Annotated in this window: 42 protein-coding genes; 26 read left to right on the top strand and 16 right to left on the bottom strand. The window is 73.2% G+C overall.

The window, feature by feature from the left end:
- Positions 1 to 870, top strand: an 870-nt coding sequence (locus tag ABZ570_RS23055) for an AAA family ATPase (RefSeq protein ID WP_358067146.1), incomplete at its 5' end; no start/stop codon positions are given.
- Between the two features lie 124 nt (positions 871 to 994).
- Here the strand turns inward: ABZ570_RS23055 and ABZ570_RS23060 are convergent.
- Positions 995 to 1,897: an A/G-specific adenine glycosylase gene (locus ABZ570_RS23060; protein WP_358067149.1), complete on the bottom strand. Its 903-nt coding sequence runs from the start codon at positions 1,895 to 1,897 to the stop codon at positions 995 to 997.
- 96 nt (positions 1,898 to 1,993) lie between these two features.
- Between ABZ570_RS23060 and ABZ570_RS23065 the strand changes: the two genes are divergently transcribed.
- The 3 genes from ABZ570_RS23065 to ABZ570_RS23075 all read left to right on the top strand — a co-directional run bounded on the left by ABZ570_RS23065 (position 1,994) and on the right by ABZ570_RS23075 (position 3,945).
- Positions 1,994 to 2,506 (top strand): ACT domain-containing protein, encoded by a 513-nt coding sequence (locus tag ABZ570_RS23065; protein WP_358067152.1) that lies wholly within the window; start codon positions 1,994 to 1,996, stop codon positions 2,504 to 2,506.
- Positions 2,503 to 3,063: a peptide deformylase gene (locus tag ABZ570_RS23070; protein WP_358067155.1), complete on the top strand. Its 561-nt coding sequence runs from the start codon at positions 2,503 to 2,505 to the stop codon at positions 3,061 to 3,063. The genes ABZ570_RS23065 and ABZ570_RS23070 overlap by 4 nt, the downstream gene beginning before the upstream one ends.
- 141 nt (positions 3,064 to 3,204) lie before the next feature.
- A complete protein-coding gene (locus ABZ570_RS23075) occupies positions 3,205 to 3,945 on the top strand; it encodes a hypothetical protein (RefSeq protein WP_358067158.1) in 741 nt (246 codons plus the stop codon).
- Positions 3,946 to 4,014: 69 nt separating this feature from the next.
- Here the strand turns inward: ABZ570_RS23075 and disA are convergent, their stop codons facing one another.
- The 4 genes from disA to ABZ570_RS23095 form a co-directional block, all read right to left on the bottom strand.
- Positions 4,015 to 5,199: a DNA integrity scanning diadenylate cyclase DisA gene (gene disA, locus ABZ570_RS23080; protein WP_358067161.1), complete on the bottom strand. Its 1,185-nt coding sequence runs from the start codon at positions 5,197 to 5,199 to the stop codon at positions 4,015 to 4,017.
- A 142-nt stretch (positions 5,200 to 5,341) separates the two neighbouring features.
- A complete protein-coding gene (gene radA / locus ABZ570_RS23085) occupies positions 5,342 to 6,793 on the bottom strand; it encodes a DNA repair protein RadA (RefSeq protein WP_358067164.1) in 1,452 nt (483 codons plus the stop codon).
- Between the two features lie 107 nt (positions 6,794 to 6,900).
- The gene (locus ABZ570_RS23090) at positions 6,901 to 7,641 is read right to left on the bottom strand and encodes a hypothetical protein (RefSeq protein WP_358067167.1); all 741 of its coding nucleotides are present in this window, start codon (positions 7,639 to 7,641) and stop codon (positions 6,901 to 6,903) included.
- Between the two features lie 142 nt (positions 7,642 to 7,783).
- Entirely contained in the window at positions 7,784 to 8,626 is an 843-nt protein-coding gene (locus tag ABZ570_RS23095; protein ID WP_358067170.1) for a UbiA family prenyltransferase, read from the bottom strand.
- Positions 8,627 to 8,671: 45 nt separating this feature from the next.
- Between ABZ570_RS23095 and ABZ570_RS23100 the strand changes: the two genes are divergently transcribed.
- The 4 genes from ABZ570_RS23100 (at position 8,672) to ABZ570_RS23115 (ending at position 12,523) form a co-directional block, all read left to right on the top strand.
- Positions 8,672 to 9,433, top strand: coding sequence for a methyltransferase domain-containing protein (locus tag ABZ570_RS23100; RefSeq protein ID WP_358067173.1), 762 nt, complete (start codon positions 8,672 to 8,674; stop codon positions 9,431 to 9,433).
- 43 nt (positions 9,434 to 9,476) lie between these two features.
- Positions 9,477 to 10,643, top strand: a complete 1,167-nt coding sequence (locus tag ABZ570_RS23105) for an acyl-CoA dehydrogenase family protein (protein ID WP_358067176.1) — start codon at positions 9,477 to 9,479, stop codon at positions 10,641 to 10,643.
- A 183-nt stretch (positions 10,644 to 10,826) separates the two neighbouring features.
- On the top strand, positions 10,827 to 11,876 hold the full coding sequence (locus ABZ570_RS23110) for a type III polyketide synthase (RefSeq protein WP_358067179.1): 1,050 nt from the start codon (positions 10,827 to 10,829) through the stop codon (positions 11,874 to 11,876).
- Positions 11,877 to 11,932: 56 nt separating this feature from the next.
- Positions 11,933 to 12,523 (top strand): hypothetical protein, encoded by a 591-nt coding sequence (locus ABZ570_RS23115; protein ID WP_358067182.1) that lies wholly within the window; start codon positions 11,933 to 11,935, stop codon positions 12,521 to 12,523.
- A gap of 20 nt (positions 12,524 to 12,543) precedes the next feature.
- Here ABZ570_RS23115 and ABZ570_RS23120 read toward each other — a convergent pair whose 3' ends face one another.
- Positions 12,544 to 13,266: a hypothetical protein gene (locus ABZ570_RS23120; RefSeq protein WP_358067185.1), complete on the bottom strand. Its 723-nt coding sequence runs from the start codon at positions 13,264 to 13,266 to the stop codon at positions 12,544 to 12,546.
- A gap of 328 nt (positions 13,267 to 13,594) precedes the next feature.
- On the opposite strand from ABZ570_RS23120, the gene ABZ570_RS23125 reads away from it, so the two are divergent.
- The 3 genes from ABZ570_RS23125 to ispF all read left to right on the top strand — a co-directional run bounded on the left by ABZ570_RS23125 (position 13,595) and on the right by ispF (position 15,429).
- A complete protein-coding gene (locus tag ABZ570_RS23125; protein WP_358067188.1) occupies positions 13,595 to 14,080 on the top strand; it encodes a CarD family transcriptional regulator in 486 nt (161 codons plus the stop codon).
- 54 nt (positions 14,081 to 14,134) lie between these two features.
- Entirely contained in the window at positions 14,135 to 14,830 is a 696-nt protein-coding gene (gene ispD, locus ABZ570_RS23130; protein ID WP_358067191.1) for a 2-C-methyl-D-erythritol 4-phosphate cytidylyltransferase, read from the top strand.
- 116 nt (positions 14,831 to 14,946) lie between these two features.
- The gene (gene ispF, locus ABZ570_RS23135; RefSeq protein WP_358067194.1) at positions 14,947 to 15,429 is read left to right on the top strand and encodes a 2-C-methyl-D-erythritol 2,4-cyclodiphosphate synthase; all 483 of its coding nucleotides are present in this window, start codon (positions 14,947 to 14,949) and stop codon (positions 15,427 to 15,429) included.
- A 45-nt stretch (positions 15,430 to 15,474) separates the two neighbouring features.
- Here ispF and ABZ570_RS23140 read toward each other — a convergent pair whose 3' ends face one another.
- Positions 15,475 to 16,641: a homogentisate 1,2-dioxygenase domain-containing protein gene (locus tag ABZ570_RS23140; RefSeq protein ID WP_358067197.1), complete on the bottom strand. Its 1,167-nt coding sequence runs from the start codon at positions 16,639 to 16,641 to the stop codon at positions 15,475 to 15,477.
- A gap of 94 nt (positions 16,642 to 16,735) precedes the next feature.
- Here ABZ570_RS23140 and ABZ570_RS23145 point away from each other — a divergent pair, with 94 nt between their 5' ends.
- From ABZ570_RS23145 to ABZ570_RS23165, 5 genes are all read left to right on the top strand, one after another.
- The gene (locus ABZ570_RS23145; RefSeq protein ID WP_358067201.1) at positions 16,736 to 17,602 is read left to right on the top strand and encodes a hypothetical protein; all 867 of its coding nucleotides are present in this window, start codon (positions 16,736 to 16,738) and stop codon (positions 17,600 to 17,602) included.
- Positions 17,599 to 18,798, top strand: a complete 1,200-nt coding sequence (fahA, locus tag ABZ570_RS23150) for a fumarylacetoacetase (RefSeq protein ID WP_358067203.1) — start codon at positions 17,599 to 17,601, stop codon at positions 18,796 to 18,798. Before ABZ570_RS23145 ends, fahA begins: the two co-directional genes overlap by 4 nt.
- A gap of 175 nt (positions 18,799 to 18,973) precedes the next feature.
- The gene (locus ABZ570_RS23155) at positions 18,974 to 19,183 is read left to right on the top strand and encodes a DUF397 domain-containing protein (RefSeq protein WP_358067206.1); all 210 of its coding nucleotides are present in this window, start codon (positions 18,974 to 18,976) and stop codon (positions 19,181 to 19,183) included.
- Positions 19,184 to 19,414: 231 nt separating this feature from the next.
- Positions 19,415 to 19,897, top strand: coding sequence for an SRPBCC family protein (locus tag ABZ570_RS23160; RefSeq protein ID WP_358067209.1), 483 nt, complete (start codon positions 19,415 to 19,417; stop codon positions 19,895 to 19,897).
- Positions 19,898 to 19,971: 74 nt separating this feature from the next.
- Positions 19,972 to 21,222 carry a PQQ-binding-like beta-propeller repeat protein gene (locus ABZ570_RS23165; RefSeq protein ID WP_358067212.1) on the top strand — a complete coding sequence of 417 codons (1,251 nt, stop codon included), beginning with the start codon at positions 19,972 to 19,974 and terminating at the stop codon, positions 21,220 to 21,222.
- 91 nt (positions 21,223 to 21,313) lie between these two features.
- Here the strand turns inward: ABZ570_RS23165 and hisC are convergent, their stop codons facing one another.
- The 4 genes from hisC to hppD all read right to left on the bottom strand — a co-directional run bounded on the left by hisC (position 21,314) and on the right by hppD (position 25,467).
- On the bottom strand, positions 21,314 to 22,417 hold the full coding sequence (hisC, locus tag ABZ570_RS23170) for a histidinol-phosphate transaminase (RefSeq protein WP_358067215.1): 1,104 nt from the start codon (positions 22,415 to 22,417) through the stop codon (positions 21,314 to 21,316).
- On the bottom strand, positions 22,414 to 23,391 hold the full coding sequence (locus tag ABZ570_RS23175; RefSeq protein WP_358067218.1) for an RDD family protein: 978 nt from the start codon (positions 23,389 to 23,391) through the stop codon (positions 22,414 to 22,416). Before ABZ570_RS23175 ends, hisC begins: the two co-directional genes overlap by 4 nt.
- A gap of 140 nt (positions 23,392 to 23,531) precedes the next feature.
- Complete coding sequence (locus ABZ570_RS23180) at positions 23,532 to 24,251, bottom strand: RDD family protein (RefSeq protein WP_358067221.1); 720 nt, start codon at positions 24,249 to 24,251, stop codon at positions 23,532 to 23,534.
- A 10-nt stretch (positions 24,252 to 24,261) separates the two neighbouring features.
- The gene (gene hppD / locus ABZ570_RS23185; RefSeq protein ID WP_358067224.1) at positions 24,262 to 25,467 is read right to left on the bottom strand and encodes a 4-hydroxyphenylpyruvate dioxygenase; all 1,206 of its coding nucleotides are present in this window, start codon (positions 25,465 to 25,467) and stop codon (positions 24,262 to 24,264) included.
- A 140-nt stretch (positions 25,468 to 25,607) separates the two neighbouring features.
- On the opposite strand from hppD, the gene ABZ570_RS23190 reads away from it, so the two are divergent.
- The 7 genes from ABZ570_RS23190 (at position 25,608) to ABZ570_RS23220 (ending at position 35,245) form a co-directional block, all read left to right on the top strand.
- Positions 25,608 to 26,093: an Lrp/AsnC family transcriptional regulator gene (locus ABZ570_RS23190; protein WP_358067227.1), complete on the top strand. Its 486-nt coding sequence runs from the start codon at positions 25,608 to 25,610 to the stop codon at positions 26,091 to 26,093.
- 231 nt (positions 26,094 to 26,324) lie between these two features.
- Entirely contained in the window at positions 26,325 to 27,707 is a 1,383-nt protein-coding gene (locus ABZ570_RS23195) for a PQQ-binding-like beta-propeller repeat protein (RefSeq protein ID WP_358067261.1), read from the top strand.
- Positions 27,708 to 27,774: 67 nt separating this feature from the next.
- The gene (locus ABZ570_RS23200) at positions 27,775 to 29,442 is read left to right on the top strand and encodes a fumarate hydratase (RefSeq protein ID WP_358067229.1); all 1,668 of its coding nucleotides are present in this window, start codon (positions 27,775 to 27,777) and stop codon (positions 29,440 to 29,442) included.
- A gap of 93 nt (positions 29,443 to 29,535) precedes the next feature.
- Entirely contained in the window at positions 29,536 to 29,937 is a 402-nt protein-coding gene (locus tag ABZ570_RS23205) for a hypothetical protein (protein ID WP_358067232.1), read from the top strand.
- Positions 29,938 to 29,944: 7 nt separating this feature from the next.
- The gene (locus tag ABZ570_RS23210) at positions 29,945 to 30,472 is read left to right on the top strand and encodes a hypothetical protein (RefSeq protein WP_358067235.1); all 528 of its coding nucleotides are present in this window, start codon (positions 29,945 to 29,947) and stop codon (positions 30,470 to 30,472) included.
- 331 nt (positions 30,473 to 30,803) lie between these two features.
- Positions 30,804 to 33,785: a BTAD domain-containing putative transcriptional regulator gene (locus ABZ570_RS23215; RefSeq protein ID WP_358067237.1), complete on the top strand. Its 2,982-nt coding sequence runs from the start codon at positions 30,804 to 30,806 to the stop codon at positions 33,783 to 33,785.
- Positions 33,786 to 33,835: 50 nt separating this feature from the next.
- Positions 33,836 to 35,245, top strand: a complete 1,410-nt coding sequence (locus ABZ570_RS23220) for a class II fumarate hydratase (RefSeq protein WP_358067240.1) — start codon at positions 33,836 to 33,838, stop codon at positions 35,243 to 35,245.
- 7 nt (positions 35,246 to 35,252) lie between these two features.
- Here ABZ570_RS23220 and ABZ570_RS23225 read toward each other — a convergent pair whose 3' ends face one another.
- Both ABZ570_RS23225 and ABZ570_RS23230 read right to left on the bottom strand, forming a co-directional pair.
- On the bottom strand, positions 35,253 to 35,492 hold the full coding sequence (locus tag ABZ570_RS23225) for a hypothetical protein (RefSeq protein WP_358067264.1): 240 nt from the start codon (positions 35,490 to 35,492) through the stop codon (positions 35,253 to 35,255).
- Positions 35,493 to 35,520: 28 nt separating this feature from the next.
- Positions 35,521 to 35,790 carry a hypothetical protein gene (locus tag ABZ570_RS23230; protein WP_358067243.1) on the bottom strand — a complete coding sequence of 90 codons (270 nt, stop codon included), beginning with the start codon at positions 35,788 to 35,790 and terminating at the stop codon, positions 35,521 to 35,523.
- Positions 35,791 to 36,050: 260 nt separating this feature from the next.
- Here ABZ570_RS23230 and ABZ570_RS23235 point away from each other — a divergent pair, with 260 nt between their 5' ends.
- Both ABZ570_RS23235 and ABZ570_RS23240 read left to right on the top strand, forming a co-directional pair.
- Positions 36,051 to 36,863 (top strand): helix-turn-helix transcriptional regulator, encoded by an 813-nt coding sequence (locus tag ABZ570_RS23235; RefSeq protein WP_358067267.1) that lies wholly within the window; start codon positions 36,051 to 36,053, stop codon positions 36,861 to 36,863.
- Positions 36,854 to 37,036 carry a DUF397 domain-containing protein gene (locus ABZ570_RS23240; RefSeq protein ID WP_358067246.1) on the top strand — a complete coding sequence of 61 codons (183 nt, stop codon included), beginning with the start codon at positions 36,854 to 36,856 and terminating at the stop codon, positions 37,034 to 37,036. Before ABZ570_RS23235 ends, ABZ570_RS23240 begins: the two co-directional genes overlap by 10 nt.
- A 75-nt stretch (positions 37,037 to 37,111) precedes the next feature.
- Here the strand turns inward: ABZ570_RS23240 and ABZ570_RS23245 are convergent, their stop codons facing one another.
- Positions 37,112 to 37,657: a CGNR zinc finger domain-containing protein gene (locus ABZ570_RS23245; protein ID WP_358067249.1), complete on the bottom strand. Its 546-nt coding sequence runs from the start codon at positions 37,655 to 37,657 to the stop codon at positions 37,112 to 37,114.
- A gap of 86 nt (positions 37,658 to 37,743) precedes the next feature.
- Here ABZ570_RS23245 and ABZ570_RS23250 point away from each other — a divergent pair, with 86 nt between their 5' ends.
- Positions 37,744 to 38,706 carry an EamA family transporter gene (locus ABZ570_RS23250; protein WP_358067252.1) on the top strand — a complete coding sequence of 321 codons (963 nt, stop codon included), beginning with the start codon at positions 37,744 to 37,746 and terminating at the stop codon, positions 38,704 to 38,706.
- Positions 38,707 to 38,830: 124 nt separating this feature from the next.
- On the opposite strand, the gene ABZ570_RS23255 is transcribed toward ABZ570_RS23250, so the two are convergent.
- Both ABZ570_RS23255 and ABZ570_RS23260 read right to left on the bottom strand, forming a co-directional pair.
- Positions 38,831 to 39,802, bottom strand: a complete 972-nt coding sequence (locus ABZ570_RS23255; protein WP_358067255.1) for a hypothetical protein — start codon at positions 39,800 to 39,802, stop codon at positions 38,831 to 38,833.
- Between the two features lie 240 nt (positions 39,803 to 40,042).
- Positions 40,043 to 40,696 (bottom strand): helix-turn-helix domain-containing protein, encoded by a 654-nt coding sequence (locus ABZ570_RS23260; RefSeq protein WP_358067258.1) that lies wholly within the window; start codon positions 40,694 to 40,696, stop codon positions 40,043 to 40,045.
- Positions 40,697 to 40,836 lie beyond the last annotated feature (140 nt).

Genomic DNA, 40,836 nt, shown 5'->3' on the forward strand with positions numbered 1-40,836 from the left:
GGTAAGACCGAGCTGTCCAAGGCGCTCGCCGAGTTCCTGTTCGGCAGCGAGGACGCCCTCATCCAGCTGGACATGTCCGAGTTCCACGACCGGTACACGGTGTCCCGGCTGGTGGGTGCCCCGCCCGGCTACGTCGGCTACGACGAGGGCGGGCAGCTGACCGAGAAGGTGCGCCGTCGGCCGTTCTCGGTGGTCCTCTTCGACGAGATCGAGAAGGCCCACCCGGACGTGTTCAACACGCTCCTCCAGATCCTGGAGGACGGGCGGCTCACCGACGGCCAGGGTCGGATCGTGGACTTCAAGAACACGGTCATCATCCTGACCACCAACCTCGGTACGCGGGACGTCGCCAAGGCGGTGTCGCTGGGCTTCCAGGCCTCTGAGGACTCCGAGTCGAACTACGACCGGATGAAGCAGAAGGTCAACGACGAGCTCAAGCAGCACTTCCGGCCCGAGTTCCTGAACCGGATCGACGACACCATCGTCTTCCACCAGCTGCGCGAGAACGAGATCCTGTCGATCGTCGACATCATGATCGCGCGGATCGAGACGCAGCTGAGGAACAAGGACATGGGCCTGGAGCTGACCGACAACGCCAAGAAGTACCTGGCGAAGAAGGGCTTCGACCCGGTGCTGGGCGCGCGGCCGCTGCGTCGCACGATCCAGCGCGACATCGAGGACAACCTCTCCGAGCGGATCCTCTTCAACGAGCTGACCCCGGGTCAGATCGTGGTGGTGGACTGCGAGGGCGACCCGAGCGACATCGACAAGTCCAAGCTCGTCTTCCGGGGCGCCGACCGGCCGGTGGCCGTGCCGGACGCCGTCCCGGCCGACCTCGGTGGCGCCGCCACCGCGGGTGCGGACGAGTAAGCGACATCGGTCAGGGCGACGGCCCCGGCAGGCGAAAGCCGCCGGGGCCGTCGCCTTTTCCCGCCTCCGGCCCGCGTCCCCTCGCCCGTGATCCGAGTGGATCCAAGGGAGGGCAGGCGCCTCGTCAGGGGAGGGGGATCATCGGGGGGCCGTCGCCGACCAGGCGGAAGGAGTCCTCGCCGGCCGGCTCGACCAGGCCGTCGGTGACCAGGCCGGCCAGGGCCCGGGCGCGCTGCACGCCGTCGTGCCACACCTGGTCGAGCCGCTGGTGCGGCACCGGCCCGGTCGCCTCGCGGAGCACCGCGAGCAGCAGGCCGCGTACCTGCCGGTCGGTGCCGGCGTATCGCTGGGGGCGGCGGGTCGGGCCGGTCGGGGCCTCCTGGCCGGATGCCCGCCAGGCGCAGACGGACTCGGCCGGGCACATTGCGCAGCGGGGCGAGCGGGCGGTGCAGATCATCGCGCCGAGTTCCATGAACGCCGCGCTGGCCAGCGCCGCGGCGGCCGGCTCGGCGGGCAGCAGTTCCTCGGTGGCGACCAGGTCGGCGGGGCGGGTGGCCGGGCCGGCGTCCGGCTCCCCGGCGATCGCCCGGCACACCACCCGGCGCACGTTCGTGTCGACCACCGGGTGCCGCTGGCCGAACGCGAACGCCGCCACTGCCCGGGCCGTGTACGTCCCGACGCCCGGCAGGGCCAGCAACTGGTCCAGCCGGTCGGGCACCTCGCCACCGTGCCGCTCCACGATCGCCGCCGCGCAGTCCCGCAGCCGTACCGCCCGACGGGGGTAACCCAGCCGTCCCCACATCCGGATCGCCTCGGCCGGAGTGTCCTCGGCCAGCGCGGCCGGGGTGGGCCAGCGATCGAGCCAGGCCCGCCAGGCGGGCAGCACCCGGACCACCGGCGTCTGCTGGAGCATGATCTCGCTGACCAGGATCGCCCACGCGCCCACGCCCGGCTCACGCCACGGCAGGTCGCGGGCGTTCCGCTCGTACCAGCGGCTGACCAGGGCGGCGAAAGAGGGCTCGGACATCGCGCCGCCGATCATGCCACGAGTCGCATTCCCGCAGGATGGGCGGTCGGGCGGGGCCGGACCGACCGCGCGCGAGCGGCAGGGCAGAATGTCCGGATGAACGAGCTGGCGATCACCGTCATCGGCCGGGACCGGCCGGGCATCGTGGCCGACGTTGCCGAGGCGCTCGCGCGGCTCGGCGCAAATCTCACCGACTCCACGATGACCCGGCTGCGGGGCCACTTCGCGATGACCCTGATCTGCGTGGGCCCGGCCGCCGCCGATGTCGAGGCCGCGCTGGCCCCGCTCGCCGCCGACGGCCAACTGCTGGCCACCGTACGGGCGGTCACCCCGGACGGGCAGGCGCCGGCGACCGGCGAGCCGTACGTGCTGGCGGTGCACGGCGCGGACCGGATGGGCATCGTCGCGGCGATGACCCGGGTGCTGACCGACGCCGGCGGCAACGTCACGGACCTGAGCACCCGGTTGACCGGCTCCCTCTATGTGCTGGTCGCCGAGGTCGACCTGCTGCCGGGCAGCTCCGACGAGGTGGCCGGACGGCTCGCCCGTACCGCTGCCGAGCTCGGCGTGGGGGTCAGCCTCCGCCCGGCGGACACGGACCTGCTGTGACGGCGGAGTACGTCGGCCTGGGCGGCTGGACCCCGGAGGCGCTGGCGGTGCCGGGTGAGGTGCGGCCGGTGGTGACCGCGCCCGACCCGGTGCTCAGCCGGCCCGGGCCGGAGGTCGACCCGACCTCGGACGAGGTGGTCCGGCTCGCCGCCGACCTGGTCGCCACCATGCGGGTCTCGCCGGGCTGCGTGGGCCTCGCCGCGCCGCAGGTGGGGGTGAGCGCCCAGGTGTTCGCGGTGGACGTCACCGGGCACCCGAAGGCGGTCACCGTGCACGGCACCTTCGTGCTGTGCAACGCGCGGGTGGTCGAGGCGACCCGCTGGAAGGCCGGGCGCGAGGGCTGCATGTCGGTGCCCGACCTGACCGGTGACGTGAAGCGGGCCAGCCGGCTGGTGGTCGAGGGGGTGCTGCCGGGCACCGGCGCGCCGGTGCGGCTGGTCACGGACGGTTTCGAGGCGCGGGCGCTCCAGCACGAGATCGACCACTGTGCCGGCCTGCTCTTCCTCGACCGGGTGGCCGGTGCGCACGCCGTCTACCAGCGCAAGGTCTACCTCTGAGCCGGTCTGGTCGCCGGCGCGGGAGCCGCCGGCCTGGCCCCGGAAGAGGTCGACTGTGGAGGGTGGTTGGTCGAGTGAGGCGGATCCCTACCGGCGCGTCGTTCCCCGTGCCGTGCGCTACGCCGCTACGGTGAACGCATCATGCGTCTGACGGTCGGCCCCCTGCCACCCGCCGTGTACTGGCGGCGTCGCGCCGTCGTACTCGGAGCGGGGCTTCTCTTCCTGATTGTCGTGCTCTATTCCTGCAATGGCCCGGAGCCCAAGAACACCGGCGCCGTCGGCACTGACCCCTCCGGTACGCCGTCCGCCACCTCGGGTCCGCAGCCGGCCGGCTCGGTGCTGACCCCGACGTCCGGCAGCCCGTCCCCGACGCCGGGTGACTCCGGCGACGGCACGGACGGCGGGTCGGGCGGGCCGGCGGGCGGTGGCAGCGGGACGAACGACGGCAGCGGGGCGAACGGTGCCCCGGCCCCGGTGGTGGACGACGGGACGTGCGCCGACTCGGAGATCCGGGTGACGCCGGTGGCGGCGCCCGCCACCGCCCAGCGCGGCACGGTGGTCACCCTGCGCCTCAAGATCAAGAACGTGTCGGAGCGTACGTGCAGCCGGGACGTCGGCGCCGACCTCCAGGAGCTGTTCGTCAAGGCGGGTGCGGAACGGGTCTGGTCGTCGGACACCTGCGGCACCGGCAAGGGCTCGGACGTGCAGTCGTTCACGCCGAACTTCGAGCGCTTCTACGAGCTGGGCTGGAACAGCAGGTACGCCAACAAGTGCGCGAACGGGCTCGCCGACGGCGAATTCGTGCCCGCCGGCACGTACCAGGTCTTCGCCCGGGTGGGCACCAAGATCAGCAACCCGGTGAAGCTGACCATCGTCGGCTGACCGCCAACCGGGCCGCCCGACCCAGGGCGGCGGGCCGGACTTGAACCGCGGGCCGGCTCGGGTGCGGGCTCAGACGTACCGCTCCAGGATGGACGCCTCGGCGAGCCGGGACAGCCCCTCGCGCACGCCCCGGGCCCGGGCGTCGCCCACCCCCTCGACGGCCTGCAGGTCCTCCACGGTGGCGCCGAGCAGCCGCTGGAGGCTGCCGAAGTGCACCACCAGCCGGTCCACCACGGCCGTCGGGAGCCGGGGCACCTTGGCCAGCAGGCGGAAGCCGCGCGGGCTCACCGCCGCGTCGAGGGCGTCGGACGCGGACGGGTAGCCGATCGCCTTGGCCACCGCGACCAGATCGATCAGCTCGGTGGCGCTGAGCAGGTCCAGCTCGACCAGCGCCTCGTCGAGGGTGCGGGACTTCCGGCCGACCGGCAGGTAGTCGCGGATGACCAGGGTGCGGTCGGCGTCCACGCCGGCCATCAGCTCGTCGAGCTGGAGAGCGAGCAGCCGACCGTCGGTGCCCAGCTCCACGACGTACCCGGCGATCTCGTCGGCGATCCGGCGGACCATCTCCAGCCGCTGCACCACCGCCACCGCGTCGCGCACGGTCACCAGATCCTCGATCTCCAGGGCGGAGAGGGTGCCGGAGACCTCGTCCAGGCGGAGCTTGTAACGCTCCAGCGTGGCCAGGGCCTGGTTGGCCCGGGACAGGATGGCCGCCGAGTCGTCCAGCACGTGCCGCTGGCCGTTGACGTAGAGGCTGATGATCCGCATCGACTGGCTGACCGAGATGACCGGGTAGCCGGTCTGCCGGGCCACCCGCTCGGCGGTGCGGTGCCGGGTGCCGGACTCCTCGGTGGGGATGGACGGGTCGGGCATCAGGTGCACGCCCGCCTGCACGATCCGGGTGCCGTCGCTGGAGAGCACCACCGCGCCGTCCATCTTGCACAGCTCCCGGACCCGGGTCGCGGAGAACTCGACGTCCAGCGGGAAGCCGCCGGTGCAGATCGAGTCGACCACCTTGTCGTAGCCGAGAACGATCAGCGCGCCGGTGCGGCCGCGCAGGATGCGCTCCAGACCGTCGCGGAGCGCCGTGCCCGGCGCCATCAGGGCGAGATTGGCTCGCAGCGGGTCCCCACCGGCCCCGCCGACGCTCCCGGTCACGCTCACGCTGATCGGACGGGCGGACGAGCCCACGGCGCCGGTGCGGGCGTGCGGCGTCGCCGCGGCGGGCTTGGTGGCATCGCGGTCGATCGGCACGGGCACAGTCTACGGACTGCCCTGCGGTGGGTGCTCTCGTGGTTACTGTGATGTGTCACGATGCCCGGCTTCTTCGGTCCGCGAGCCGGCGTGCCCGCTGTCCGGAATCGCCCAGCCGGTCCCGCCGTACGCTCACCGAGGGTCACTCGGCGGAAGCGCGGGCGGCAGCCTGGAGCGCTCCGCGTACGTCCGTGACCTCTATCACCCGCATCTGCTCCGGGGTCACTCCGCTGCTGCTCGGGCCGCAGCCGGGCGGCACCAGGGCCAGCCGGAAGCCGAGCCGGGCCGCCTCGGCGAGCCGGCGCGGCACCGCGCCGACCCGACGTACCTCGCCGGTGAGCCCGACCTCGCCGATCGCCACCAGATGCGGGTCGATGGCCAGGTTGAGGCCGCCCGAGGCGACCGCGAGGGCCACGGCCAGGTCGGCGGCCGGCTCCACCACCCGGATTCCGCCGACCGTCGCGGCGAACACCTCCCGGTCGTGCAGGGTCAGCCGCTCGGTGCGCCGCTGGAGCACCGCCAGCACCATCGCCAGCCGCGCCCCGTCCAGCCCGGAGACCGTCCGCCGCGGCGAGCCGGCGACGGTGGCGCCGATCAGCGCCTGCACCTCGGTCACCAGGGCTCGCCGCCCCTCCATCGCCACCGTCACGCAGGTGCCCGGCACCGGCTCGGAGTAGCGGGTGAGGAAGAGCCCGGACGGGTCGGCCAGGCTGCTGATGCCCCCCTCGTGCATCTCGAAGCAGCCCACCTCGTCGGCCGCGCCGAACCGGTTCTTCACTCCCCGGACCATGCGCAGCGAGGAGTGCTTGTCACCTTCGAAGTGCAGCACCACGTCGACCAGGTGCTCCAGCACCCGGGGACCGGCGACCTGACCGTCCTTGGTCACGTGGCCGACCAGCACGGTGGCGACGCCACGCTCCTTGGCGACCGCCACCAGGGCCGCGGTGACCGCCCGGACCTGGGTCACCCCGCCCGGCACCCCCTCGGTGCCGGTGGTGGAGATGGTCTGCACCGAGTCGAGCACCAGCAGGCCCGGCTTGACCGCGTCGAGGTGGCCGAGCACCGCCGACAGGTCGCTCTCGGCGGCCAGGTAGAGCTGGTCGTGCAGGGTGCCCATCCGCTCGGCCCGCAGGCGCACCTGGCTGACCGACTCCTCGCCGCTGACCACCAGCGACGGGCTGCCGGCGTTGGCGGCCCACTGCTGGGCCACGTCGAGCAGTAGGGTGGACTTGCCGACCCCGGGCTCGCCGGCGAGCAGCACCACCGCCCCGGGGACCAGCCCGCCGCCGAGCACCCGGTCGAGCTCGCTGACCCCGGTGGGCCGGGCCCGGGCCGGCGCGGCGCTGATGGTGGCGATCGGGCGGGCCGGCTCGGCGGGTATCCGGGAACTGACCACCCGGCCGGAGACCAGCGGACCGGTGACCGTGCACTCGACCACCGAGCCCCACTCGCCGCACTCCGGGCAGCGCCCGACCCACTTGGGCGGCTGGTGGCCGCAGGCGTCGCACTCGTACGCCGGGCGTGGCTCGCGGGCGGCCCCCCGGCTGCGGCCGGTGGCGGTGGCGCGGGGGGAGGTCGATCGGGAGGTGCTCACCCCAGGACGCTAACCGGGCGGTACGACGAAAGCCCAGCCGGAAACGGCGGCACCGCCGGCGTGGCGCTGGCCACACCGGCGGTGCCGGGAAGGATCCGGTCGGCGGATCAGCCGTGCGGGCCGCCGCTCTCGAAGCCCGCCTCCTCGCGGGGGTGCACGATCGCCGAGGGTGCCGGGGCCGGGGTCAGCGGGACGCCGACCTGGGCCGTCGTCCGGATGGTCTGGCCGTTGCCGAAGTCGAAGGTCAGGTTGACCTGCTGACCGGTGAGCAGCTTCTCGTGCAGGCCGACGAGCTGCAGGAACCGGTTGCTGCTGGGCATGAGCTGGGCGTATCCCTTGGCCGGGATCTCGATCCGGGCCGGCTCGGCCGGAGCCGACTCGCTCGGCGAGGCCGACGGGCTACCGGTGGTGGGCTCGCCGGAGCCCAGCGCCTGGCTCGGCGAGGCGTTCGGGTCGCTCGGGGTGGGCGACGCGGAGGCCGGTTCGGTCGGCGAGTTGCTCGGGCTCGCCTGCGGGCCGCTCGCGTCGGTGCCGGTGAGCACGACATCGCGGGCGCTGTCGGTGCTGACGGTCACGGTGACCGGGGCCGGGCTGTCGTTGTAGATGACCATGAGGAGCGGGGCGTCGGCGCCCTGCTGGTAGCCCTCGGTGCCCGGGTACTGCACGTACAGGCCGCGCACCAGGTAGAGCGCGTTCGGAGTCTGGACGTTGGCGCCCTGCACCGACGGGACCTTGAGGGCGGTCTCGGCCACCTGGCCGGAGCCACACCCGGCCAGCAGCAGGCTCGCCGCCGCCGTACCGGCCAGCAGCAGGGCCGCCCGCCCGGAACCCCTGATCGAGCGCGTCACGTCGGTCCTCCTCGTCACGATCCCCACCCGGCCGTTCGCCGGGCACGGGGTTGGCCATACCCGCGCAGACCGCGCTCCAGGGTAGTTGGGCCTGTTCGAGGGCCGCACGCCGACCCGGCAATGCCACTCTCCGAGGGGCAGGTCACCCCACCCGGCCGTTCGCGACCAGCAGGACCACGTCGATGAGCGCCACCACCATCACCGCCCGGAAGGCGGCCACCGGCCGGCCGCCGGCCCGGGCCGACACCCGTCCGACGTACGAGCCGAGCGCCGGCACCAGGGCGGCGACGGCGATGGCCGACAGGCCGGCCCACGACGGTGGCCCGGGCGGCCCGACGACCAGGACGACGGTCGCCGCGAGGAGCAGCCCGGCGGCGGCCAGCCGGCTGCCCGCCGGGCCCAGCCGGTGCGGCAGCCCGTGCACCCCGGTCCGCGCGTCGTCGGCCAGGTCGGGCAGCACGTTGGCGAAGTGCGCCCCGGCGCCCAGGGACGCGGCGGCGGCCAGCAGCCAGACCGGGGGCGGAGGCGAGCCGGGCAGGGCCAGCACCACGAAGGCGGGCAGCGTGCCGAAGGAGACCGCGTACGGCAGCACGGAGACCGCGGTCGACTTCAGCGGCCAGTTGTAGAGCAGCGCGGACACCAGCCCGAGCGTCACGCACGCCGCCGCCGGGCCGTTCGTGAACAGCAGCGCCAACAGCGGCGTGGCGGCGGCGGCCGCGACGGCGGCGTACGCCAGGGGCCGTCGCCGGACGACGCCGGTGGCCACCGGCTTGTCGGTACGCCCCACCGCGGCGTCCCGGTGCGCGTCGAGCACGTCGTTGCTCCAGCCGACGGCGAGTTGGCTGGCCAGCACGGTGAGCAGCACGGCAGCCACTCCGGCCGGCCGGTGCCCGGCGCCGGCCGCCAGCAGCCCGGCCACCACGGTGACCGCGGCGGTCGGTTCCGGGTGGCTCGCCTTGACCAGCCCTAACACCCAAGACGGCATAAGGGAAGTCTGGTCGTTACCGGGGAGTCGTGCCACGCTCGTTTCATGCGAGAAGTGGCCCCGGTGTCCACTCCGTCCCGGGTGCTGCCGCCGAACGACCCGCGCCAGTACGACGACCTGGCCGGCGAGTGGTGGCGACCGGACGGCGCGTTCGCGATGCTGCACTGGCTGGCCCGGGCCCGCGCCGCGCTGGTGCCGCGGGCCAGCAGGAGGGACGCCGTCCTGGTCGATCTCGGCTGCGGCGCCGGCCTGCTCGCCCCGCACCTGGCCGGCAAGGGCTACCGGCACGTCGGGGTGGACCTCACCCGCTCGGCCCTCGACCAGGCCGCCGCGCACGGGGTGACCGTGGTCAACGCGGACGTCACCGCGGTGCCGCTGGCGGACGGCTGCGCCGACGTGGTCTCCGCCGGTGAGGTGCTGGAGCACGTGCCGCAGTGGCGGCGGGCGGTCGCCGAGGCGTGCCGCCTGCTGCGGCCGGGCGGCCTGCTGGTGCTGGACACCCTCAACGACACCCTGCTGGCCCGGCTGGTCGCGGTCGAGATCGGTGAACGGCTGCCCACCGTGCCGCGGGGCATCCACGACCCACGGCTGTTCGTGGACGCCCGCGCGCTGGTCGCCGAGTGCGCCCGGCACGGCGTCGAGCTGCGGCTGCGCGGGATCCGCCCCGAACTGACCGGGACGCTGGCGTGGCTGCTGCGCCGGCGGCGTGGAGCCGTCGACGGCCGCCCGGGCCGGACGGAGCCGCGGATCGTGCCGACCCGGTCCACCGCGGTGCTGTACCAGGGCCACGGGCGCCGGAGCGGGTAGCCCGGGCTGCCGAGGGTAGAGGGGACGCCGAGAAGGGGGCGACATGACTGTGCACGCGCTGGAGGCGGCCCGCCGGTTGACGCCGCGACTGGCCGCCCGGGCGGCGGACCACGACCGGGACGGCTCCTTCCCGGCCGACGACTTCGCCGACCTGCGGGCGGCCGGGCTCTTCGGGTTGATGGTGCCCCGGGAGCTGGGCGGGGCGGGGGCCACCTTCGCCGAGTACGCCGCGGTCGCCACCGAGCTGGCCCGGGGCAACGGCGCCACCGCGCTGGTCTTCAACATGCACGCCTCGGTCACCGGGGCGCTGGGGGCGGTGACCGAGGAACTGGCGGAGGCGCTCGGCGTACCGGACGAGGCGCTGGCCGCCCGGGACCGGCTGCTCCGCGCGGCCGCCGAGGGCGCCTGGTACGCGGTGGCGATGAGCGAACGCGGCGCCGGCGCCCGGCTGTCCCAGCTCAGCACGGTGTACGAGCCGGTCGACGGGGGCTGGCACATCAAGGGCAGCAAGACGTTCTGCTCCGGCGCCGGGCACCCGGACGGCTACCTGGTGGCCGCGCGTAGCGCCGCCGACCAGTCGGTGGTCTCCCAGTTCCTGGTCCCGGCCGGTGAGGGGATCACCGTGGAGCCCACCTGGGACTCGCTCGGCATGCGCGCCACCTCCTCGCACGACCTGCATCTGGACGTCACCGTCCCCGCCGACCGGCTGCTCGGCGGGGTGGAGGGGCTCGCCCTGGTGGTCGCCCAGCTCATGCCGCACTGGCTGGTGGCCAGCTACGCCGCCGTCTACGTCGGGGTGGCCCGAGCGGCGATCGACGCCGCCGCCGAGCACCTGAACGCCCGCAACCTCGCCGGCCTGCCGGCGGTCCGAGCCCGGCTGGGCCGGGCGGACGCGGCCGTCGCGGCGGCCGAGTTGGCGGTGGCCGAGGCGGCCCGCCGGGTGGACGAGGCGCCCGGCGACGCGGAGACCAACCGCTGGGTGTGGCGGGCGAAGCTGCTGGCCGGCACCACCGCCGCCGAGGTGGCGGCGTCCATGCTGGAGGCCGCCGGCACCTCGGCCACCCGCCGGGGCCACCCGCTGGAGCGGCTCTACCGGGACGCCCGATGCGGCTCGCTGCACCCGGCCACCTCCGACGTCTGCGCCGACTGGCTCGGCATTGCGGCGCTGGGCGGCGACCCGGACCGCGACGGCTCGGCGCCTCGTTGGTGAGCGCGAGGGGTGGGGGTGCGGTTCGCCGCCTGCCCGACCGTGAGTCGGGTTTCCGAGCCCCGCGGTCGCGAGCGGAAGGCGTGTGGTGAGCGCGAGGAGTGAGCCGCGTTTGCGATCTGCGGAGTCGCGAACGGTGGGCGCTCGTTGGTGAAGCGTGGGGATCGGGGACGAGAGGTGGGGGACATGGCCGTGCCGGTGATCGCGGGCCTGGGGACGGCGCAGCCGCCGGCCGCCGCGCAGCAGGAACTCTGGGCCGGCTTCTTCGCGAAGCACTTCTCCGGGGCCACCCGGGCGCTGGCCGAGCGCATCTTCGCCAACTCCGGCGTGTCCCACCGCCAGGCGGCCGTGAACCCCCTGCTGGAGGACGTCTCGGAGTGGCCGACCGAGCGCCGCATGCGGCGTTACCAGGTGGAGGCGTTGCCGCTCGGCAAGGAGGCGGTGGGCCGGGCGCTCACCGCGGCCGGGCTGGACGCCCGGGACGTGGGTCTGTTCGTGGTCTGCTCCTGCACCGGGTACGCCACCCCGGGGCTGGACATCCTGCTCGCCCGGGACCTGGGCATGGCCCCGGACACGCAGCGCGTCTTCGTCGGCCACATGGGCTGCTACGCGGCCCTGCCCGGGCTGGGTGCGGCGAGCGACTTCGTCACCGCCCGGGGTCGCCCCGCGCTACTGCTCTGCGCGGAGCTGACCAGCCTGCACATCCAGCCCGCCGGTGCCCGGGTGGACACCCAGCAGATCGTGTCGCACGCGCTCTTCTCGGACGCCGCGGTCGCCGCCGTGCTCGTCCCCGGCGGCCCCGGGTACGCGCTGCGCGAGGTCGCCTCGGTCACCGACACCTCGACCGCCGACCACATGACCTGGGACGTCACCGACACCGGCTTCCGGATGGGCCTGTCGCCGAAGGTCCCGCAGGTGCTCTCGCACCACGTCCGGGGCCTGGTCGACGATCTGCTGGCCCGGCACGGGCGGACCCTGGTCGAAGTGGACGGTTGGGCGGTGCACCCCGGCGGCCCGCGCATTCTCAACGTGGTGGACCGGGAGCTGGCCCTGCCCCCGGAGGCCCTCGCGGCGTCCCGCGCCACGCTGGACGAGCACGGCAACTGTTCCTCGCCGACGGTGCTGCTGATCCTGGACCGCCTGCGCCGGGCGAAGCGGCCGCCGGACCGGGTCCTGATGCTCGCCTTCGGACCGGGCCTGACCCTGTACGGGGCCCTGCTCGAGCGCACCGGCTGAGTCCGGGGCGATCAGCGGGCGGTCCAGACGGGCACCGCGTGGCTAGTCTGACCCACATGGATGCCGACGACCGGGTACGGGGTGTGTTGCTGGCCGGCCTGGCGCTGGCCGCCATGGCGCTCGGCGCCTGGTGGTGGCGGGACTCGGCACCGGCCCTCGGCCCGACAGGTCCCTCGCCCAGCCCTTCGAGCGCCTCGCTGCAGCCCGATGTGCGGCTGGGCGACCCTGCGGGGCAGGTCGTCGGATCGCCGGAGGCGGACCTGGACGAGCGGGTGGTTGTCCAGCTCGGAGCGGACCCGGACGGACGGGTGCTCGTCCAGCAGGGGCCGGACGCTCCCGGGCCGACGGTGGTCTCGCGCAGCGTCTGGCAGGAGCGGTCCCACCTCGCCGCGGGCCACGATCCGCTGGTCCGGCAGGTCAACGGGGCGTTCGGCGAGCGCCATCTGCTCATCGCGTCCTGCTCCGGGCCGGGCACGCTGACGGTGAACTGGTCCGGCGTCGAGGAGGACGACACGTCACTGACGACGACCTGTGCCGCGACGCCGATCGTCCAACGGCTCACCGCCAGCGGCGGTCCGATGCTGGTGCGTTTCACGGCCGAGGCCGGCGAGCTCGACCTGAACGCCCAGCTTTCGTCCGTGCCCTGATCGTCGGGCCGCCGGGGTCGTCAGCCCGTCAGGTGGACCAGGTCGTCGCGGTACTGGTCGACCGGGCCCAGCTCGGGCACGAGTCGAACCAGCGTGCCCTCCCGGTTCACGAGAAGGGCGGGGGCGGTGCCGGAGTGCGCGGCGAGGCGAAGATAGTCGCGCAGGCCACCGGCCGGGTCGGCGAGGGCGCGTACCCCGAGGGCGGGGGGTGGCTCGACCGCCCGACTCCCGCTCACGGTGACCACGGTGACGCCCGCCGGGGCGGCGGCCGCCGCCTGGGCCACCTGCTCGGTGCAGGCGCAGGCGTCCACCAGGACGATCATCGCGGGCAGCAGGCTGCGCAGCGGCACCGGCGACTGCGCGGCGTCGACCAGGTCCAGCGCGGGCAGCGGCCCGATCGCCGCCGGGGTGGCCGTCGGGTACGGGACGACGGTGGGGGTGCCACCGGAGCGCGACGAGCGGGGCCAGGTGACGGCGGCCAACCCGGCGAGGGTGATCAGCACCGACACCAGCAGGACCAGCACCGGCAGCCCGAGCGGCGGCCGGCCGTCCGGCCGGCGGGCGAGGCCGAGCCGGCGGCGCCACACCGCTTGCCGGCGGAGGCGACGCAGCTCACGGCGGACCTGCCGGGCCTCGTGGGCGAGCGCCGAGGGATCGTCGGGGATGACCACCCGGCCCCACTCCGGGGGCAGGTCGGGCAGCCCGTCCGGCGGCCCCTGGCCTTCAGCGTCAGGCATGCTCATCGGACCCCCAGGAACCGTCGCGGTGAGCGGACGTCACGTCCACCTCCAGCGTCCCGCACCTGCCGGCGTACCGCCACACCTGGGCGCATCCCGGATTCCGGGGCTACCATGGGAGGAGCGCATCGCCCTAGATATCGACGCTCCTGCCGCCCATGTCGGGTTGTCAACCAATGGTCACGGAGCGTGTCGAAACCATCGGTTTGACCGCCTGTCAAGCTGAAGAAATACCTCTCACAGGGCCCCTGAGCTGCGCCAACGGTCAGGACAGCGGTGAGACATCGGTGCCTGAGCGTGTTACCCTAGACACAGCGAAAGGGGTTTCGAACCTATGGTTTTCAGTGTCGGCGAGACCGTTGTTTACCCCCACCACGGGGCCGCACTCATCGAGGCAATCGAGACTCGGCTCATCAAGGGCGAGCCCAAGCAGTACCTCGTCCTGAGGGTCGCGCAGGGTGACCTGACGGTCCGGGTGCCCGCCGAGAACGCCGAGATCGTGGGTGTGCGTGAGGTGGTCGGCGAAGAGGGCCTGGGCAAGGTCTTCGACGTGCTCCGTGCACCGCACACCGAGGAGCCGACCAACTGGTCGCGGCGCTACAAGGCGAATCTGGAGAAGCTGGCCTCCGGCAACCCGCTGAAGGTCGCCGAGGTCGTCCGCGACCTGTGGCGCCGGGAGCGGGAGCGGGGTCTGTCCGCGGGTGAGAAGCGCATGCTCGCCAAGGCCCGCGACATCCTCGTCGGCGAGGTCGCGCTGGCTGAGAAGAGCACCAAGGACGAGGCGGAGACGCTGCTCGACAAGGTGCTGACCGAGGCCTGATCCGCACAGCATCGTCGTACCCACCCCGTAGCAAGGAAATCCGAGGACCGCGACGTGACCGCGCAGCTCAACCCGCGCGGTGACGTCGCGGTCCTTGTTCCTGCGGCCGGTGCCGGGGTACGCCTCGGTCCCGGCGCGCCGAAGGCGCTGCGGCCGCTCGCCGGGGAGCCGCTGCTGGTGCACGTGGTGCGCCGGATCGCGGCGGCGCCCTCGGTGCACACCATCGTGGTGGCTGCCCCGGCCGCCGACGTCGAACCCGTCCGGGCGATGCTCGCGCCGATCGCCCCGGTGATCGTGGTGGCCGGCGGCGCGGAGCGCCAGGCCTCGGTGGCCGCCGCGCTGGCCGCCGTCCCCGCCGGGCCGGAGATCGTTCTGGTGCACGACGCCGCCCGCGCGCTCACCCCGCCCGAGCTGGTCGAGTCGGTGGCCGGGGCCGTCCGCGCCGGGCACGACGCGGTGATCCCGGTGCTCCCCGTGGTCGACACGATCAAGGAGGTCGACGCGGGCGAGGTGGTCCTCGGCACGGTGGACCGGTCCGCCCTGCGGGCCGTGCAGACGCCACAGGGCTTCCGCCGGTCCGTGCTGGCCGCCGCGCACGCGGCCGCCCGAGACCCGCTCACCGACGACGCGGGCCTGGTCGAGAAGCAGGGCGTGCCGGTGGTCTGCGTCCCCGGCTCCGAGTACGCGCTCAAGGTCACCCGCCCGTTCGACCTGGCCCTCGCCGAGCACCTGTTGGTGGCCGGCGCCTGACGCGTCGGTCCGCCGCGATCATGGAGCCATGGTCGGTCATGAAAGCCGCGAATCCGGCCGAGCCCGGCGCCCCAACTCCATGATCGGCGGGGTGGGGTGGGGCGTAGGCTCGGCTCATGATCGTTCCTCGGGTGGCCATCGGGACGGACGTGCACGCCTTCGAGGCCGGGCGGGCGTGCTGGGTCGCCGGCCTGCACTGGCCGGGCCAGGACGGCCTGGCCGGCCACTCGGACGCTGACGTGGCGGCGCACGCCGCCTGCAACGCCCTGCTCTCCGCCGCCGGCCTGGGCGACCTGGGCGCGAACTTCGGCGTCGACCAGCCGGAGTGGGCGGGCGCGTCGGGCGTGGCGCTGCTCACCGAGAGCGCCCGGCGGGTCCGCGCGGCCGGCTTCCGGATCGGCAACGTGTCGGTGCAGGTGGTCGGCAACCGGCCCAAGATCGGCCCGCGTCGCGAGGAGGCGCAGCGGGTGCTCTCCGCGGCGGTGGGCGCCCCGGTCACCGTCTCCGCCGCGACCACCGACGGGCTCGGCTTCACCGGGCGCGGCGAGGGGCTCGCCGGCATCGCCGTGGCCCTGGTGTACGAGGCCCCGGCGGAGTAGGCCCGGCACGCTCGCCGGCCCCGGGCCCGTCCCCCGGTCGTACCGTCAGCCGCGTCGTGCCCAGGTCCAGGCGTAGGCGTCGTCCTCGCACGTCGACGCGGCGTCACAGAGGTCGAGCGGGCGGAAGGTGTCCACCATGACGGCCAGCTCGTCGAAGAAGTCCACCCCGATCGACCGCTCGGCGGCACCCGGCTGCGGGCCGTGGGTGAAGCCGGACGGGTGCAGCGAGATGGAGCCCTGCTCGATGCCGGAGCCGCGCCGGGCCTCGTAGTTGCCGCCGGTGTAGAAGAGCATCTCGTCCGAGTCCACGTTGTGGTGGTTGTACGGCACCGGGATGGCGTCCGGGTGGTAGTCCACCTTGCGCGGGACGAACGAGCAGATCACGAAGTTCGGGCCCTGGAAGGTCTGGTGCACCGGCGGCGGCTGGTGGATCCGCCCGGTGATCGGCTCGAAGTCGTGGATGGAGAACGCCCACGGGTAGAGGTGCCCGTCCCAGCCGACCACGTCGAACGGGTGGTGGGCGTAGACGTACTTCGTCCAGCCCCTGCGGTGCCGGACCAGCACCTCGACGTCCTCGCCGTCGACCAGCAGCGGCGCGTCCGGCCCCCGGACGTCGCGCTCGCAGTACGGCGAGTGCTCCAGGAACTGCCCGCGTACGGACAGGTAGCGCTTGGGCGGGCCGACGTGCCCGGCCGCCTCGACGGCGAGCAGCCGGGTCGGCTCGCCGCCGGTCGGCACCAGCCGGTGGATGGTCGAGGTGGGGATGATGACGTAGTCCCCGGCCACCGCCTCCAGCGCGCCGAACGGCGACTCGACCCGCAGCGAGCCGGACTCGAGGTAGAGGCAGTGGTCGCCGGTGGCGTCCCGGAACAGCGGCGAGGGCCGGTCGGCCAGCACGTACGCGATCCGCACGTCGTCGTTGGCGAGCAGGTACTGCCGGCCGAGCACCGGGTCCGCGCCGGCGCCGTCGAGCTTGTGGGTACGCAGGTGCCGCGGCTTGAGTGGCAGGTTCGGCACCCGGCTGAACGCGGGCGGGGTGAACTCCTCGGCGGCCACGATCGCGGTCGGCGCGTGGCGGTGGTAGAGCAGCGACGAGTCGGAGGAGAAGCCCTCCTGGCCGACCAGCTCCTCGGCGTAGAGGCTGCCGTCGGGCTGACGGAACTGGGTGTGGCGCTTGCGGGGCACCTCGCCGACGCTGCGGTAGTACGGCATCTCGCCTCCCGATATGTCCCGTTCTCCGGCCGGTGACGTCCGATAATCGGACGCTGTTGTCCGTTCCTCGTAGCGTCCCGTACATTCTTGTCTCGTGTCAACGCAGGTGCCCCGCCTCCTCGCCGGCCTGGTCGACGACGCCGCGGTCTTCCCGCCCGGCAGCGCGTCGCTGCCGGACGCGGTGATCGCGCACCGCCGGCACCGCGCCGCCTGGTACGCCGACCTGGTCGGCCCGCTGCTGCTGCCCGCCTCGGCGATCACGGCCGGGGAGCTGAGCGGCCTGGTCGACCCGGCCGAGGGCTTCGTGATCGGCCTCATCGGCGACACCGGCGTGGCGGGGCTGCCCTTCGCGCTGTCGTTCCTGACCCCGGACGGCGTGACCGCCCGGCAGGTCGAGGCACCGGTCGCCAAGCGCGGCGAGGATCCCCAGCCCGGCCTGGCCGACCTGCTCAAGCTCGCCGAGCGGCTGGCCGGCACCCCGGTCTACGCGGAGATCCCGCTGACCTTCGGGCTGATGGATGCCCTGGACTCCCTCGCCGAGGCGCGGGCCGGCGGGCTCCCGGTCGCGGCCAAGTTCCGCACCGGCGGGCTGGCCGCCGAGCTGTTCCCGACCCCGGGCGAGCTGGCGGCGGTGATCTGCGCCTGCCGGGACCGGGAGCTGCCGTTCAAGCTGACCGCCGGGCTGCACCACGCGCTCCGCCACCGGGACTCCGAGACCGGCTTCACCCACCACGGCTTCGTCAACGTGCTCGCCGCGACCCTGGCCGCCACCGGGGGCGCCGAGGTGGCCGACGTCGCCGACCTGCTCGCCGCCACCGACCCGGTACGCGTGGTCGAGCTGGGCCGGGCGCACCGGGACGCCGAGCGCCCGCTCTGGGTCGGGTACGGCTCGTGCAGCATCTCCGAACCACTGACCGATCTGATCCGGCTTGGGCTGGTGAACGGGGGCTTCGAGGAATGACCTGGGTGACGGGTGCCGAGGGATCGTCGTACGGGGTGGCCAACCTGCCGTACGGGGTGTTCCGGAACGGCGAGCACGGGCCGAGGGTCGGCGTACGCATCGGCGACTTCGTGCTGGACCTGGCCGGCGCGGAGGCCGCCGGGCTGGTGCTGGCCGCCGGGGCGCTCGGCCGGCCCACGCTGAACGACTTCATGGCGCTCGGCCGTCCGCAGTGGACCGCCGTCCGGCAGCGCGTCACCGAACTGCTCACCGACGCCGCGCACCGGCCGGCGGTGGAGCCGCTGCTGGTGCCGCTGCGCGAGGTGGAGCTGCTGCTTCCGTTCGAGGTGGCCGACTACGTCGACTTCTACTCGTCCGAGCACCACGCGGCCAACGTCGGGCAGATCTTCCGGCCGGGCCAGCCGCCGCTGCTGCCGAACTGGAAGCACGTGCCGATCGGCTACCACGGCCGGGCCGGCACGGTGGTGGTCTCCGGCACCCCGGTGGTCCGGCCCACCGGGCAGCGGGCCACCGCCCAGGGTCCGACCACCGGCCCCTCGGTGCGGCTGGACATCGAGGCGGAGGTCGGCTTCGTGGTCGGGGTGCCGAGCCGACTCGGTGACCGGGTCGCCGTCGCGGACTTCGCCGACCACGTGTTCGGCGTGGTGCTGGTCAACGACTGGTCCGCCCGGGACATCCAGGCGTGGGAATATCAGCCGCTCGGCCCGTTCCTCGGCAAGTCCTTCGCCACCTCGGTCTCGGCGTGGGTGACCCCGCTGGACGCGCTGGCCGCCGCCTTCGTACCCGCTCCGGACCAGGACCCGCCGGTGCAGGACTACCTGCGCGACGTCCCGCACCTCGGGCTGGACCTGGCCCTCGCGGTCGACTGGAACGGCGAACGGGTCAGCGAGCCGCCCTTCGCCACCATGTACTGGACGCCCGCCCAGCAGCTCGCCCACCTCACGGTCAACGGCGCGTCGCTGCGCACCGGTGACCTCTACGCCTCCGGCACCGTGTCCGGCCCGGAGCGCGGTCAGGTCGGCTCGTTCCTCGAGCTGACCTGGGGTGGGGTCGAGCCGGTCAAGTTCGCCGACGGTGCCACCCGGACCTTCCTCGAGGACGGCGACACGGTCACCGTCACCGCCACCGCCCCCGGCCCGGACGGCACGACCATCGCCCTCGGCGAGGTCACCGGGACCGTCCTCCCACCCCGCTGACCTGGCCTTCGTACCGCCGGACCCGGTCGCACCCGCTGTGCGACCGGGGTCCCGGGTAGTTCCGTTGATCGTCCCGGGTCCGCCGCCGGCTGGCGCGGCGGCCCCGGCCGACGGCGCGGCACGGCGTCGCCGGCCCGTCGTGTGGGACGTCCCAGCGGAGAAGGAGGCACCGAGCATGACCGATCTCGCGGGCGCAGTCTGGCGCACCAGCAGCCGCTCGAACGATCAGGGGTTGTGCGTCGAGGTGGCGGACAACCTGGCCCGGACCGCGGGCGTGGTCGCGGTACGCGACTCCAAGGACCCGTCCGGCCCGGTGCTGACCGTGAGCCCGCCAGGCTGGACCGCCTTCGTCGAGGCGATCCGGGACGGACGGTTCCGGCCCTGACCGGCCCGTCCGCCGGCCCTGACCGGCCCCGTCCGCCGGCCCTGACCGGCCCGTCCGCCGGGCGTGACCGGCCCCGTCCGCCGGGCCGCTACAACCCGCCACCCCGCAGAGAGCGGCCACCGCCGCCGCAACCCGCCACCCCCGTTGAAACGGTCACCGGCGGCGGAAATTCCGCCGCCGGGCTCCCGTCGCGACCTCACTCGCCGTACCGTGGGCGGTACGGGAGGTGTCATGTCGACGGTCGCGGTCACCCAGCTCATCGAGGCACCCGCCGTCGATGTCTGGCGGCTGCTGGTCGACCTGCCGGCCCGCGCCGGCTGGCTCTCCGCGGTCAACACCGTCGAGCTGCTCACCCCGGGCCGCCTCGCGCCCGGCACCAGCTGGCGGGAGACCCGCCTCCGGCCCGACGGGAGCGCCCAGGCGGAGGACTTCGTCGTGCTGGAGGCCGTCCCGGCCCGGCGGCTGGTGCTCAGCTCGCCCGGCATCGGCGTGGACTACCGGATCACCTGGACCCTGCGTACGGTGCGGCGGCGCTGCCGGGCCCGCACCGCGGTCACCGTGCGGCAGGAGGCGACGCTCACCGCCCCGTACGGCCGGGTCCTCGCCCTGCTCTTCGGTGGTCTGGCGGCCCGCGCGGTCGAGGCGGCGTTCCGGCGCGACCTGGCCGACCTCGCTCGGGCCGCCCGTCCCCCGGCCCCCGCGGTGGCGGCCTGAGATCATGGCGGCCGGCATCACCTGACAGGGACTTTCCCGGCTGCCGTCGGTAGGGTGCCGACCGGAGGTGCGGCATGGGGTTCCCGAAGGGGCGGCAGGCAGCTGCGGCCCTGGTCGCGGTGCTGCTCGGCGTCGGGGCGGCGGCGGTCGTCGGGCACCGGGTCCTCGCCCCGGCCGAGGTGGAGACGGCCGCCCGGGCCGGCTACCCGGCGGCGGTCACGCCGGCCGTCGGGGTGGTGGGTCGGCTGCCGGTGGCCCCGCTGATCGTGGACGGGCGGCTCCGCGTCTACGCGGCCGACCGCCAGGTGTACGCCGACCAGCCGGTCGACCGCGGATACCGGGTCACCCCGTACTGGTCGTACCGGCGCTGGCCGGCCCGGCTCAGCGGGGTGGTGGCCGACGGGACCACGGTGGTCAGCCACTGGTCCGACGGGAAGCTGGTGGCGCTGGACGCGCGGACCGGGCGGGTCGCCTGGCGCGCCGACGCCGCGGAACCGGGCCTGCTGCCGAACCCCCGCCGCACCTACGCCGCGACCGTCTGGGAACCGTCCGGGCTTTCCGTGGCCCGCACCCCGACCGGCCGGACCGTGCTGGTCGTGGCCGGTGCCGGGCAGCTCGGCGGGTACGACCTGGTCGACGGCAGCCGGCTGTGGCGGGTCGACCAGGAGCGGGGCTGCCTGGGTGCTGCGGGCACCACCGCCGACGGTGAGGTACTCGGGCTGGCCAAGTGCGCCGGGCCGGAGACGGTCGAGTTCCGGGACGCGGTCACCGGCGCGCTCCGTACCCGCTGGCGTCCGCCGGGCGCCCCGGACGAGTTCGTGGTGACGCCGGTCGGCTGCCGGCAGGGCCGCTCCGGCTGCCGTGGGCTGCGCATCTCAGGTGGCGATGGCAGCGGCCAGGGCTGGCTGGTGGGCACCGGCGTCCCGCTGGCCGCGCCGGGTCTCGACGGGGTGGACACCGCACTCGACGGCGAGCGGGCCGTCGGCACCTCGGCGGGCGTGGTGACCGGCCGGTCCGCGCGTACCGGTGCGGAGTTGTGGCACCGGGCCGACCTCGGCCCGGTGCGGATCATCGCGGTCGAGCCGGGCCGGGTGCACCTGCTCACCGAGCGGCGGGACCTGGTGACCCTCGACCCGGCCACCGGTGCGGAGCGGTCCCGCTTCGCCCTGACCATCGGCGCTGACGGGATCGACTGGCAGCCCGGCCGGGCGTACGCCACGGGCGGCTACGTGGCGGTGGAGCGGTCCCGCGAGGGAGCCGGCCCGGACGACGACGACCAGGCCTACTTCCGGATGGCCGAGCCGGTGCTGCTCGCCGCCACGTGACGCGGACGTGTTGGTCCGCCCGCCGCCGCGGACGGGTTAGGAAGGGGCCCCTGTACAACGCCAGGCGTTAAGAAGGGGCCCCTCCTTTCGGTCAGGACAGGGCGGACTCGGCGGCGGCGAGGAAGGCGTCGTTCTCGGCCGGGGTGCCGATGGTGACCCGGACGCCGTCACCGGGGAACGGCCGGACGATCACCCCACGCGCCTCGCACGCCTTGCCGAACTCGACGGCCCGCTCGCCGAGCGGCAGCCAGACGAAGTTGGCCTGGCTGGCCGGCACGTCCGGGACCAGCTTGCGCAGCGCCTCGGTGACCCGGTCCCGCTCGGCGACGACCAGCGCGCAACGCCGCTCCACCTCGTCGGCCTGAGCCAACGCGGCCAGCGCGCCGGCCTGGGCCGCCATGCTGGTGGAGAACGGCGTGACGACCTTGCGTACGGCGGCGGCCACGGTCGGCTCGGCGACCAGCCAGCCGATCCGCAGGCCGGCCAGCCCCCACGCCTTGGAGAGCGTGCGCAGCACGGCCACGTTCGGGCGGTCCAGGTAGCTCAGGCCGTCCGGCACCTCCGGGTCGGTGACGAACTCCCGGTACGCCTCGTCGATCACCACCAGCACGTCGTCCGGCACCGTGTCGAGGAACCGGTCCAGCTCCGCCTTGCGGACGGCGGTGCCGGTCGGGTTGTTCGGGTTGCAGACCAGGATCATCCGGGTCCGGTCGGTCACCGCCGCCGCCATCGAGGCCAGGTCGTGGCCGTGGCCGGCGTCGTTGGGCACCCGCACGCTGGTCGCGCCGCTGGTCGCCGCGATGATCGGGTACGCCTCGAACGACCGCCACGAGTAGAGCAGCTCGTCGCCGGGGAGGCAGGTGGCCCGGACCAGGTGCTCGGCGAGCGCCACCGAACCGCAGCCGGTGGCGATCCGGTCGGCGTCCACGCCGTACCGCTCGGCGAGGGCCTGGCGCAGCGCCACCACGCCCATGTCCGGGTAGCGGTGCGAGCCGGCGACCGCCTCGGCGACCGCCTCCACCACGCCCGGCAGCGGGCCGTAGGGGACCTCGTTGCTGGCCAGCTTGATCGCCTCGGGCAGGCCCAGCTCGCGGGCCAGGTCGGCGGGGCTGCGCCCGGGCACGTAGTTGGGCAGTGCGTCCAGGTCGGCGCGGGTCAGCCGGAGCGGAGGCTGGTGGCGTGCGGCGTCGGTCATTCGGTGTCTCCCGGGGGATGGGCGCGGTCGCGCGAGGTGGTACGGGTGTCGGGCCTGGTGTGGGGCAGCTGGACCACCACGGTCTGCGCCCGCTTGTCGTGCAGGGCCTGGCGCAGCGGCTGGTCGAAGAGCGCGGAGACCGCGTCGACGAACTGGAGCACCAGCCCCAGGCCGCAGCAGAACCAGAGCAGGGTCGGCAGGCCGAGGGTGCTCCATCGTCGGGTGGCCCGGCCGAAGCCGAGCGGCTGGTCGGCCTCGACCGGCAGGGCGCGTACGCCCATCACCCGCTTGCCGAAGGTCTGTCCGCGCGTCGCCATGGAGGGCACCTCGTACGCGAACCAGAGCGCGGTGGCGATCACCAGGATGGCGACCTGGAGCCCGCCGGCCTGCTCGCCGATGGTCGGCAGACCTTCGGTGGAGGTGTTCCCGGCCAGCGTCCGGCGCACCGACTCGCGCACGTACGGCGAGATCTCCTCGACGTAGCGCCAGACGAACCAGCCGTTCACCGCCGCGTTCAGCAGGACCAGCACCCCGAAGTCGATCAGGCGGGCGACCAGCCGGGCGCCGTACGAGGCGAGCGGCAGCCCGTGCGGGCGCGGCACCGGCGGCCGACCCGGCCAGGTCGGGTACGGCCAACCCGGCGGCGGCCCCGACGGGTGCCCCGGCCCGGGCGGGTAGCCCGGCCACTGGCCGCCCACCGGCCCCTCGGGACGCGGCCCGGCACCGGGTGCGCCCGGCTGCTCCGGGTAGGGCCGGGCACCGCGTGCGCCCGGCTGCTCCGCATGCGGCCCGTCGGGCGGCGAGCCGGGAGCGGCGGTGGCCGGTGCGGCGACAGGAGCCGGCTCGGGCGGCGGGGGACCCTCGGGCGGGGTGGCGTCGACCGGGATCGGCGCACCCATCCAGCCCTCGCCGTCCCAGTACCGTCGGGTCTCGGGGTCGGCGGGGTCGACGTACCAGCCGGGTTGCACGCTCACGGCCGTACCTCACTCCTCGCGCTCACGGTGCCACCTCAGCTCGCGGCTGCGGGGCTCGCAGACCCGGCTCACTCCTCGCGCTCACGGTGCCACCTCAGCTCGCGGCTGCGGGGCTCGCAGACCCGGCTCACTCCTCGCGCTCACGGTGCAACCTTAACGACGACCGTGCCGGCGAACTTGTCGTGCAGGCACTGCTGCCAGGGCTTGTCCCAGAGCTGCCAGAACCCGTCGACGTAGTTGAGGAAGGGCACCAGCGACCCGGCGACGAACTCGACCAGGTACCGCTTGCCGAGCGTGCCCCGGGTCAGTGGCGCGTTCGGGTCGAGCGGGACGATCCGGAGCTTCATCACCTTCTTGCCGAGCGTCTGGCCGGTCCGGCGGGCGTACTCGACGTGGTAGAGCCAGTAGAAGACGAAGAGGACCAGGAACAGCCCGAGCTCGGCGAGCAGCAGCGGAACGATGAAGTCACTGATCATCCGGGCCGGGTCCGGCTCGTTCATCGTCCCGTCCGGGTTGACCTTCATCAGTTCGGTGAAGGTGCGGAACCAGATCCACAGGAAGACCGGCAGGAAGAGCACCAGCGACACCAGGCTCGCCACGGCAGTGTCGATCAGCCAGGCCAGTAGCCGGTCGGTGAAGCTGGCGAGGGGCTGTCCGTTGGGTGCCACCGGGGGTGGCACGACACCCGGGTACGGCGGATGGGCCGGTGGGGGATAGCCGGGCGGTCCGGCGTACAGCGGTGGGAGGTACTGCGGTGGCACCGGAGGTCGCATCGGCCCGTGGCCGGAGGGGGGTGCGAAGCCGCCGCCCGCGGACGGGGGCCCGGCGGGCGGCGGCGTGGTCGGGGGAGGCTGGGTCACGCGGACAGTGTTACAGGTTGCCGCGCTTCTCCTGCTCCCGCTCGATCGCCTCGAACAGGGCCTTGAAGTTGCCCTTGCCGAAACCGAGCGAGCCGTGCCGCTCGATCAGCTCGAAGAAGACGGTCGGGCGGTCCTGCACCGGCTTGGTGAAGATCTGCAGCAGGTAGCCGTCCTCGTCCCGGTCGACCAGGATCTTGCGGGCCTTCAGCTCCTCGATCGGCACCCGCACCTCGCCGATCCGGGCGCGCAGCTCCGGGTCGTCGTAGTACGAGTCCGGGGTGTCGAGGAAGTCGACGCCGGCGGCCCGCATCGCGTCCACGCTGGCCAGGATGTCGTTGGTGGCGACGGCGATGTGCTGGGCCCCCGGGCCCTGGTAGAACTCCAGGTACTCGTCGATCTGCGACTTCTTGCGGGCGATCGCCGGCTCGTTCAGCGGGAACTTCACCTTGCGGGTGCCGTTCGCGACCACCTTGCTCATCAGGGCGGAGTAGTCGGTGGCGATGTCGTCACCGATGAACTCGGCCATGTTGGTGAAGCCCATGACCCGCTTGTAGAACTCGACCCACTCGTCCATCCTGCCGAGCTCCACGTTGCCGACCACGTGGTCGACGGCCTGGAAGAAGCGCTTCGGCTGGAGGCCGGCGTCGATCATCGGCTGCCGGTCCACGATCGGCCCGCGAGCCACGAAGCCGGGCAGGAACGGGCCGGTGTAGCGGGACCGGTCGACCAGGGTGTGCCGGGTGTCGCCGTACGTGGCGATGGCCGCCAGCCGGACCGTGCCGTGCTCGTCGGTGACGTCGTGCGGCTCCACCAGGCCGGTCGCGCCCTGGGCGGTGGCGTGCGCGTGCGCGGCGTCCACGTCCGGCACCTCCAGCGCGATGTCGGAGACGCCGTCGCTGTGCTTCGCCACGTGCTCGGCGCCCTCGGCGTCCGGGCGGACCGCGCCGGTCAGCACGAACCGGGCCGAGCCGCTGGTCAGCACGTACTGGGCGTGGTCCCGGTAGCCCTGCTCCGGGCCCCGGTACGCCACACAGGTCATGCCGAACGCGGTGGAGTAGTAGTGGGCGGCCTGCTTGGCGTTGCCCACCAGGAAGTGCACGTGGTCGAGCCCCTTCACCGGGAACGGGTCCCGGGTGATGTCGTGGTCGACGGCGCCGACGAGGGCGTCGGCGTCGACCTCCTCGGTCGACTCGGGTCGGTCGATCGCCTGGGTCATGGTGGCCTCCCTTGCGTACCGGCCGGCCTCGTGGGCCGCCGTTGGTGTGCTGTTGTGGCGAGGATCGCGGTGCCGCCGCCGGTTGGGCAACAGTTCGCCGAAATGCTGGTCAGGTTGCGCATTCGGTAAAGTGAAACACCATGAACGCTGGTCAGAATGTACAGCTCGACGAGCTGGATGCGCGGCTGCTCACGTTGCTCGCCGAGGAGCCGCGGATCGGCGTGCTGGAGTGCTCCCGGCGGCTGGGGGTGGCCCGGGGCACCGTCCAGGCCCGGCTGGACAAGCTGGTCGACCGGGGGGTGATCGGCGGCTTCGGCCCGGAGATCTCGCCGGCCGCGATCGGCTTCGGGGTGACCAGCTTCGTGACCCTGGAGATCAGCCAGCGGCACGGCCACGACCCGGTCACCGCGCACCTGGCCGCCATCCCGGAGGTGCTGGAGGCGCACACCATCACCGGCTCCAGCGACGTGCTCTGCCGGATCGTGGCCCGGTCGAACACCGACCTCCAGCGGGTGATCGACCAGATCGTCGCCTTCGAGGGCATCCGCCGCGCCTCCACCATCATCGCCCTAGCCGAGCAAATCCCCTACCGCACCCTCCCCCTAATCCACTCCGCAACCCACTAACCCACTAACCCCCCCGCCCCCTCCCTCCCCCCGTCCCTCCCCTCCCCCTCGGCGATCTTGCAGTTGCTGCCCCGCATTTCGGGCCGATGGGGCGAAGTAGGGGCCGGAACTGCAAGATCGGCGCGAATGGGGGGCGACACGCACGTGCGGGGGTTCGGGGCGGGGGTGGGCGTCGCTACCGTGTGCGGTGTGACGGGCCGTGGCGTACGTGGGGGGGTGCTGCTGGGGCTCATCACCGTGGTCGTACTCGCCGCCACCGGCGTGTGGAACCCGTTCCCCGGGATGTGGGACTGGATCGACCGGAGCGAGCCGATCTCCGAGCCGGACGTGGTCTGGCAGCAGCGGATCGGCGGCACGCCGAAGAGCGTCACCATCGCCGGCGACACCGTCGTCGTGGAGCAGCGGACCCGGGTGGAGGCGCGCAGCCTGGCCACCGGCAGCCAGCTCTGGGAGCGTAAGGCGGACTGGGCGGCCGTCGCCGGCGGCGACCGGGACCCGGTCATCGCCGTGGGCAAGCTCCTGGTCAAGGGGTACGAGCTGCTCGACCCGACCACCGGCGCGGTCCGCCGCCGGGACGACGAGGCGGTGGCGGTCTGGACCTACCGGAACATCCTCCTCGACGCGCGCTGCGTACAGGCGACCGACTGCACGCTGAGCGCCTGGGAGCCGCGCGGCACGAAGCCGTTGTGGACCGCGTTCCTGCCCGGCGTGCACACCGGACTGCTCGCCGACAACCCAGAACTGCTCGGCACCCGGCGGCTGGGCGCCCCGCGCATCGACGACGGGGTGGCCGGGCCGGAGGCGGTCCCGCCGCTGCTCGGCTTCCCGGTCGACGGGCGGGTGCACGTGGTGGACACCGCCACCGGCCGGGTGCTGCAGAACGTCCAACCCGGCCGCGACGAGCGGCTGGCGGTGATCGGTGGCCGGCTGCTCCGGATCGCCGCCACCTCCCGCGACGGCAACTGCTACTTCGTCATCACCGCCGTCGACCCCGCCACCGGGCGGGAGGTGTGGCGGCGGGCCGGGGTGAACCTGCGGACCGCGGACTACGCCGGCTGCGTGCAGCGGGAGGACCCGCAGGGCGCCCGGAACGTGCTGATCGGGATCGCCCCGGACGGCCGCGAGGCAGTGATCGACGGGTACGACGGCCGGCTGCTCCAGGTCGGGGCGGACGGACAGAAGCTGCTCGCCGTCGACGACCGGTACGCGCTGGTGCGCAGCGCCGACAAGAGCGCCGTCCTGGGGCGGGAGCTGTCGGTCGACCGGGACCAGTGGACCCGACCGGCCAGCGGAAAGAGCGGCGCGGCCCTCACCCCGTACGCGGCGGTGATCGCCGACGAGAAGCCGTCCCGGCTGACCGCGGTCGACCCGCGCACGGGGCGGGAGCTGGTGACGCTGCGGACCGCGGCGAACGCCCTGGCGGTCGGCCCGAACGGCATGATCATCGGGGAGGGGCGGGAGATCGGGTACGTCCGCTGGGGCACCGGCAGCTCCGGCGCGCCTGCCCCGGCCGAGGGGGACGCTCCCGGACCGAATCCGGGCGTCACCTACGCGCCCCCGTCCGACCAGGGAAGCTGTGGACCAAAGCGGGAACTCTGCGCCGGCGGTGGGTGAGAGCGGCATCCCAGGAGCACCCCGGCGGGTGCCACTGATCGACACGTCTGCCCTAGGCTCTTCGGACATGAGCAGTGCCGCCGCGTTCTCGTACGCCCCCTTGCTGCCGACCGGTCCCGACCAGACCGAATATCGCCTGATCACCGACGAGGGCGTCGATGTCGTCAACGGCCCGGGTGGCCGTCGGTTCCTCACCGTGGAGCCTGCCGCGCTGACCGCGCTGACCGCCGAGGCGATGCACGACATCGCCCACTTCCTGCGCCCGGCGCACCTGGCCCAGCTCCGGTCGATCATCGACGATCCGGCGGCCTCGCCGAACGACCGGTTCGTCGCGCTCGACCTGCTGCGCAACGCCAACATCGCCGCGGGCGGCGTGCTGCCGATGTGCCAGGACACCGGCACCGCGATCGTGATGGGCAAGCGTGGCCGGCACGTGCTCACCGACGGCACCGACGCCGAGGCCGTCTCGCGCGGCGTCTACCAGGCCTACACCCGGCTCAACCTGCGCTACTCCCAGCTCGCCCCGCTGACCATGTGGGAGGAGCGGAACACGGGCAGCAACCTGCCCGCCCAGGTGGAGCTCTACGCCGAGGACCCGGACGGGCACCCGGACGCGTACAAGTTCCTCTTCATGGCCAAGGGCGGCGGCTCGGCCAACAAGTCGTACCTCTACCAGGAGACCAAGGCGCTGCTGAACCCGACGCGGATGATGCAGTTCCTGGAGGAGAAGCTGCGGCTGATCGGCACGTCGGCCTGCCCGCCGTACCACCTGGCCATCGTCATCGGCGGCACCTCCGCCGAGTACGCGCTGAAGACCGCCAAGTACGCCTCCGCGAAGTACCTCGACACCCTCCCGACGCAGGGCTCGATGAGCGCCCACGGCTTCCGTGACCTGGAGCTGGAGGCCGAGGTGCTGGAGCTGACCCGCAACTTCGGCATCGGCGCGCAGTTCGGTGGTCGCTACTTCTGCCACGACGTACGGGTGGTCCGGCTGCCCCGGCACGGCGCCTCCTGCCCGGTGGCGATCGCCGTCTCCTGCTCCGCCGACCGGCAGGCGGTCGCCAAGATCACCCCGTCGGGGGTGTGGCTGGAGCGGCTGGAGACCGACCCGGCGCGCTACCTGCCGGACGTCACCGACGCGCAGCTCGACGCGTCCGAGGTCGTCAAGGTCGACCTCAACCGGCCGATGGACGAGATCCGGGCCGAGCTGTCGAAGTACCCGGTCAAGACCCGGCTCTCGCTGTCCGGTCCCCTCGTGGTGGCCCGGGACATCGCACACGCCAAGATCGCCGAGCGGCTGGACGCGGGCGAGCCGATGCCGCAGTACCTCCGCGACCACGCCGTCTACTACGCCGGCCCGGCCAAGACCCCCGAGGGCTACGCCTCCGGCTCGTTCGGCCCGACGACGGCCGGCCGGATGGACGCGTACGTGGAGAAGTTCCAGGCGGCCGGCGGCTCGATGGTGATGCTGGCCAAGGGCAACCGCTCCGCTCAGGTCACCCGCTCCTGCCAGCAGCACGGTGGCTTCTACCTCGGCTCGATCGGCGGCCCGGCCGCCCGGCTGGCGCAGGACTGCATCAAGCACGTCGAGGTGCTCGAATACCCCGAGCTGGGCATGGAGGCGGTCTGGAAGATCGAGGTGGAGGACTTCCCCGCCTTCATCGTCGTGGACGACAAGGGCAACGACTTCTTCGCCGAGGTCACCAAGCCGGTGCTCACCATCGGCCGCACCTGAGGATTATGAGAATCCTAAGACTGCTGAGTCTTTGGGATTGACCAAGATTCCCACCTCCTCTGCTCTTTCTGGCGGTAGAGGAGGGGTGGGCGCATGCCGTCAATCGATGTTGATGACGACACAGACCGGTACCTGGCATTCGCCGCAAGTGTCTCCGGGCTGACGAAGGGGCAGGTGGTAGCCCGGCTGGTTGCGGACGCGCGGGCGCGGGCGGAGTCGTCGCCCGGTGCCTCCCGTGGCGAAAAGGAGCCTGCCGCGGTCAGTGTCTACGCCGACTACGCCGGTCACCGCACGTATGCCTCGTTCATCCCAGGACCAGGGCGCATCGAGATCACTTCGGGGCCGCTCGCTGGTCAAACGTTCAAGACGCCGAGCCAGGCTGCCCGGCAGATCGTCCAGCACTACAACCCTGAGGTAAGCCCACACCGTAACGGCTGGAATTTCTTCCTCCTGGCGGAAACCGGAGCGCCCCTCCAGACGCTCAGGCACCGGTGAGGTGGGCGTGGGCCCGCACATCTTCGTCGATGAAACCAAGGAGCGGGGCCTCGTCCTCGCCGCAGTCGCGATGGATCAGCACCGGTTGGTCGCTGCGCGGCAGGCCGTTGCTCGGCTTACCCTGCCTGGTCAGCGCAGCATCCACTTCTGCAAGGAGCGGGATGATCGGAGGCGGGCGATTCTTGCCGCGCTGCGGGGGCTCGATATTGCGGTTGTTCTCTACGACGCCACGGATTACCGCGACCACCGGATAGCTCGCGAGGTGTGTCTGCGGGCTCTGATCACCGATGCTGCCAAAGTCGCCGCAGAGCGAGTGGTGCTGGAACTGGACGAATCCCGCCGTAACGCCGATGTCCGCATTCTTAACGTTGAGATGCGGCTAGCCGGCGTCGCCGGGCAGATGCGCTACGACCACCTTCGTGCACACGAGGATGGCCTCCTGTCGCTGCCTGACGCCCTTGCCTGGTCGTGGGCCCGGGGTGGGGAATGGCGAGCCACGATACGGCCGATGGTGAGCGAGATCCGGCGAGTCTGAACTCGTGTAGAAACGCGAGACCCGGCCCACCCACCGTCCGGAAGGCTGCCGGGTCCACTTCCAGGAAGCTACTGCTCCTGGCGGTTGAATGATACCCACTCGTCTGGCCTGCCCTCAACGGTCGGCGCCATCGACGTCGGTGCGCCCAACCGGGAGGGGGGGATTCCCGGTGGGCGCACCGCCCCCGTCGGATGCCGTCACCGACAACCCGGAACGAGTTTCGGGCCTGGCACTGTCGATCGACTATCAGATCGCTATCGTCCGAGCGCGGCGATCCGTGACAGCCGGGCTACCCTGCTGGAAGTTGCACAGGAAGGCGTGCGGGGAGCAGATGCGGTTCGGAATCCTGGGGCCCCTGCGGCTGGGCGATGGCGAGACCACCGTCACCGCGGGGCGGGACCGCACCGTCCTCGCCATGCTGCTGCTGCGGGCCGGCCGCTCGTTGCCCATCGAGGAGCTGATCGACGCGGTCTGGGAGGAGCGGCCGCCGGCCACCGCCCGCACCCAGCTCCAGATCTGCGTGTCGCGGCTGCGGCAGCGCCTCGCCCTGCTCGGGCTGCCGCCGGAGACCATCGTCACCGACCCGGTCGGCTACGGCATCCGGATCGCCCCGGACGACCTGGACGCGGAGGTCTTCGCCCGAACGGTCGAGGCGGGGCGGGCCGCCGTGGCCGCCGGGCAGCCGATCGAGGCCCGTCGACACTACCGGGCCGGATTGGCCCTCTGGCGCGGGCCGGCGCTGAGCGGCATCACCAGCCGGAGCGTACGGCGACGGGCCCAGACGCTGGACGAGCAGCGCCTCGCCGCGCTGGAGGAGTGCGTCGACGTCGAACTGCGGCTGCGCCAGGCGCCCGACCTGATCGACGAGCTGACCGAGAGCGTGGACCGGCATCCGCTGCGGGAACGGCTGCGCGGCCAGCTCATGCTCGCCCTCTCCGCGGTGGGCCGGCAGGCGGACGCGCTCGCCGTCTACCGGGAGGGCCGCCGCATCTACGCCGAGGAGCTGGGCATCGAGCCCGGTGCGGCGTTGCAGGAACTGCACCAGCGGGTGCTCGCCGGCGACCTGGCGTTCGGTGGCCCGGAGAGCCGCGCCACCGTCCCGGTCCGCTCGCTGCCCCGCGCGATCGGCGACTTCACCGGGCGGCAGCAGACGTTGGCCCGGCTGGTGCGGGAGATCGAGGAGGACGGGGCCCGGATCCAGGTCATCGACGGGATGGCGGGCAGCGGCAAGACCACGCTCGCCGTGCACGTGGCGGCCGCCCTCGGCGACCGTTACCCCGACGCGCACCTCTTCCTCGACCTGCACGGGCACAGCGAGCGTAGTCCCCTGACCCCGGCCGCCGCGGTGGCGATGCTGCTCCGCCAGCTCGGCGTCCCGGCCGAGCGGGTGCCGCTCGACCTCGACGACCGGCTGGCGATGTGGCGTACCGAGCTGGCCAACCGGCGCGCCCTGGTGGTTCTCGACAACGCGGCCGACACCGCGCAGGTGGCGCCGCTGCTGCCGAACGGGCCGGACAATCTGGTCCTGATCACCAGCCGACGCCGGCTGATCGGGCTCGACGACGGGCGGCCGTCGTCCCTGCCGGTGCTGGATCCCGACGAGGCGGTCGAGCTGCTCGCCCGGATCGCCGGCCCCGAGCGGGTCGCCGCCGAACCGGGCGCCGCCGCCGAGGTGGCCCGGCGCTGCGGTCACCTGCCCCTGGCGATCCGGTTGGCCGGCGCCCGCCTGGCCCACCGTCCGAGGTGGCGGATCGCGGACCTGGCCGAGCGGCTGGCCGGCGGGCGGAACCCGCTGTCCGAGATCGCGGCGGGGGAACGCTCGGTGGGGCGGGCCTTCGCCCTGTCGTACGCCCAGGTGTCGTCGGGCGCACAACGGATGTTCCGGCTACTCGGGCTGCACCCCGCCGTACGGTTCGACAACCGGGTGGCCGCCATCCTCACGGACCTGCCCCTGCCCGCCGCGCAGGACCTGCTCGACGAGTTGGTCGATGCCCATCTGGCGGAGGAGGTGGCGCCGGGGCGGTATCGGCTGCACGATCTCATCGTCGAGTACGCCCGCACCCTGCTCGCCGAACCGGCGCACGCCGACGAACGGCGGGCCGCCGTGCAGCGGCTGCTCGACTACCACCTGCACGTGGCAGGGGTGCTGGCCCGGCAGAACGAGTCGACCGGTAGCCGGCACCTGCCCGCGCTGCCCCCACCGCCTCGGCCGGATCTGGTCGAGGCCGCGGTCGCCCAGGGCGTCGCCTGGTTCGACGAGAACCGGGCCACCCTGACCGCGCTGGTCCGACTCGCCGAGGCGGACGGGATGCCCCGGCACTGCTGGCAGCTCACCCGGGTCTGCTGGCATCACCATTACCAGGTCGGTTACCTGGACGAGTTGATCGAGATGCACACCATCGGCCTCCGCGCCGCCGAGGCCCTGGGGGACCAGGCCGCCGTCGCCATGATGCTGAACTACCTGGCCTCGGTCTACTACCGCCAGGCTCGGTTCGCGGAGGCGATCCGCCTGACGGAGGTGGTCCTCGACCTGCGCCGTGGGCTGGGACTGCAGCGGGAGGTTCGCGACACCCTGTGGAACCTCGGGGCCGCGTACTGCGCGCACGGCGAGTACCGCCGCGGCCAGGAGTACTTCGACGCGTCGCTGACGATGATGCGCGGCCCGGAGGATGCCGGAGAGCTGAGCAACCTGCTCAACAACCTCTCCTACGGCCTGGCGCAGTGGGGGCGCTACGAGCAGGCGCTGCGGTTGGCGCGACACCATCTCCTGTCCGCCCGGCAGGTGGGCGACCTGGGGATGATCGCCTACGCCCTCGGGCACATCGGAATCATCCGGCACCGGATGGGTGACTCGGGACCGGCCCGCCGGCTGCTGCGGATGGCGCTGTACCTGAAGCGCAAGTCCGGCAACCGGTACGGCCAGGGCGAGGCGCTCAACGAGCTCGGCGTGATCGAACGCGAGGCCGGCCGCCCCGAGCAGGCCGCGGCGATGCACCGGGAAGCGCTGGCGGCGATGCGCGACGCCGGGGACCGGATCGGGCAGTACGCCTCGCGGAACCTGCTGGCCCAGGCGATCCTCGAGCAGGGGGACGCCAGCAGCGCGCTGGACCTGCACCGCCGGGTGCTTGCCGACGCCACCCGATTGGGCGCCCGCTACGAGCAGGCCCGGGCCTTGGACGGGATGGCCCGCTGCCTGCGCGGCACCGACCTTCAGCAGGCCCGGACGTACGCGAGCCGGGCGCTGGCCCTGTTCCGGCAGGTCGAGTCCCCGGATCTGCGGAGGAGCGAGCAGTTGCTGGCCGAGCTGGGCTGAGCCCCGCAGCGGCCCGGCTTTCCCTGCGGGCCGGCAAACAGCGCGGCAGGATGGTACGCGTGACGACTCCAGAGGCGACCGGCTACCGGATCGAACACGACTCGATGGGCGAGGTGGAGGTGCCCGCCGAGGCGTTGTGGCGGGCGCAGACCCAGCGCGCGGTGCAGAACTTCCCGATCTCCGGGCGGGGTCTGGAACCGGCCCAGATCAAGGCCCTGGCGCAGATCAAGGGGGCTGCCGCCCAGGTCAACGGCGAGCTGGGCGTGATCGGGGCGGACGTCGCGGAGGCGATCGCCACCGCCGCCGCGCACGTGGCCGACGGCGGGTACGACGACCAGTTCCCGGTGGACATCTTCCAGACCGGCTCCGGCACGTCGTCCAACATGAACGCCAACGAGGTGATCGCCACCCTGGCCAGCCGTGAACTGGGCCGGAACGTGCACCCGAACGACGACGTCAACGCCTCGCAGTCCAGCAACGACGTCTTCCCGACGTCGATCCACCTGGCCGCCACCCAGTTCGTGGTGGAGGATCTGATCCCCTCGCTGAAGCACCTGGCCGGGGCGCTGGAGGAGAAGGCGGCCGAGTTCGAGACGGTGGTCAAGGCGGGGCGTACCCACCTGATGGACGCCACCCCGGTCACCCTGGGCCAGGAGTTCGGCGGGTACGCCGCCCAGGTCCGCTACGGCGTCGAGCGGCTGGAGGCGGCGCTGCCCCGGCTGGCCGAACTGCCGCTCGGCGGCACGGCCGTGGGCACCGGCATCAACACCCCGCTGGGCTTCGCCGGCAAGGTGATCGAGAGGTTGCGCGCCTCGACGGGCCTGCCGCTGACCGAGGCGCGCAACCACTTCGAGGCGCAGGGCGCCCGGGACGCGCTGGTGGAGACCTCCGGCCAGCTCCGCACCATCGCGGTCGGCCTCTACAAGATGGCCAACGACATTCGCTGGATGGGCTCCGGCCCGCGCGCCGGCCTGCGGGAGCTGCGCATCCCCGACCTCCAGCCCGGCTCGTCGATCATGCCCGGCAAGGTGAACCCGGTGGTCGCCGAGGCGGTGCGGCAGGTCTGCGCCCAGGTGATCGGCAACGACGCCACGGTGGCGTTCGCCGGCTCGCAGGGTGACTTCGAGCTGAACGTGATGCTCCCGGTGATGGGCCGCAACCTGCTGGAGTCGATCAAGCTGCTGGCCGCCTCGAGCCGGCTCTTCGCCGACCGCCTGGTGGCCGGCCTGGTCGCGGACGCCGAGGTCTGCCTGGCGTACGCCGAGGGCTCGCCGTCGATCGTGACCCCGCTCAACCGCCACCTCGGGTACGACGAGGCCGCCTCGATCGCCAAGGAGGCGCTGGCCAAGCAGGTCTCGATCCGGGAGGTGGTGATCTCCCGGGGGCACGTCGCCTCGGGCAAGCTCAGCGAGAGCCAGCTCGACGAGGCCCTCGATCTGCTCCGGATGACCCACCCCTGACCGGGGCTCACGGCGTACCCCGTCGCCGCGCCCAGGAGAGGAACCGGTCGAAGAGCGCCGCCGGGGCGGGGGCGTCGTCCGGGTGCAGCCGGTACAGGTCGGCCGTCGCCTCGTGCAGCACACCACAGAGGTAGACGCTGAGCCCGACCGGATCGGCCGCGTACTCGGCGACCAGGGCGAGCCGGGCGGCGGCGCACGGCCAGGGCGCGGCGCACGCCCGGCAGACCCACAGCGGGCGCAGCGGCAGGTGCGGTCGGGCCGCAGCCCTGCGCCGGTCACCACCGGCCGCCGTTGGCCCGCCAGGTCTGCGCGAGGGTGAGCCGTCCGGCGCGGCCGACCTGCGGGTTCGCCACGGTTGCCCGGGCCCATGGTGGACGGTTCGGGGGCGGCGGAGGTGTGACCGGCTCGGTCGGCACGGGCGTGTGCCGGTCCGGGCAGGTGCGCCAGCGCAGGCCGCAGGAGCAGTACGCCCGCAGCCCGCGCCAGACGCGGCGGTGTCGCGGCGCGAGGGGGACGGGGCGCTGGTTCGAGGACGGCCGAGGCATGTCTGTTGTCCCTCCTACAGAGCTGAATCGTTTGCGACATCACCCCGGCTGGCGGGACCGCCCGGCCGGGGGAGCGGGCGGTCCCACCGCGACGCCGTGCCCGGGGGGTCGAGCGGCGAGCGTCGCGCTTCACAGTCTGCTGACGACACCACTACGGTCGGAAGGGTTTGTCCGCGCTGTCCGAGGCACTGTGGGCGGGGCCGGGTTGCCGGTGGCGCGGCGCTGGAGTGGATCACCCCGGTCCTGGAGGGCGGTTGGAGATGGCGGGCGGGCAGATGACCGCGGCGGCGTTCCTGGTGGCGGAGTTGCGCCGGGCACGGGTTCGCCGGGGCTGGAGCCAGGACGAGCTGGCCAAGGCGCTCAACTACTCACCGTCGATGGTCAGCGCCGTGGAACTCGGCCAGCAGCCACCCAATCCGAAATACCTGGAACAGTTCGACAAGGCCCTCGACACCGGCGGCCTCTTCGGCCGGATGCTCACCGACCTGGTCAGCCTGGACCGGGCCCAGCCCTGGCTACGCGGCTGGCGGGCAATCCTGGCGGAATCATGGGCCCTACGCTGGTTCGACCCGCTGCATGTTCCAGGTCTGTTGCAGACCGAGGCATATGCACGGGCGGTCTTCGAGTCCGATCCGCTGCTCAACCCGGACGAGGTCGAGCGGCGGTTAACAGATCGGATGGACAGTCAAGGGGTGCTCTATGCGGAGCGCCCACCTCGGCTCGTAGCGGTGGTGGACGAGTCGGTGCTGCGCCGGCGGGTGGGCGGCCGGAAGGTCATGTTCGAGCAGGTCTTGCACCTGGCCCGCCTTGCCGCTGAGCATCCACACGTCCGGATCCACGTCGTGCCGTGCTCTGCCGAGGAGTACCCGGGTTTGAACGGCCCGTTCATCCTCGCCAGCATGGCCGACGGAGCGGAGTTGGCCTTTCTGGGGGGCCAGATCGGCGGGCAGGAGCTGGATCGGCCGGCCGATCTCATGCGGCTGCAACGGACCTGGGAAGCTACCCTCGCCGTGGCGCTGCCGCCACAGGAATCGATCGAGCGGCTGAGGGAATTGGCGGAATCATGGAGTTGACCGGCGCTCGGTGGCACAAGAGCCGCCGGAGTGGTTCCAATGACCAGTGTGTCGAGGTGGCGACGAACCTGCCTGGTGTGGTCGGCGTGCGGGACAGCAAGGACCCGGCCGGGCCGGTGCTCACCTTCGACCCGTACGCCTGGCGGACCTTCGTCGCCGCGCTGACGCGGTAACCCCGTCGCGCGACGCCGCGGCGAGGGGCGCGAGGTCGAGTACGAGCTGCGCCGGCCGGACCGGCCCGCGGTGCGTCAGGAGTGGGCCGCCGCCTTGCGGGCCCGGTAGGCGCTGACCGCGGCCCGGTTGCCGCAGCCGGCGTCACAGAACCGGCGGCACCGGTTCTTCGACAGGTCGACCAGGACGTTGTCGCAGTCCGGGTGGGCGCAGATGCGCAGCCGGCTCAGCTCGCCCATGCGGACCAGGTCGGCCAGCGCCATGGCCGCCTCGACCGCCATCCGGGTCGCCAGCGGCGCGTCGCGGGGCACGGCGTGCACGTGGTACGGCTCGTCGTCGTGCCGGATGAGCTGCGGCATCGCGCGCGACTCGCGGAGCAGGCCGTTGACGATGACCACCACCTCGTCGATGTCGGCGTACCAGATCCGGCGGAGCCGGGGCCGCAGGGCGTGGACCTCGCGCAGTTCGGCGTCGGTGTGCTCGTGCCGGCCGGTCCAGCCGTGGGCGGTGATGAATTGGTCGAGGGCGGCCACGTCGGGCAGCCCCTCCCGGTCCGGGCCGGCGGTGTTTACCAGCCCGGCGGTGGCGACCAGGCCACACTCGGTGTCATGGGCGAAACGCAACTTGACTCCTGTCAGGATGCCGGCCTAGCGTCATGAGCATAACCGCGTTTCACACATGACCGGTCGTACGGATCTAGGAGCTGTCGATGCGTGAACGGACCGGCGTCGGCCTTGGCCTGGCCCTGATCTCCGCGCTCACCTTCGCCACCTCGGGCACCTTCGCCCGTTCGCTGATCACCGGCGGCTGGTCCGCGGAAGCGGTCGTGCTGGCCCGGATCGGCATCGCGGCGCTGGTGCTGGCCGTCCCGGGCGTGCTGGCACTGCGTGGCCGATGGCGGGTGCTGCGCCGCAACGCCGGCACGGTCGTCGTGTTCGGAGTGCTCGGCGTGGCAGTGGCCCAGGCGTGCTTCTTCAACGCGGTCCGCTACCTGCCGGTGGGCGTCGCGCTCCTGCTGGAATACCTCGGCATCGTGCTGGTGGTCGGCTGGATGTGGCTGGTCCACGGTCAGCGGCCCCGGCTGCTCACCGTGGCCGGGTCGTTGACCGCGCTCGGCGGGCTGGTGTTCGTGCTGGATCTGACCGGCGCGGGGCGGCTCGACCCGATCGGGGTGCTCTGGGGGCTCGGCGCCGGGGTCGGGCTGGCCGGCTACTTCGTCATCGCCGGCCGGGTCGACGCCGCGCTGCCGTCCGTGGTGATGGCCAGCGGCGGCATGGCCGTCGGTGGGCTGGCGCTGGGCCTGCTCGGCGCGGTAGGGGTGCTGCCGCTGCGGGCCGCCGCCGCCGACGTCACCTTCGCCGGGCACCAGGTCAGCTGGCTGGTGCCGATCGCCGGCCTGTCGCTGATCGCGGCCGTGGTCGCGTACCTGACCGGCGTCGCCGGCGCCCGGCTGCTCGGTGCGCGACTGTCCTCGTTCGTCGGGCTGACCGAGGTGATGTTCGCGGTGCTGATCGCCTGGCTGGTGCTGGGCGAGTTGCCGAGCCCCGTCCAACTGCTCGGCGGCGCGCTGATCGTCGCCGGAGTCGCCCTGGTCCGGCTGGACGAGCTGCGCGTCGCACCGGAGGCGGCCCCGCCCGCTCCCACCGAGCCGGCGCTGGCCGGCGAGCGATGAGCAGGCCGCGCGGGTCGTCTTCGACGCCGACGAAACCCTGCTGGCGGCGGCCGGGCTGCCGGCCGAGCTGATCGTGTACGTGGGGGACTCGCCGGAGCATTTCCCGGCCCCGCTTGATCGGACCTCACGGCCGCCAGCCTCGGGAGGACAGGGCGGCGCGGACTTCCCGGACGACCGCGGGGAACTCCTGATGTAGGCGGCGGCTCGTCACATGCAGCACCAGCCAGCCAGCCGTGACGAGCTGGTTCAGTCGCCGCCGGTCCCGGTGGAGCTGGTCCGGGTCGACGTGCCAGTGACCGTCGTACTCGACAGCGACCCGGAACTCGGGCCAGGCCAGGTCCGGATGCAGCACCAGACCGGACAGCAGACGAACCGGGTGCTGCGCCAGCGGCCTGGGTAGCCCGGCGAGCACCAGGCGAACCCGCAGCGCCGACTCGGCCGGAGACCCCGCTCGTGCGTCAGCCAGGCCAAATATCCAGCGTGCCCGCCGCCCGCCCGGACGCTCGGCATTCCGGTCACCAGTTTCGGCGAGCGCCGCCGGGGTGGTGAGGCCCCGGCCGAGCAACGCGTCGACGATCCCGACCGCGCGGATCGGATCCAGCCAGACAGCGGTTTGCCAGGCGGCGTCCGCCGGCCCGGTCCGCATCGGTGGGTCGGCCGCGAACATCAGGGGCGTGTTGGTCGACCGTGCCTGCCACGACGGCTCGCGCGGCAGCTGACCGGATCGGGCGGGCACGGGCAACGGCACCGTGAGCAGTGTCGAGTGAACCCGGAGCCCGCGCTGACTTCGCAGCCCGGCCGGGCGGGGCGCGAGCACATGGACGTCGTCGGTGAATCCGGCGGCATGCTCGATGCCGTGCAGGTACGCGGACGACGGCCCGGCGATCAGTGCGTCCGACGGCAGTTGCAGCGACACCGCCCGACAGGCGAGCGCGTGGTCCCGGTCGAGGCGGGCGTCGGCATAGACGTCGTGGCGCACCCGAACCCATGCCGAACTGCGAAGCTGATGCGTGGTGAGCAGACCACGCCGAACCACCTCGGAACCACGGAACACGCGCCAGGCCAGGATGTCCGGCCGGTGTGGTTGAGCAGGCATGCGATCAGCCTGCAGACCTGGGACCGCTCACCGACACCCCTGTGGACAACCGTCGGCCTGCCGTTGCCGCCGGCCTGTGGACGACCAGCACCACGGCCGTCGGCTGTGCTACGTGAGATCAACTCGATGTGCCGCAACCTGTGGTCTCCGGGGCAGCTGAGACCACAGGTTGCCGCACACGGAGTCGATCAAGCTCCGGTCAGGGCGGAGTCGATCAAGCTCCCGGCAGGGCGGCGGCGATCAGGCTCCGGTCAGGGCGGCGGCGATCGCCTGGGCGGCCGCGGTGACCTGGGCGCCGACCACGTCCACGTCGAGCGGGGCCAGCGACACCACCCCGACGCTCGCCTCCAGACCGGGCACCCCGAGCACCGGGGCGGCCACCCCGTACGCCCCGGACTGCAGCTCACCGCTGGTGCTGACCGGGCCGGTGGCACCCGCCCGGCCGGCCAGGATGGCCCGCCCGGCTGCCCCCCGCTCCAGCGGGTGCCGGGACCCCGTCCGGTAGGCCACGTGGAACGACGTCCAACTCGGCTCCACCACCGCGAGGGCGACCCCCTCGCCACCCTCGACCACGGTCAGGTGCGCGGTCGCGCCGGCCTGCTCGGCCAGCCGGCGCAGCGCGGGCAGCGCCCCCTCGGCGAGCAGCGGCTGGGCCCGCCGGGCCAGGTGCAGCACGCCCACGCCGAGCCGCAGCCGGCCCCCGCCGTCGCGGCGCAGCATGCCGTGGTCGACCAGCGCGCCGACCAGCCGGTAGACCGCGGCCCGGCCGATGCCCAGCCGGTTCGCCGCCTCGGTGACGGTCAGCCCACCCGGCGCGTCGGCGACCAGGTGCAGCAGGCGCAGCCCCCGGTCCAGGGTCTGGGCCGTCTCTCCCGCCCGTGCCGCCGTGTCCACAGCACGCAGCGTACGACCCGGCTCCGGACGACCGCGAAACGCGTGGACGGCTACCCTTGTACGGTGACGCTGCGCCTGTATGACACCGCCACCCGAACGGTCCGGGACTTCGTCCCCAGGGAAGCCGGCAAGGTGGGCGT

The organism is Micromonospora sp. NPDC007271 (assembly GCF_040634005.1).
Lineage (GTDB): Bacteria > Actinomycetota > Actinomycetes > Mycobacteriales > Micromonosporaceae > Micromonospora.

What these genes read in the sequence shown, in the direction of transcription:
- ABZ570_RS23120 (WP_358067185.1), bottom strand. Translation starts at nt 13,266, where the DNA reads ATGAGCATGCCTGACGCTGAAGGCCAGGGGCCGCCGGACGGGCTGCCC.
- ABZ570_RS23110 (WP_358067179.1), top strand. Translation starts at nt 10,827, where the DNA reads ATGGCCGTGCCGGTGATCGCGGGCCTGGGGACGGCGCAGCCGCCGGCC.
- ABZ570_RS23165 (WP_358067212.1), top strand. Translation starts at nt 19,972, where the DNA reads ATGGGGTTCCCGAAGGGGCGGCAGGCAGCTGCGGCCCTGGTCGCGGTG.
- ABZ570_RS23215 (WP_358067237.1), top strand. Translation starts at nt 30,804, where the DNA reads ATGCGGTTCGGAATCCTGGGGCCCCTGCGGCTGGGCGATGGCGAGACC.
- ABZ570_RS23065 (WP_358067152.1), top strand. Translation starts at nt 1,994, where the DNA reads ATGAACGAGCTGGCGATCACCGTCATCGGCCGGGACCGGCCGGGCATC.
- ABZ570_RS23250 (WP_358067252.1), top strand. Translation starts at nt 37,744, where the DNA reads ATGCGTGAACGGACCGGCGTCGGCCTTGGCCTGGCCCTGATCTCCGCG.
- ispF (WP_358067194.1), top strand. Translation starts at nt 14,947, where the DNA reads ATGATCGTTCCTCGGGTGGCCATCGGGACGGACGTGCACGCCTTCGAG.
- ABZ570_RS23060 (WP_358067149.1), bottom strand. Translation starts at nt 1,897, where the DNA reads ATGTCCGAGCCCTCTTTCGCCGCCCTGGTCAGCCGCTGGTACGAGCGG.
- ABZ570_RS23200 (WP_358067229.1), top strand. Translation starts at nt 27,775, where the DNA reads ATGAGCAGTGCCGCCGCGTTCTCGTACGCCCCCTTGCTGCCGACCGGT.
- hppD (WP_358067224.1), bottom strand. Translation starts at nt 25,467, where the DNA reads ATGACCCAGGCGATCGACCGACCCGAGTCGACCGAGGAGGTCGACGCC.
- ABZ570_RS23155 (WP_358067206.1), top strand. Translation starts at nt 18,974, where the DNA reads ATGACCGATCTCGCGGGCGCAGTCTGGCGCACCAGCAGCCGCTCGAAC.
- ABZ570_RS23075 (WP_358067158.1), top strand. Translation starts at nt 3,205, where the DNA reads ATGCGTCTGACGGTCGGCCCCCTGCCACCCGCCGTGTACTGGCGGCGT.
- ABZ570_RS23230 (WP_358067243.1), bottom strand. Translation starts at nt 35,790, where the DNA reads ATGCCTCGGCCGTCCTCGAACCAGCGCCCCGTCCCCCTCGCGCCGCGA.
- fahA (WP_358067203.1), top strand. Translation starts at nt 17,599, where the DNA reads ATGACCTGGGTGACGGGTGCCGAGGGATCGTCGTACGGGGTGGCCAAC.
- ABZ570_RS23115 (WP_358067182.1), top strand. Translation starts at nt 11,933, where the DNA reads ATGGATGCCGACGACCGGGTACGGGGTGTGTTGCTGGCCGGCCTGGCG.
- ABZ570_RS23240 (WP_358067246.1), top strand. Translation starts at nt 36,854, where the DNA reads ATGGAGTTGACCGGCGCTCGGTGGCACAAGAGCCGCCGGAGTGGTTCC.
- ABZ570_RS23255 (WP_358067255.1), bottom strand. Translation starts at nt 39,802, where the DNA reads ATGCCTGCTCAACCACACCGGCCGGACATCCTGGCCTGGCGCGTGTTC.
- ABZ570_RS23140 (WP_358067197.1), bottom strand. Translation starts at nt 16,641, where the DNA reads ATGCCGTACTACCGCAGCGTCGGCGAGGTGCCCCGCAAGCGCCACACC.
- ABZ570_RS23100 (WP_358067173.1), top strand. Translation starts at nt 8,672, where the DNA reads ATGCGAGAAGTGGCCCCGGTGTCCACTCCGTCCCGGGTGCTGCCGCCG.
- ABZ570_RS23160 (WP_358067209.1), top strand. Translation starts at nt 19,415, where the DNA reads ATGTCGACGGTCGCGGTCACCCAGCTCATCGAGGCACCCGCCGTCGAT.
- hisC (WP_358067215.1), bottom strand. Translation starts at nt 22,417, where the DNA reads ATGACCGACGCCGCACGCCACCAGCCTCCGCTCCGGCTGACCCGCGCC.
- ABZ570_RS23095 (WP_358067170.1), bottom strand. Translation starts at nt 8,626, where the DNA reads ATGCCGTCTTGGGTGTTAGGGCTGGTCAAGGCGAGCCACCCGGAACCG.
- ABZ570_RS23125 (WP_358067188.1), top strand. Translation starts at nt 13,595, where the DNA reads ATGGTTTTCAGTGTCGGCGAGACCGTTGTTTACCCCCACCACGGGGCC.
- ABZ570_RS23235 (WP_358067267.1), top strand. Translation starts at nt 36,051, where the DNA reads ATGGCGGGCGGGCAGATGACCGCGGCGGCGTTCCTGGTGGCGGAGTTG.
- ABZ570_RS23190 (WP_358067227.1), top strand. Translation starts at nt 25,608, where the DNA reads ATGAACGCTGGTCAGAATGTACAGCTCGACGAGCTGGATGCGCGGCTG.
- ABZ570_RS23220 (WP_358067240.1), top strand. Translation starts at nt 33,836, where the DNA reads ATGGTACGCGTGACGACTCCAGAGGCGACCGGCTACCGGATCGAACAC.
- ABZ570_RS23205 (WP_358067232.1), top strand. Translation starts at nt 29,536, where the DNA reads ATGCCGTCAATCGATGTTGATGACGACACAGACCGGTACCTGGCATTC.
- ABZ570_RS23105 (WP_358067176.1), top strand. Translation starts at nt 9,477, where the DNA reads ATGACTGTGCACGCGCTGGAGGCGGCCCGCCGGTTGACGCCGCGACTG.